General features: G+C 67.1%; 45 protein-coding genes. 28 read left to right on the forward strand and 17 right to left on the reverse strand.

The window, feature by feature from the left end; translation table 11 throughout:
- A partial coding sequence (locus AC3WQZ_RS22900) for a DUF802 domain-containing protein (RefSeq protein WP_492301329.1) occupies window positions 1-1,792 on the reverse strand: 1,792 nt, incomplete at its 3' end.
- Between the two features lie 10 nt (window positions 1,793-1,802).
- Entirely contained in the window at window positions 1,803-2,543 is a 741-nt protein-coding gene (locus AC3WQZ_RS22905; protein WP_058698512.1) for a DUF3348 domain-containing protein, read from the reverse strand.
- 116 nt (window positions 2,544-2,659) lie between these two features.
- Here AC3WQZ_RS22905 and AC3WQZ_RS22910 point away from each other — a divergent pair, with 116 nt between their 5' ends.
- The 4 genes from AC3WQZ_RS22910 to AC3WQZ_RS22925 all read left to right on the forward strand — a co-directional run bounded on the left by AC3WQZ_RS22910 (window position 2,660) and on the right by AC3WQZ_RS22925 (window position 7,555).
- Window positions 2,660-3,268 (forward strand): glutathione S-transferase family protein, encoded by a 609-nt coding sequence (locus AC3WQZ_RS22910; RefSeq protein ID WP_037025592.1) that lies wholly within the window; start codon window positions 2,660-2,662, stop codon window positions 3,266-3,268.
- A gap of 249 nt (window positions 3,269-3,517) precedes the next feature.
- Window positions 3,518-4,207 (forward strand): response regulator transcription factor, encoded by a 690-nt coding sequence (locus AC3WQZ_RS22915; protein WP_011616657.1) that lies wholly within the window; start codon window positions 3,518-3,520, stop codon window positions 4,205-4,207.
- On the forward strand, window positions 4,204-6,000 hold the full coding sequence (locus tag AC3WQZ_RS22920) for an ATP-binding response regulator (protein WP_492301331.1): 1,797 nt from the start codon (window positions 4,204-4,206) through the stop codon (window positions 5,998-6,000). The genes AC3WQZ_RS22915 and AC3WQZ_RS22920 overlap by 4 nt, the downstream gene beginning before the upstream one ends.
- 178 nt (window positions 6,001-6,178) lie before the next feature.
- On the forward strand, window positions 6,179-7,555 hold the full coding sequence (locus AC3WQZ_RS22925) for a DUF1214 domain-containing protein (protein WP_492301333.1): 1,377 nt from the start codon (window positions 6,179-6,181) through the stop codon (window positions 7,553-7,555).
- 40 nt (window positions 7,556-7,595) lie between these two features.
- Here the strand turns inward: AC3WQZ_RS22925 and AC3WQZ_RS22930 are convergent, their stop codons facing one another.
- Entirely contained in the window at window positions 7,596-7,961 is a 366-nt protein-coding gene (locus AC3WQZ_RS22930; RefSeq protein WP_439669701.1) for a glyoxalase superfamily protein, read from the reverse strand.
- 154 nt (window positions 7,962-8,115) lie between these two features.
- Between AC3WQZ_RS22930 and AC3WQZ_RS22935 the strand changes: the two genes are divergently transcribed.
- Complete coding sequence (locus AC3WQZ_RS22935) at window positions 8,116-9,087, forward strand: aliphatic sulfonate ABC transporter substrate-binding protein (RefSeq protein ID WP_010810435.1); 972 nt, start codon at window positions 8,116-8,118, stop codon at window positions 9,085-9,087.
- A 31-nt stretch (window positions 9,088-9,118) separates the two neighbouring features.
- Here the strand turns inward: AC3WQZ_RS22935 and AC3WQZ_RS22940 are convergent, their stop codons facing one another.
- Together AC3WQZ_RS22940 and AC3WQZ_RS22945 are read right to left on the reverse strand one after the other, a co-directional pair.
- The gene (locus AC3WQZ_RS22940) at window positions 9,119-10,054 is read right to left on the reverse strand and encodes a LysR family transcriptional regulator (RefSeq protein ID WP_011616661.1); all 936 of its coding nucleotides are present in this window, start codon (window positions 10,052-10,054) and stop codon (window positions 9,119-9,121) included.
- A gap of 66 nt (window positions 10,055-10,120) precedes the next feature.
- Window positions 10,121-11,587 (reverse strand): amidase, encoded by a 1,467-nt coding sequence (locus AC3WQZ_RS22945; protein ID WP_231881490.1) that lies wholly within the window; start codon window positions 11,585-11,587, stop codon window positions 10,121-10,123.
- A 192-nt stretch (window positions 11,588-11,779) separates the two neighbouring features.
- On the opposite strand from AC3WQZ_RS22945, the gene AC3WQZ_RS22950 reads away from it, so the two are divergent.
- Window positions 11,780-12,688: a LysR substrate-binding domain-containing protein gene (locus AC3WQZ_RS22950; protein WP_010810432.1), complete on the forward strand. Its 909-nt coding sequence runs from the start codon at window positions 11,780-11,782 to the stop codon at window positions 12,686-12,688.
- Window positions 12,689-12,701: 13 nt separating this feature from the next.
- Here the strand turns inward: AC3WQZ_RS22950 and AC3WQZ_RS22955 are convergent, their stop codons facing one another.
- From AC3WQZ_RS22955 to AC3WQZ_RS22965, 3 genes are all read right to left on the reverse strand, one after another.
- Window positions 12,702-14,153, reverse strand: coding sequence for an N-acyl-D-amino-acid deacylase family protein (locus AC3WQZ_RS22955; protein ID WP_052181703.1), 1,452 nt, complete (start codon window positions 14,151-14,153; stop codon window positions 12,702-12,704).
- 29 nt (window positions 14,154-14,182) lie between these two features.
- The gene (locus tag AC3WQZ_RS22960) at window positions 14,183-15,157 is read right to left on the reverse strand and encodes a Bug family tripartite tricarboxylate transporter substrate binding protein (protein ID WP_010810430.1); all 975 of its coding nucleotides are present in this window, start codon (window positions 15,155-15,157) and stop codon (window positions 14,183-14,185) included.
- A gap of 62 nt (window positions 15,158-15,219) precedes the next feature.
- The gene (locus AC3WQZ_RS22965; RefSeq protein WP_143010754.1) at window positions 15,220-15,432 is read right to left on the reverse strand and encodes a hypothetical protein; all 213 of its coding nucleotides are present in this window, start codon (window positions 15,430-15,432) and stop codon (window positions 15,220-15,222) included.
- Window positions 15,433-15,484: 52 nt separating this feature from the next.
- Between AC3WQZ_RS22965 and AC3WQZ_RS22970 the strand changes: the two genes are divergently transcribed.
- Complete coding sequence (locus tag AC3WQZ_RS22970) at window positions 15,485-16,411, forward strand: MBL fold metallo-hydrolase (protein WP_010810429.1); 927 nt, start codon at window positions 15,485-15,487, stop codon at window positions 16,409-16,411.
- A 123-nt stretch (window positions 16,412-16,534) separates the two neighbouring features.
- Here AC3WQZ_RS22970 and AC3WQZ_RS22975 read toward each other — a convergent pair whose 3' ends face one another.
- Window positions 16,535-18,739 (reverse strand): phosphocholine-specific phospholipase C, encoded by a 2,205-nt coding sequence (locus AC3WQZ_RS22975; RefSeq protein WP_011616665.1) that lies wholly within the window; start codon window positions 18,737-18,739, stop codon window positions 16,535-16,537.
- Between the two features lie 46 nt (window positions 18,740-18,785).
- Window positions 18,786-18,995, reverse strand: a complete 210-nt coding sequence (locus AC3WQZ_RS22980; RefSeq protein ID WP_037025585.1) for a hypothetical protein — start codon at window positions 18,993-18,995, stop codon at window positions 18,786-18,788.
- Between the two features lie 286 nt (window positions 18,996-19,281).
- Here AC3WQZ_RS22980 and AC3WQZ_RS22985 point away from each other — a divergent pair, with 286 nt between their 5' ends.
- Window positions 19,282-19,455: a hypothetical protein gene (locus tag AC3WQZ_RS22985; protein WP_010810426.1), complete on the forward strand. Its 174-nt coding sequence runs from the start codon at window positions 19,282-19,284 to the stop codon at window positions 19,453-19,455.
- A 6-nt stretch (window positions 19,456-19,461) separates the two neighbouring features.
- Here AC3WQZ_RS22985 and AC3WQZ_RS22990 read toward each other — a convergent pair whose 3' ends face one another.
- A complete protein-coding gene (locus tag AC3WQZ_RS22990) occupies window positions 19,462-20,352 on the reverse strand; it encodes a LysR family transcriptional regulator (protein ID WP_010810425.1) in 891 nt (296 codons plus the stop codon).
- A 112-nt stretch (window positions 20,353-20,464) separates the two neighbouring features.
- Here AC3WQZ_RS22990 and AC3WQZ_RS22995 point away from each other — a divergent pair, with 112 nt between their 5' ends.
- The 17 genes from AC3WQZ_RS22995 (at window position 20,465) to dmpG (ending at window position 36,463) form a co-directional block, all read left to right on the forward strand.
- Window positions 20,465-21,583, forward strand: a complete 1,119-nt coding sequence (locus AC3WQZ_RS22995) for a muconate/chloromuconate family cycloisomerase (RefSeq protein WP_010810424.1) — start codon at window positions 20,465-20,467, stop codon at window positions 21,581-21,583.
- Between the two features lie 65 nt (window positions 21,584-21,648).
- Window positions 21,649-22,644, forward strand: coding sequence for a tripartite tricarboxylate transporter substrate binding protein (locus tag AC3WQZ_RS23000; protein WP_454749410.1), 996 nt, complete (start codon window positions 21,649-21,651; stop codon window positions 22,642-22,644).
- A gap of 156 nt (window positions 22,645-22,800) precedes the next feature.
- Window positions 22,801-24,528, forward strand: coding sequence for a phenol degradation transcriptional regulator PoxR (gene poxR / locus AC3WQZ_RS23005; RefSeq protein WP_010810422.1), 1,728 nt, complete (start codon window positions 22,801-22,803; stop codon window positions 24,526-24,528).
- A 501-nt stretch (window positions 24,529-25,029) separates the two neighbouring features.
- Window positions 25,030-25,254 carry a phenol hydroxylase subunit gene (locus AC3WQZ_RS23010; RefSeq protein ID WP_010810421.1) on the forward strand — a complete coding sequence of 75 codons (225 nt, stop codon included), beginning with the start codon at window positions 25,030-25,032 and terminating at the stop codon, window positions 25,252-25,254.
- 50 nt (window positions 25,255-25,304) lie between these two features.
- Window positions 25,305-26,300: an aromatic/alkene monooxygenase hydroxylase subunit beta gene (locus tag AC3WQZ_RS23015; RefSeq protein ID WP_010810420.1), complete on the forward strand. Its 996-nt coding sequence runs from the start codon at window positions 25,305-25,307 to the stop codon at window positions 26,298-26,300.
- Window positions 26,301-26,332: 32 nt separating this feature from the next.
- On the forward strand, window positions 26,333-26,614 hold the full coding sequence (locus AC3WQZ_RS23020; RefSeq protein WP_010810419.1) for an MmoB/DmpM family protein: 282 nt from the start codon (window positions 26,333-26,335) through the stop codon (window positions 26,612-26,614).
- Between the two features lie 35 nt (window positions 26,615-26,649).
- Window positions 26,650-28,170: an aromatic/alkene/methane monooxygenase hydroxylase/oxygenase subunit alpha gene (locus AC3WQZ_RS23025; protein ID WP_492301336.1), complete on the forward strand. Its 1,521-nt coding sequence runs from the start codon at window positions 26,650-26,652 to the stop codon at window positions 28,168-28,170.
- Between the two features lie 32 nt (window positions 28,171-28,202).
- On the forward strand, window positions 28,203-28,562 hold the full coding sequence (locus tag AC3WQZ_RS23030) for a phenol hydroxylase subunit P4 (RefSeq protein ID WP_010810417.1): 360 nt from the start codon (window positions 28,203-28,205) through the stop codon (window positions 28,560-28,562).
- Window positions 28,563-28,599: 37 nt separating this feature from the next.
- Entirely contained in the window at window positions 28,600-29,667 is a 1,068-nt protein-coding gene (locus AC3WQZ_RS23035; protein ID WP_492301337.1) for an NADH:ubiquinone reductase (Na(+)-transporting) subunit F, read from the forward strand.
- Window positions 29,668-29,678: 11 nt separating this feature from the next.
- Entirely contained in the window at window positions 29,679-30,002 is a 324-nt protein-coding gene (locus tag AC3WQZ_RS23040; protein WP_010810415.1) for a 2Fe-2S iron-sulfur cluster binding domain-containing protein, read from the forward strand.
- A 71-nt stretch (window positions 30,003-30,073) separates the two neighbouring features.
- On the forward strand, window positions 30,074-31,009 hold the full coding sequence (locus tag AC3WQZ_RS23045; protein WP_492301339.1) for a catechol 2,3-dioxygenase: 936 nt from the start codon (window positions 30,074-30,076) through the stop codon (window positions 31,007-31,009).
- A 116-nt stretch (window positions 31,010-31,125) separates the two neighbouring features.
- Window positions 31,126-32,580 carry a 2-hydroxymuconic semialdehyde dehydrogenase gene (locus AC3WQZ_RS23050; protein ID WP_492294042.1) on the forward strand — a complete coding sequence of 485 codons (1,455 nt, stop codon included), beginning with the start codon at window positions 31,126-31,128 and terminating at the stop codon, window positions 32,578-32,580.
- A 9-nt stretch (window positions 32,581-32,589) separates the two neighbouring features.
- Window positions 32,590-33,372 carry a 2-oxopent-4-enoate hydratase gene (gene dmpE / locus AC3WQZ_RS23055; RefSeq protein ID WP_454749405.1) on the forward strand — a complete coding sequence of 261 codons (783 nt, stop codon included), beginning with the start codon at window positions 32,590-32,592 and terminating at the stop codon, window positions 33,370-33,372.
- Window positions 33,373-33,408: 36 nt separating this feature from the next.
- Window positions 33,409-34,197 (forward strand): 2-oxo-3-hexenedioate decarboxylase, encoded by a 789-nt coding sequence (gene dmpH / locus AC3WQZ_RS23060; RefSeq protein ID WP_010810411.1) that lies wholly within the window; start codon window positions 33,409-33,411, stop codon window positions 34,195-34,197.
- Window positions 34,194-34,412, forward strand: a complete 219-nt coding sequence (gene thmT / locus AC3WQZ_RS23065; protein ID WP_255266301.1) for a 2-hydroxymuconate tautomerase — start codon at window positions 34,194-34,196, stop codon at window positions 34,410-34,412. The genes dmpH and thmT overlap by 4 nt, the downstream gene beginning before the upstream one ends.
- Window positions 34,413-34,436: 24 nt before the next feature.
- The gene (locus tag AC3WQZ_RS23070; RefSeq protein ID WP_010810409.1) at window positions 34,437-35,381 is read left to right on the forward strand and encodes an acetaldehyde dehydrogenase (acetylating); all 945 of its coding nucleotides are present in this window, start codon (window positions 34,437-34,439) and stop codon (window positions 35,379-35,381) included.
- A gap of 17 nt (window positions 35,382-35,398) precedes the next feature.
- On the forward strand, window positions 35,399-36,463 hold the full coding sequence (gene dmpG / locus AC3WQZ_RS23075; protein WP_010810408.1) for a 4-hydroxy-2-oxovalerate aldolase: 1,065 nt from the start codon (window positions 35,399-35,401) through the stop codon (window positions 36,461-36,463).
- A gap of 111 nt (window positions 36,464-36,574) precedes the next feature.
- On the opposite strand, the gene AC3WQZ_RS23080 is transcribed toward dmpG, so the two are convergent.
- A complete protein-coding gene (locus AC3WQZ_RS23080) occupies window positions 36,575-38,026 on the reverse strand; it encodes a serine hydrolase (RefSeq protein ID WP_010810407.1) in 1,452 nt (483 codons plus the stop codon).
- 336 nt (window positions 38,027-38,362) lie between these two features.
- On the opposite strand from AC3WQZ_RS23080, the gene AC3WQZ_RS23085 reads away from it, so the two are divergent.
- Together AC3WQZ_RS23085 and AC3WQZ_RS23090 are read left to right on the forward strand one after the other, a co-directional pair.
- Window positions 38,363-39,328 carry a threo-3-hydroxy-L-aspartate ammonia-lyase gene (locus AC3WQZ_RS23085; RefSeq protein ID WP_010810406.1) on the forward strand — a complete coding sequence of 322 codons (966 nt, stop codon included), beginning with the start codon at window positions 38,363-38,365 and terminating at the stop codon, window positions 39,326-39,328.
- A gap of 75 nt (window positions 39,329-39,403) precedes the next feature.
- On the forward strand, window positions 39,404-40,633 hold the full coding sequence (locus AC3WQZ_RS23090) for an RtcB family protein (RefSeq protein WP_492301340.1): 1,230 nt from the start codon (window positions 39,404-39,406) through the stop codon (window positions 40,631-40,633).
- Window positions 40,634-40,723: 90 nt separating this feature from the next.
- Here AC3WQZ_RS23090 and AC3WQZ_RS23095 read toward each other — a convergent pair whose 3' ends face one another.
- From AC3WQZ_RS23095 to phnN, 3 genes are all read right to left on the reverse strand, one after another.
- A complete protein-coding gene (locus AC3WQZ_RS23095; protein ID WP_492301341.1) occupies window positions 40,724-41,449 on the reverse strand; it encodes a hypothetical protein in 726 nt (241 codons plus the stop codon).
- A gap of 511 nt (window positions 41,450-41,960) precedes the next feature.
- Window positions 41,961-42,953 (reverse strand): tripartite tricarboxylate transporter substrate binding protein, encoded by a 993-nt coding sequence (locus tag AC3WQZ_RS23100; protein WP_010810403.1) that lies wholly within the window; start codon window positions 42,951-42,953, stop codon window positions 41,961-41,963.
- Window positions 42,954-42,996: 43 nt separating this feature from the next.
- Complete coding sequence (gene phnN / locus AC3WQZ_RS23105; protein ID WP_010810402.1) at window positions 42,997-44,802, reverse strand: phosphonate metabolism protein/1,5-bisphosphokinase (PRPP-forming) PhnN; 1,806 nt, start codon at window positions 44,800-44,802, stop codon at window positions 42,997-42,999.
- Between the two features lie 354 nt (window positions 44,803-45,156).
- On the opposite strand from phnN, the gene AC3WQZ_RS23110 reads away from it, so the two are divergent.
- Complete coding sequence (locus AC3WQZ_RS23110) at window positions 45,157-45,702, forward strand: MarR family winged helix-turn-helix transcriptional regulator (RefSeq protein WP_010810401.1); 546 nt, start codon at window positions 45,157-45,159, stop codon at window positions 45,700-45,702.
- A 101-nt stretch (window positions 45,703-45,803) separates the two neighbouring features.
- Here AC3WQZ_RS23110 and nadC read toward each other — a convergent pair whose 3' ends face one another.
- Both nadC and fliR read right to left on the reverse strand, forming a co-directional pair.
- The gene (gene nadC / locus AC3WQZ_RS23115; RefSeq protein WP_010810400.1) at window positions 45,804-46,637 is read right to left on the reverse strand and encodes a carboxylating nicotinate-nucleotide diphosphorylase; all 834 of its coding nucleotides are present in this window, start codon (window positions 46,635-46,637) and stop codon (window positions 45,804-45,806) included.
- A gap of 123 nt (window positions 46,638-46,760) precedes the next feature.
- A complete protein-coding gene (gene fliR, locus AC3WQZ_RS23120; RefSeq protein ID WP_011616678.1) occupies window positions 46,761-47,546 on the reverse strand; it encodes a flagellar biosynthetic protein FliR in 786 nt (261 codons plus the stop codon).
- Window positions 47,547-47,553: the final 7 nt, after the last annotated feature.

Here is a 47,553-nt window from a genome sequence, read left to right on the forward strand (position 1 = left end):
GGCGGTCGATTTCCGCGAGGGTCTGGCTGGCATGCGCCTGGGTCTGGGCCGAGATGTCGCGCACGCTTTGCGCCAGCGTTGTACTGATCTCGTCCTGGCGGCTTACCGTGTGGGTGTTCAGTTGCTCCCACTCCTGGCGCAGCGCTGCGGTCATGCTGTCGAGCGTATCGGCCCAGGTGGCAAAGCGCTGTTCGTCGCGCGATGCCAGTTCCGCCTGCAGCGCAACGGCCGCCTTCGGGGCGTCCGAAGCGGCTTGCACAAGGCGGTCGATTTCCGCGAGGGTCTGGCTGGCATGCGCCTGGGTCTGGGCCGAGATGTCGCGCACGCTTTGCGCCAGCGTAGTGCTGATCTCGTCCTGGCGGCTTACCGTATGCGCGTTCAGCTGTTCCCACTCCTGGCGCAGGGCAGTCGTCATGGTGCCGAGCGTATCGGTCCAGGCCGACAGGCGCTGCGCGTCGTGCGCGGCCAGCTGCGTCTGCAGCCCGGCATGCGACTCGCCCACGGTGCGCACCAGTGTCGCCGCATGCTCGCCGAACGCGGCTGCGGCGGCCGTCAGGGCCTGCCGGTTGTCGCCGGCGAGCTTCTCGCCGGTGCGCTCCTGGCGCGCCAGCGCCTCGCGCCATGCGTCGGCAGCGCTGGCGGCTGCCGTGTCGAGCCGGGTGGCGACATTGTCCAGCAGCCCGGCCGAGCGTTGTTCAAAGGTCTGGGCAAAGCCGTCGAGGGATGTGCGCAGGTCCGCTGCCAGTGCCTCGCTCGCGCGTTGATGCCCGGCCAGCGCCTGGTTCCAGGTATCCGCAACGCCCGCGGTGGCGCTCTCGAAGCGGCTCGATACCCCATCCAGGTGCTGTTGCACGGCTTGGGTCACGTTGTCGCGCAAGGCCGAGGTTTCGCGTGCCAGGCCCGCCATGGTCGCGTCCACCGCGGGCTGGATCGCTGCGCTTGCGGCACGGGCGCTGTCGGCGATGCTGTCCTTCAGCGATTGCTCGACCGAAGACGCCAGGCGCGTGTAGACCACTTCGGTCTTGCCGTGGAAGGCGTCCTGGCTGGCGGCCAGGCGCTCGGTCAGGGCCTGGTTCTGTTCGGCCATCGTGGTCATCATGGCCTGCATGCGCTCGACCAGTGCCGGCATCACGTCGGCCTGGCGCTGCAGCAGCCGGACCGCTTCATCACGCTGGTGGCCGCGCGAGTAGGGACGCAGCGTGGTGGCGATGCGGGCATCCAGCGCCTGCGCGGCCTGGATCCGCTCGCGCCGGCACAATGCCGACAACAGCCCCAGCATCGCGGACGTGGCCACGCCCGCGACCGAGGTGCCGAACGCAAAGCCCAGGCCCTTGACCGGTGCGGCCAGCGAGGCGCGGATGGCCTGCAGGTCGGTGGCGGTCTCCAGCGCGATGCCGGTGCCGCGCAGGGTCGCCACCATGCCCAGGAACGTGCCCAGCATGCCCAGCAGCACCAGCAGGCCGACCAGGTAGGGTGTCAGCGCGGGGCCGGGCAGGCCGACGCGCTCGCCTTCCACGCGCAGGCGGGCGCTGTCGCGCAGGCTGGGATGCAGCCGTTCCAGCCAGTTGCCAAGGCTGGCCGGCGCTTCGGACAATCCGGCGACGGCCTGCGCCAGCGTGGCGGTGGCCTGGCGGTAGCGGTACAGCTCCAACGCCCCCGCCAGGTAGCAGCCGCCGATCAGCAGCGTCACGGCCAGCGCCAGGAAGTTCGTGCCTGCATAGCCGGCGGCGATCCAGCACACGATGGCCAGGCCCGCCAGGAAAGCGACAATATGGGTAAGGTATCGGGTCATGATGTTCTGGTTAGCTGTCCTGCAGCGCCGCCAGCAAGCCTTCAAGGGGCTGCCAGCGGATGTCGAGTTCGGCGAGCAATACGCTCTGCATATCCTTGCGGAATACCCCCAGCCATGCACCGGGCCTGGCCGTTGCGGGCTGTCCCGCGGCCTGGGCTTCGGCCAGCGCCGCGGCTTCGGCCTGGCGCAGGCGCTGGAAGTGCGGCTCCAGCATCGTCGGCACGGCGCCCAGCAGGCTCTGTTCGCGCGCGCCCAGCACGCGCTCCATCACGGCATCGACCATGGCCAGCTTGGCCATGCCGGGTGCGTGGCCGGACAACGCGCCGCGCAGGCGCCTGCGCAGGTCGCCGATCGCGGTCTCCATGGTCTGTTGCAGCGTGAGGTAGCGCTGGCGATAGACCGCGTAGTCGACCTGCGCGTCCACGGGGTCGGGCAGCGCGGACGGCCGGCCCGGCCCGCGCCGCTTGCCGGCAAGCGAGGTGTCTTCCACGATGGCATCGGCCAGCGCGGCGCGCACGCGCGCGCATTCGCGTGCCTCAGTGCTGTCGGCAGCACGTGCGGCAGGCGGCGTTGCCGGCGCATTGGCCTTCAGCGCCGATGACAGCGCGATCGCATCCGCCCAGCCAAGCCATTGGCTCAGCTGGCTCGAGAGCGAGCTTGCAGGAGGAGGGGCATCGGCGTCAGTCAGGCGAGCCAGCAGGCGGACGAGCGTCGGGCCGCTGAAACCTGTGCGCCGGGGCACTTGTAACATTGCGCCGGATTCGAAAAATCCAGCAGTTTACACGCCCGGGCGGTGGCGTGGCCGGCTGGCGTGGTGGATGATTGGCGGGAATCCGTCCCGGACCCATCCCACCACGGAGTGAAACCATGAGACTGGTTGGCATGCTTGATTCCCCTTATGTCCGCCGCACGGCGATCTCGCTGCGCCTGCTCGGGTTGCCGTTCACGCATGAGTCGGTGTCCGTCTTCCGTGAATTCGAGCGCTTCCATGCCATCAACCCGGTGGTCAAGGCGCCTTCGCTGGTCTGCGACAACGGGGTCGTACTGATGGACTCGACGCTTATCATCGACTATGCCGAGTCGCTGGCGGGCCGCAGCCTGATGCCGGCGCAAACCGCGTCACGGCAGGCCGCGCTGCGCATCGTCGGGCTGGCGCTGGCGGCGAGCGAGAAGGTGGTGCAGAACTTCTATGAGCACAGCCAGCGGCCGGCGGGCAAGCTGCACCAGCCATGGCTGGACCGTGTCGATGCCCAGCGCGAGAGCGCCTTTGCTCTGCTGGAGGCGGAACTCGCCACGCGTCCGGTCCCGGCTGGCGAGGCGGAAACCGGCCAGGCCGAGCTGACCGCCGCGGTCACCTGGACCTTTGCGCAGTTCATGATGCCGGGCGCGGTCGATCCGGCGCGGCATCCGGCGCTGGTTGCGCTGACCGCGGCGCTTGAGCGGCTACCCGCATTCGAGGCATTGCCCTGCGCATAGGTGGCCGCTGGCGCGCCTACCGCGGTAGGGTGCCAATCGCAGGCATTCCGATGCAACATCAGTCCCCCTGTGGAACGCGCTGCACCGGCTTCCTCTGCGATACGCGCAGCCTGTTCGGCCTGTAAGCGCCAGGCGCCGGGGCTTGCCCCGGCGCCGGCGTGCCCATGTGCAGTCAAGGTAATACAATCCACCTGACCAGGCGACGAGACCAATCGACAAGACCATACGCGCGAACCGGGGTGGGAACTCATGACAAGAAGTCAAGGCGCCGCAGAGAACAACAACGACGCCAGCATCGACGCCAGCGCGTGCCGCAACTATGCCATCGTGGTGGATGACCACCCGTTGATGGCGCGCGGCATTGCCGGCTACCTTGCGGCGCATTGCGGGTTTGACGCTGCCCTGCATGCAGCCGATGCGCGGGAATGCGCGGCGCTGACGGAACGGGAGGGCTGCCCGGCGCTGCTGGTGGTGGATTTCTGGCTGCCGGACGGCACCGCGGTCGGGTTGCTGCGCGAAGCCGCGGCGCGCCTGCCCGCCTGCAAGCTGCTGGTGATGAGCGCCGACGACGATGCGCGCGTTTGCATCAAGGCACGCGAGGCCGGCGCGCACGGCTTTATCCTGAAGAACGAGCCTCCGGAGGTGTTCGCCACTGCGGTGGCGTCGCTGCGCCAGGGCCGGCGCTGGTTCCAGCAGGCGGGGCCGCCGTCGGCGCGGCGCGAGTTGCCGCTGGAGCCCAGCGAACTGGGCCTGACGGCGCGCCAGGCCGAGGTGCTTGGCATGATGCTGCGCGGCCTGCCGAACAAGCGCATCGCCATGACCCTGTCGGTGTCGGAGCAGACCGTCAAGGAGCATGTCACCGCGATCCTCGGCAAGCTCGGCGTGCGCAACCGGATCGAGGCTATCGCCCTGCTGCACGGACGCAGGCTGGAGTCATGAAGAAGGCCCTCGCCCGGCTGCTGGGCTTGTCGCGCCCGGATGCGGATGCCGGCATCAGCCCGCGCGCGCGTGCGCGGTTGCTGGACATGACGTTCGGGCGCCTGGTGTTCAGCGTCAATGCGATTCCGTTCGTGGGGATGCCTTTCGTCATCTGGCTGTATGTCCAGAAGCTGGACGGCGGCGCGCTGCTGGCCTGGACACTGGGGTATGGCGCCGCGGCGGTGTGGATGCAATTGCGCTTCCGGCGCTACAAGCAAGAGCGGGAAGACGATGACGCCCTGGTCCGGCGCTGGCTGCCGTTTGTGCAGCGCGTGGCGCTGGTGCACGGCTTCTGCCTGTCGCTGGCCGCGGTCCTGACGGCCAGCTTGGGGGGCTTTGACTTCAAGCTGCTGCTGTATATCAGCATCGCCGCCATCGTGGCGGCCAATGCCACGCACCAGACGCCGATCCTCGGTGTATTCCAGCGCTTCTTCGTTGCCTGCTGGACTTTGCAGATCGTCAACACCCCGCGCAGCTTCCCTGAGCACTGGCCGTTCGTGCTGCCGCTGGCGCTGCTGTATGCGCTGGCCATCTACCGGCACGCGCTGATCGCCAACCAGTTCTTCCGGCAGCAGGTACGGATGGAGGATGACGGCATCCGCCTGGCCGAGCGCTACCGGCTGGCCAAGGAAGAGGCCGAGAAAGCCCTGCAGGCCAAGAACCTGTTTCTCACCACCGCCAGCCACGACCTGCGCCAGCCCGTGCATGCCATGGGCTTCCTGATCGAAGCCATTGCGCGGCGCAACCGCGACCCGGCCCTGATCCCGCCGCTGGACGACCTGCGGCGCAGCGTGCGCTCGGTGCACCTGATGTTCAACTCACTGCTCGATCTGTCCCGGATCGAAGGCGGCATTGCCAGCCCGCGCAATACCGCCGTGGCATTTGCGCCCTTGGTCGAAGAGGTGGCGTCGCTGTTCCGGGAAGAGGCGCGCAGCCGCGGCCTGGACCTGCGCGTGCGCCTGCCCGCAGGCGCCGCCGCGGTGCTGGCCGATCCCGCACTGCTGCGCCAGTCTCTGGTCAACCTGGTGCACAACGCGCTGCGCTATACCAAGCGCGGCGGGGTGCTGGTGTCCGCGCGGCGGCGCGGCAGCCACTGGCTGCTGGAGGTCTGGGACACCGGCGTGGGAATCGCGATCGAAGAGAAGGGGCGGGTCTACTCGCCGTTCTATCGCAACGAACATGCGTGGCGCATCGACAGCGCGGGCCATGGGCTGGGCCTTGCCGTGGTGGCGCGCTGCGCCACGCTGATGGGCGCCACCTACGGCCTGGACTCGGTGGAGCGCCGCGGCTCCAGGTTCTGGCTGCGCTTTCCCGAAGCGAAGCCGCTGGCGCCGGCGGCGACCGAGCCGGTCTACGAACCCGAAGGCCTGTCGGCGTCCACCCTGCTGCAGGGCGTCTGCCTGGTCGTCGAGGACGACCCGCTGGTGACCGCCGCGTGGACCAGCCTGATGGAGGCCTGGGGCGTGCAGGCGGCGTGCGCGGCGTCGGGGCAGGAAGCCCTGGCACTGGTCGATGCCGGCCTGCAGCCCCAGGCGATCCTGTGCGACCAGCGCCTGCGCTCCGGCGAGAGCGGCTTCGAGGTGCTCAAGGCGCTGTTCGAACGCTGCCCGGACGCAAGCGGTGCCATGGTCAGCGGCGAGTTCGATTCCGAGGCGCTCCAGCAGGCCGAGCGTGAAGGCTACCTGGTCCTGCACAAGCCACTGGAGCCGTCGCAGCTGCATGCCTTGTTGTTCCAATGGCTTTGTGCTGCCTGACAGCATAGATCGGTGGTTCTGCTTGCGGCGGTGGCCCCACTCAGGCATCTCCGGGGCGAAAGAAGTGTCCGGATCGACTTTATTCAGATCACCTGAAGAATTTATTTAGTTCACTTTTTTCCACCTCTCAGCGACAGTCTAGCGACCGCAAATCGCGATACTGGAAAGAGAGGGCCCCATGTCTATCTCAAACCGCGCCGTCGGTGCCTCGGTGCTGGCCGTTTCCATGTTCGCGGGCCTGGCCGGATGCAGTAACCCGCCGGCTGCGGCGTTGGCTGCCGCGTCGGCTGTCTCGTCGGGCTCCGCGCCGGCCGCGGTGTCGGAACAGGACATCAACGATGCCTACATCTACCTGCTGGGCCGGCTGCTTGTCCTGCGCCAGCAGCAAATCGACTTCCGGAAAGAAGGTTTCCAGTGGAACCGGATCATTCATCGCGACGTCGGCGGTGTGTCGTGGGCCAACCCCAATCTGGATGTCGCCTACAGCGAGGCCTGGATTGCGGTCGACGAAAAGACCTGCACGGTCTTCAGCGTGCCGGCCATCAAGGGGCGCTACTACACCATTCAGTTCCTGAACGGCTGGGGCGAAACCGTCGCCAATATCAACGAACGCAACTATCCGGACCATCCAGGCGGCGAATTCGCGATGTGCCTGAAGGGTGCCACTGCGGCACTTTCGCCCAATGCCAGGCGCATCGACCTGCCGGGCAAGACCTCGCGGGTGCTGGCCCGGGTGGAAATCGGCGCAGACAAGAAGCAGGCCATTGCCCTGCAGCATCGGATCACGACACGGATCACTGGCACGGCGACGATTGCCCCGGTACCTGCCACGCCCGCCTTCAGCAATGACAAGCTCCCCGGCGTTGAAGCCTTTGACTCGGCAGCCGTTGCGCTTCGCTCCGAGCCGGACATCAATCCGGGCATGGAGCCCATCCAGGCCAAGGTGCGCGCGGTGAGTGCCGCGGTGGCCAGCAGCCTCGCCGAACGCGCGCGGGTGGACAAGGTCATCCGCGAGAAGACGCTGCCGGCGTTCTTACAGTCGTTCTCCACCGCAGGTACCATCAGGAACGGCTGGAACCGGCCCGCTACCATCGGCAAGTACGGCAGCGACTTCCAGACCCGCACCCGCATCAACCTGGGCGGGATCTGGGCCAACAGCACGGATGAGGTCGTCTATTTCAAGACGGATGCAGACGGGACCGGCACCAAGCTCGACGGCGGCGATACCTACACCATCACCTTCCCGAAGGACGAGCTGCCCGCGCGCCACGTCAAATACTTCTGGTCGGTGATTGCGGTGGATGCCAAAAACTTCCGCGTGATCCCGAATGCGAAGAACCGGTTCCTGATCAACAAGCAGTCCAGGCTGAGCTATGGCGAGGACGGTTCGCTGACGCTGTACTTCGCGCCTGCCAGGCCGAAGGACGCGCCTGACGGCAACTGGCTGCCCACGCCCAAGGGAAAGAACTACCACCTGACGTTCCGGCTCTATGGGGCGGACCAGCCGGTCCTGTCCGGGGAGTGGTTCCCGGCGCCGCTGGTCAAGCGCAACTGAGCGGGCCAGTCTTGGCAGGAAGGCGCCTGCCAGTGCTGACCTAATCCTCCGCCACCTCGCAAAACCGCAGCCGGTTCCCGAACGGATCGGCCACCTGCAGCATCCGTCCCCAGCCCACATCCTCCACACCGGGCCTCGCGTACGGATAGTCCTTGGCAGACAGCTCCAGCTGCAGCGCATCGACATCCTCCACCGTCACGAACACCGTCGATCCGGGCGTGGCGTCGCCATAATGCTCGCTCAGGTGCAGCGTCAGGCCGCTGCGCCTGACCTGCGCGTACAGCGGAAATCCCTCTTCATACCGATGCTCCCAGTCGAGCGTGAAGCCGAGGAAGTCGAGGTAGAACTCCTTGGCCTTGTCGACCGAGAAGATCCGGAGGATGGGGATGCCGGCAGACAGGTTCATGGTTTTCGTTCGGTAGTTGCGCAGGAATGGCAGATGATAGCGCCGGCCCGCGGTGATCCGCGCGCGCGGCGCATAAGCATCCGCGACAATCTTCGTTGGCTTTGTGCGGGCCCGTGACTAAGCTGGCGCTCCAATGAAATCCCGGAACACCGCTATGAACCCGACCCACGACTCACGCCGCCGCCTGCTTCTGACGGCAGCGGGCGCCGCAGCTGCCGCCAGTGTGCTGCCAGGCGTCAGCTGGGGGCAAGGACAGACCGCGCTGCGCATCGGCTACCAGAAATCCTCCACGCTGATGATCCTGCTGAAGTCGCGGCAGACGCTGGAGAAGGCGCTGGCGCCCAAGGGGGTGACGGTGCAGTGGTACGAATTCACCTCGGGCTTGCCGCTGCTTGAAGCGCTGAACCTCGGCAATATCGACCTGAGCGCCGACGTGGCCGATGCGGTGCCGCCGTTTGCGCTGGCCGCGGGTGCCGCGCTGACCTACTACGCCAGCGAGACGCCTTCGCCGCAGGCACAGGCCATTGTCGTGCGTGGCGACTCGCCGATCCGCGAGGTGGCGCAGCTCAAGGGGCAGCGGGTGGCATTTGCCAAGGGCGCAGGCGCGCACTACCTGGTGCTGGAAGCGCTGGCGCGCGCGGGTCTGTCGATCCGCGATATCGAACCGGCATACCTGAGCCCGGCCGACGCCCGCGCGGCGTTCGAGCGCGGCAGCGTGGCGGCATGGGTGATCTGGGACCCGTTCCTGGCCGCGGTGCAGCGCCAGGCCAATGCGCGCTTGCTGCGCGATGGCGAGGGGCTGGCCAGCTATCGGCGCTTCTACCTGGCGGCGACGCCGTTCGCGCGCGCGCATGCCGAGGTGCTCGAGGTGGTGTTCGATGCGTTGCGCGACGCGGGTGACTGGGTCAAGCGCAATCCGGCCGAGGCAGCGCGCTGGCATGCGCCACTGATCGGCCTGGATGCGGCCACCGTGGAAGCCGCGAACGCACGGCGCAGCTATGCGGTGCGCACGGTCGACGCCGCCGCGCTGGCCGAGCAGCAGCGCATCGCCGATGCCTTCACCGCGCAGCAGATCCTGCCGCGCAAGGTAGCGATTTCTTCTTCGCCAGTCTGGCGCAAGGCCTGACCGGGTCCGAGCATCGCCCGTCAGGGAAGCGTCATATGCCAGCGGGCACGCCATCCTGTGCAAGCCCGGCGAACGTATTTGCCAGCCACATCAGGCCCGCATCATTGTCCCTTGCCGCGGACCAGACTGCGGTCACCGTGAAGTCAGGCATCGGCACGGGGCAGGGAAGCTGGCGCAGGCCTTCGGTGGCGCACCATTGGTCCGCCAGCACCGCCGGCACCGTTGCCAGTGCAGCGGTTCCCTTCAGGATGGCCGGTACGCTGGCGAAGCGCGCACTGCTGTAGCGCACGTCCCGCGCCTGGCCCTGGGTGGCCAGCCACGTATCGGCGGTGCTGTCGAAAGCGCCGCGATATGACACCAGCACATGCGGAAACCGCAGATAGTCTTGCAGCGACAGGATCTGGCAAGCATCCAGCGGCGCGGCCCCATAGACGCAGCGAAAGCCCATGGTCTGCCAGGCGCGCTCGCGCCGCCATGCCGCGCCCTTGGCGAATGGCCCGATACCGAGGTCCATCTCATTGCGCTCGAGCATCTCGGTGCCACGGAACGGGTCCGTCGGCACGATGGCCAGTCGCACGCCCGGCGCGCAGGTGCTGAGGCTCGGCAGAATGCGCGGCGCGAGCCATAGCTCCACCCAGTCCGGCATCCCGACCACGAAAGTCCGGTCCGACGTAAGCGGGTCGAAGTCGCGCCGCTGCAGCAGGGCGGCCTCGATCTCGCCGAGGGCCGGCAGCAGGCGCCGCTCGAGTTCCAGTGCGCGCTCGGTCGGCTCCATGCCGTGAGCGGTGCGTACCAGCAACGGGTCGTCGAACATCTCCCGCAGCCGTGCCAGTGCACCGCTGACGGCTGGCTGTCCCAGGTGCAGGCGCGCCGCGGCGCGCGAGACGCTGCGCTCGCGCAGCAGCACGGTCAGCGTTACCATCAGGTTCAGGTCGACGCCGCGAAAATGGCCTTCCTTAATGCTCATCTTGCTACCCCCCCCGCAGATAGGGCATTGGAACATCGCGTGCAATCCGCGGCAAGCCGGCCGTCGTCATGCCAGGGCCGGCGTGCTGACGGGTGGGCGGCGGTGCCCGGTCGCGCGCTCGAAGGCCGACGCAATGGCCAGCAGCACGGCATCGCTGCGTGGACGTCCAAGCCACGACACCCCGGCTGGGATGTCAGCCGACGTGAATCCCATGGGTACGCTGACCTCCGGAAAGCCGCTGGCGCTTGCCATATGCATTGCCGCCAGCGGCTGCTGCGCCCGGCAATGGTAAGTGGCGTCCGCCATGTCAAAGCGCGGCGAGGCCGGGCAGGCCAGCGTGGGAAATACCAGGGCCTCCAGGCCACGCCCGCGCAGGATGTCGTCGAGCATGGCGCCGAAGCGGCGTGCCGCTGCAACATTGGCCTGGGGCAGCGTGTCTCGCATCTCGAACGCATGCCGCAGCGCGGCAAGCGTAAGCGGGTTCATTTGGTGCGCATCCGTGGAGAGGTCCGTGGTGGTGATGTGCGCCAGCAGTGCGGCCGTGCTGGCCGGAGCACCGCCAGGCAACTGTCCCAGGTAGGCATCGAGCCCACGCACCCATTCCGCTTGTACGATAGCGTCCAGCAGGTCGGCGTAGAGCGTGAGCGCCAATGCCGGCAGACGCACGGGTATCGTCACGGCGCCCGCCGCCCGCATCGCCTCCGTTGCGGTTGCAAAGAGTGCGTCGACCTCGTCGCTGCCTCCGGCGAAGTCGGTCACGATGCCCAGCCTGCGGCCAGCCAGCGACGCCGGCTGTGCGATAACGCCTGAGCCCGGCACCAGTGCATCCAGGACCATGGCCGCATCGTCGGCGTTACGGGCCAAGGGCCCGACGATATCGAACGATGTGGCCAGCGGCAGTACGCCGGCCGACTCCACCAGGTCATGCGTAGGCCGGATACCGGCCAGCGCATGCACGCATGCCGGACCGCGCACGGAGCCGAACGAATCGGTCCCCAGCCCGAACGCCGCGAAATTGGCCGCCACTGCCGCACCGGTGCCGCTGCTGGAACCGCTGGCGTTGCGGGATAAGCGATAGGGGTTCAACGTCAGGCCGTTGGCAGAGCTGTACCCGAAGCGCCCGTTAGAGGCGGCCAGTTCCGACATGTTGGTCTTGGCCAGTACGATGGCACCGGCCGCGCGCAGGCGCGCCACGCAGGCCGCGTCGGCGCGCGGGTAGGCCTGCCGCAGTGCCGCGCAGCCGGCAGTGGTCGGCATGCCGACAGTATCGATATTGTCCTTGACCACCATCGGTATGCCGTGCAGAGGCCCGCGCGGGCCGTGCGTGCGCAGTTCGTCGTCCAGGACTCGCGCCTCGTGCATGGCAGCGGGATTGATGCAACTGATCGCATTGATGCGCGGCCCGTCCTTGTCGAAGGCGGCGATACGCGCGAGGTAGTAGTCCACCAGACCCGCTGCGCTGATCCGGCCGGCGTGCATGGCGGCGGCGAGTTCCCCGATGGAGGCCTCGAGAAGGTCGAAACGATCAGGCACAAGGCGAGGGGCGGCAGCAGGCATCGGAGTCATCGGCAATCAGGCGGCATGACGCCAGTATTGGTGCAGCCGTGCCGGCAGGCAATGGAAGTTTTGTCCATGCTTCTTTCCTTCAGGGAATGAATGGATGACAATGCCAGCACGCGAACGGCCCCTCAAACCGAAGTCGGCTTCCCGTCACGCCCTACCGCCATGAAAAGTACAAACGGCCGCCACCTGCCTGCGCTGGCGAACCTGATCGCATTCGAGACCACGGCCCGCACGGGCAGCGTCACCGGGGCGGCCGAGGAACTCTGCCTGACGCAGAGCGCGGTCAGCAAGCAGATCACCGAGCTGGAATCGTTCCTCGGCGCGCGCATGCTGAACCGGCGCAAAGGCGCGGTGGCGGCGACACCCGCGGGCGAGGATTACCTCAGGAACGTGCGCAAGGCGCTGGCGCTGCTGGAGGAAGCGACCATGGAGGTGCAGTCCGGCCGCGCCGCGGGCGGGCGGCTGAACCTGTCGGTGCCGGTTTCGCTGGGCAATATCTGGCTGTTGCCGCGCATTCTCAGGTTCGTCAAGGCGCAGCCGCAGATCCAGCTAAACGTCACGACCAAGGTGGGGCCGGTCGACCTGGAAAGCACCGGGCTCGATGCGGCGATCATGTATTGCGCGGGGCCGCCGCCACGCCATTTCAGCCTGAAGGTCATGCCGCTGGTGCTCTATCCGATGTGCGCGCCTGAGTTGCTGCCTGGCGGCGGAACGCTGGCCAAGGCCGTGAAGCGCTTGCCGCTGCTGCACCAGATCGCCGCGCTGGAGGCCTGGCCCGCCTATCTCCGGCAGGCCGGGATCAAGCTGCCGCATCCCGACGACGGCTCACGCTATGGTCTGCTGACCATGGGTCTGCAGGCCGCCGTCAGCGGCATGGGCGTGGCCCTGCTGCCCGATTATGTGGCGGGTGAAGACATCAAGGCCGGCCGGCTGCTGCGCCTGTCCGACGAGCCCTATGTCTCACCCAAGGCCTACTACTTCATCTGTCCGGAGGACAAGCGCGACAGCCCGGCGATGCAGACCTTCATCGCGTGGCTGCTTGAGCAAAGCGCCGATGCAAGCGGGCGCTAGGTGAAGCGCGTCCTCAGCCGGCCTGGTCCGCCTTCACCAGGGTGGAAGTGACGAAGCGCCCGGGACGGGTGCTGGCCGGCAGGCCGTCGCGCAGGGTGGCCTCACCGGCGACGAACACATGCCGCACGCCCACTGACGGCTGCTGCGGGTCGTCGAAGGTGGCGCGGTCCTGGATCGTTGCCGGATCGAAGACGGTGATGTCGGCGACATGGCCCGGCCTGAGTTCTCCACGCCGCTCCAGTCCAAAGCGCTGCGCCGGCAGTCCGGTCATCTTGTGGACCGCGCGTTCCAGCGGGAACAGGCCCAGGTCGCGCGAGTACAGCCCCAGCACGCGCGGGAACGTGCCCCACAGCCGCGGGTGTGGGGTTTCGTCGGAGGGAATGCCGTCTGAGCCGACCATCGTGTCCGGATAGGTCAGGATGTCGCGGACGTCCGTCTCGTCCATGATGAAGTAAACCGCGCCGCCTGGTACCAGCTGCCTTGCAACCTCATGGCGCGTCTGCCCCCACTCCTGCGCCAGGTCCTCCAGGTAGCGCCCCGCGGCCTCAGGGTGCGGGGCCGACCATGTGATCAGGATGCGGTCGCACTGATGCACCCGTTCGGGCCGCAGCATGGTCGATGACGCCGCATACGGATAGCAGTCCAGGCACAGCGGCATGGTTTCGGCCAGGTTGCGCACCTGGGCCAGGGTATGGCGGCTGCGGCCATGGTTCTGCTTGCCTACCAGCTTGTGGTGCGAGATGACGGTCGATACGCCCAGCGCCTTGCCAATGCGCGCGGTCTCGTCGATCGACTCGCTGATGTTGTCGCTCTCATCGCGCATATGCGACACCAGCACACCGCCGAGCCGCTTCATCGGCTCGCACATGCGCACGATTTCATCCTCGGGTGCCGCGGCCGAAGGCGGATAGAAGGTGCCGGTGGACACTCCGATCGCGCCTTGGCGCAGGGCGTTCTCCACATCCTGGCGCATGCTCTCGATCTCGGCATCGCTGGCGGGCAGGCCGAGCTGTCCCATGCGCCTGGCGCGCAGCGTGGACTGCCCCACCAGCACCGCGACATTCACAGCCGCCGGCCGCACCGCAAACGCTTCCCGGTAGGCGCGCACAGAATCGAAGCGGTAGCCGCCACGCATGATGTCGAGCGGAGCCGGCGGAATGCTGTCGGTGACCAGCGGGAACAGGCTGATGCCGCAGTTGCCCGCGATGATGGTGGTCACGCCCTGCGTGACCTTCGGCAGCATGTCGGGGGACTGGAACACCATCCAGTCGTCGTGCGTGTGCGTGTCGATGAACCCAGGCGCTACGATCAGGCCGGTGGCATCGACTTCGGCATCTGCCCGCGCTGCCGCGAGGTTGCCGATGGCGACGATCTCGCCATCCGCCACGCCGACGTCGGCCGTGCGGCGCGGCGCGCCGGTGCCGTCGATGACGTCGCCATTGCGGATGATCAGTTTGAAGTGCAGGTCTTGGTGCGTTTGCATGGTGTTCTCTCTCAATCGACCCTGGCGCCGCTCTTGCGCACCAGCTCGCCGAACTTGACGGTCTCGCTCGCGATCAGCGCCTGGAAGTCGCGCGCGGTGCCGCCCAGCGGATCGAATGAGAGCTTGTCCAGTTGGGCACGGAATGCCGGGTCATTGATGATCGCGTTGATTTCCCGGTTGATCCGCTCAATCACCTCGGTGGGAGTGCCCGGCGCGGCAACCAGGCCCGCCCATGCCGTCAGTTCATAGCCCTTGAGGCCGGCCTCCGCCATGGTGGGCAAATCCGGGAAGTGCGGCGAGCGCTTGCTTGAGGTCACCGCCAGCGCGCGTACGCGGTTGGACGTCACGTACGGTCCGATCGAAGGCACATTGTCGAACATCAACTGCACGTTGTTGCCGACCAGGTCCTGCAGCGCCGGCGTGCTGCCCTTGTAGGGCACGTGTGTGATGCTGAGATTGGCCATGACCTTGAACAGCTCGCCGCCCAGGTGGCTGGTGGTGCCGTTGCCCGCCGAGCCCATGGAGAGCTTGCCCGGATTGGCGCGGGAGTATGCCACCAGTTCCCCGGTGGACTTGACCGGTAGCGACGGATTGACGGCGAGGATGTTGAAGGTCGTGACCAGGCCGACGATGGGCACCAGCTTGTCCGGATCGTAGGGGAGCTTGCTGTAAAGGAAGCGATTGGTCGACAGCGTGGCATTGTTGCCGTAGCCGATCGTATAGCCGTCCGACGGCGCGGCCAGCAGCGCCTGCATGCCGATATTTCCGCCCGCGCCCGGCCGGTTCTCGACGATTACGGCCTGGCCGAGGCGCCTGGACAGCGCATCGCCGAACAGGCGCGCGACGATGTCCGGCGCGCCGCCCGGCGCGGTCGGCACGATCAGGCGCACCGGCTTCTCCGGCCACGCCGCTTGCACGGCCGCCGGTGCCCATGGCAGCGCGCCGAAGATCCCCGCGGCCAGGACTTGAACTGCTGACTTCCTCATGCTGACTCCCTCGTCGTCGTGGTGTAACTGTGGACGAGTATCGGCGACGGCCCCGTGCGGGCCTAGTGAAGTTTTTTGATGCGATAGTTTCCGTGGCGGAATGAATGACGCGAGCGCCACAGGGCTCGCGCGGCCTCCGCTGCGGTATCGCCTGCAGCGATACCGGCAATCATTCCAATCGATTTGTGCGATGCCGCCGCGGCCGCCAGAATCCTGCACAACACGCGGGCATCCCTTTCGCTCGCGGTCATTTTCCAGGCAAACACAATGAACACACCTCATTTCCCGGCTAAGCCCCCCCTGTGGCACCGCGCACTTCTGGTCGGTATGCTGCTCTGGTCAGTGGTAGCCATCCCGGCACATGCCGGCGCACCCCAGGTCGGCACGCAGGCGCCCGGCTACTACCGCATGAAGCTCGGCAAGTTCGAGATCACGGCGCTGTCGGACGGCACTGTCAACGTGCCGATCAGCAAGCTGCTCAAGCATGCGTCGCATGAGCACATTGCGTCGGTGCAGGCGCGCAACTACCAGTCCACTCAGCCCGAGACCTCTGTCAATGCGTTCCTGGTCAACACCGGCCAGCACCTGGTGCTGGTCGATGCGGGCGCGGGCAGCCTGTTTGGCCCGGGCGTGGGCGGCAAGCTGCCGGACAACATCCGTGCGGCCGGCTACCAGCCGGAGCAGATCGATGCGGTGCTGCTGACCCACATCCACGTGGATCACTCCGGCGGGCTTGCCGTCGATGGCAAGGCCATATTCCCGAATGCCGTGGTCTACGTCGACCGCCGCGACGCTGAGTTCTGGCTGAATCCGGCCAACGCCGCCAGGGCGGCATCGGGCCAGCGGCACAACTTCGCGCAGGCGGAGGCAGTGTTCGCACCCTATCTGAAAGCCGACAAGGTCCGCAGCTTCGACGACGAGCATGAGCTGTTTCCCGGCATCCGTCCGCTGCGCATGCCGGGCCATACGCCGGGCCACACGTTCTATGAGATCAGTAGCGAAGGACAGCGGCTGCAACTGTGGGGCGACACCATCCATGCGCAGCACCTGCAGTTCCCCGAGCCCGGCGTAGCCATCGATTTCGACGTGGATTCCACGGCCGCGGTGAAGATGCGCAAGCGCGCCATGGCGGATGCAGCGGCCAAGGGCTATTGGGTGGGCGCGGCGCATATCTCCTTCCCGGGTATCGGCCACGTGCGGCGCGAGGGCAAGGGGTTCGCGTGGGTGCCGGCCGAATACAGCATGGGGCGGTGAGGCTGTCAATGCGATGGCTGTACCTGGCAAGTCGATGCGACTGCGCCTTGATCCTGCATGCTGCATGCAAGAGCCCGCCACGCCGAGGCACGACGGACTCCGCTCATCCCCGCAGGCAGGGCATCAAACCACTCCCATCTCCGGATCGCTGACCGCGTCCTCGCCGGTCTCCATCCGCCCCGCAAGGCGCCGCGCGAACGACGGGCTGGCCTCGCAGGTCACGACGAAGTCATACCAGTTGCCGCTGTCGGCCACCGGCCATTCCAGCGTTTCCACCTTGCCCCGCTTCAGGCTTTGGGTCCACGGGCCGTCGTCGCGGTAGGCCAGCGCCGTGACGGTGAAGGTCACGTCGGCATCGCTGTCGTTATGCAGCTTCACCTGGATCGTGGGCTTCCTGCACGGGTTGTAGCAGACCTGGATTTCGGTGGACGTGGTCACCGCTTCGTTGATATCGCCGGAGAACGAGCGGTGATAGCCGTTGGGCCCCAGCACCCACAGGTCGTACTTGCCGCCGTCGGCATTGATGTTCCACACGTCGTCCAGCGTCTTGCCGGCTTCGACCACGTAGCGGCGCGGAATGCGGTCGAGGTGCAGCTTGTCATAGACGTGGAACAGCGCGCCGGCCTGGTTGGTGCTGGCGTTGGCGAACAGCAGGCGGACTGCCTTGGATGCGGCATCGACGCGTGCACTGGTATGCAGTTCATATGGCAGCTTGCGCGACGGACGCGTGCCGGTGTCCTGCTCAGGCAGCGCGGGCGTGGCCGGCACCGGGATCGCCGGCTGGGTCTGCTGCCATGCGGTCAGGCTGGTGGCGTCGGCACGGGTGGTGCGGCCGGCCAGCGTGGGCAGGGTCTCGGTGTTGGGCGTGGCAAAGTTGAAGGCGCTGGTCAGGTCGCCGCAGATGGCACGACGATAGGCGCTGATCTGCGGCTCCATTACGCCGAAGCGCGCCTCCAGGAAGCGCAGCACCGAGGTGTGGTCGAACACTTCAGAGTTGACCCAGCCGCCGCGGCTCCACGGCGACACCACCCACAGCGGCACGCGCGGGCCGGGGCCGAAGGGCTTGCCGTCCTGCGGCGGCTGCTTGGCCGTGGCGGGCTGGAAGTTGAAGTACTCGTACGCCATCTGCGCGTCGTCGAGGGTCGACTTGCCGGCCAGCGTGCCGTCCAGGTTGCGCGACGGCGCGGTCGGCGGCGGGCTGTGGTCGAAGAAGCCGTCGTTCTCGTCGAAGTTGATCAGCAGCACGGTCTTGCTCCAGACCTCGGGCGATGCCGTCAGCGCGTCCAGGATGGCCTGCACGTACCAGCCGCCCTTGGCCGGGCTGGACGGGCCGGGGTGCTCGCTGAACTCGGCCGGCGGGATGATCCACGACACCTCGGGCAGCTTGCCGTTGAGCACGTCGTCGCGCAGCGACTGCAGGAAGCCGCCGTCGGACATGGTGTTGCAGAAGCCCTTGGCCAGCGGGCTGTACTGGTCGTCGATGTCGGGGTTGTAGGGCGGGTTGACGCCGGTGCCGGCGGTGTTGGAGAGCTTGCGTCCGACGGGCATCTTCTCCATCTCTGCGCGCCAGTGCCGGAAGCTCATCATCTGGTTGCAGCCATAGTTGTCCGGCACGTTCTGGTAGACCTTCCAGCCCACGCCGGCGGCCTGCAGGCGGTCGGCATAGGTTTTCCAGGTCCAGCCTTCGGTGGAGGGGCCAACATCCGCGCCCGCGTTGAACTCGTTAATCATCACCGCGACGTTGTCGCCGGTGGGACCATTGCTGCCGGTCCAGTAGAACAGGCGGTTGGGAATGGTGCCGGTGTGCATCGCGCAGTGGTAGGCATCGCACAGCGTGAAGGCGTCAGCCAGCGCGCGCTGGAACGGGATCTCGGCGTCATCGTAGTAGCCCATCGACAGCGCTTTCTTCGCGACCGGCCAGCGGTCCATGCGCCCGTGGTCCCACGCGGCCTGCGCATCGGGCCAGGTGTGCGGCGTGCCGCCCGCGCGCTGCGCGTTGCCCTGGGTTTCGTCGAGATGGTAGGGCGTCAGGAGGTTGCCGTTGGCATCGGTCTGGTAGAACGCGTTCTTGCCATTGGGCAACGGGATCGCGAAGCGGTCGCCGTAGCCGCGCACGCCCTTGAAGGTGCCGAAGTAGTTGTCGAACGAGCGGTTTTCCAGCATCACCATCACGACGTGCTTGACGTCCTGGATGGTGCCGGTGGCGTTGTTGGCCTCGATGGCGAGCGCGCGGCGGATGCTGGGCGGAAAGCTGGCCAGCACCGCGGCGGCGGCACCGGTGCCGAGGCTGGTCTTGAGGAAATGTCGCTTAGACGGGTTGAAGGTCATGGCTGTCGCTGGTCGGTCTGTCGCTGGATCGGAAAGCGGGCCCGCATCACGGGGCGCAACGCGTGGTGCAGGTGCCGGGCTGGTCAGGCTTGCCTGGCTGGTCCGGCTTGGTGCCATTGGCGCCGCTGGGCTGGAGGGTGCCGCCCGTCGCGCCCGGCGAATCGTCGCCGCCGCAGGCGGTAAGCATCAGTGCGAGGGTGAGGGTGCCGGCCGCCAGCCATGGCCGGGCGGAACGCGACAGCAATGAAGGTCTCATGTGTGCATACCCTGTAGTCGTTGAGGGGGATAACGATTGCCGAGCCCATGCGCCGACATCGGATGCAGGCCCATGGACTTCCGCCGCGCGGACGACAAGCGCGGGGAACTGGCCGGTTCGGGTGCGGTTGGCCTTGGCTTGTCGTGACAGCGAGCGATTGTTGATTGGTCAAATGTCAGATGTTTGACATCAAACACATTTGGCGATTTGGTTTTGTAACCAAAAGTGTCGCGCTGGCAGAGTTGGCAATTGCTGGCTGGCCCCGCCCGCTCTCAGTCAGGCTGGCGTGCGTGGGGCCCCATCGTGTGCACACAAGCGGCACCTGAACGCGATCGGGCGCGGCGCGCTGGATGCCGAGGCGCTGGCTGGCGACATCAGCCGGGCCACCCAGTCGCAGGACATCCGCGAAGGCGCGCTGGCCTGGAAGGAAAAGCGCACGCCGCAGTTCACCGGCACCTGATGCAGCTTACTGCGCCTGCCGCATCACCCATTCCACCGCCCGCGCCAGGAACGGTGACGTGTCGCCTTCGCGATAGCTCATGATCACCGGCGACACGAAGCCCGGCGCGTCGATCGGGCAGTAGCGCACGTCGTCACGATGCAGGCGCTGGATCGAGGCCGGCACCAGCGTGATGCCGATGCCGGCCGCCACCAGCCCCAGCGCGGTCTGCAGTTCGTTGGCCTCCTGCGCCACACGCAACTGCAGGCCCTGCGCGCGGAACATCGACAGCAGGTGGTCGGCATAGCTGGGCCGCGGCCGGGCCGGGTAAAGAATGAACGGCTGCGCCGCCAGCGCCTGTGGCGTCAGCGCCTTGCGGCGCGGCGCGGGCAGGCGTGCGGGCAGCGCTGCCACCAGTGGCTCGGCCATCACCACCTGCTGGCGGATGGCGGGATCGTTCAGCGCGATGCGGCCGAAGCCCAGGTCGATGCGGCCGGCCTTGAGCGCCTCGATCTGCTCCACGGTGATCATCTCGGCCAGTCCTACCTCTACCTGCTGGTCGTGCCGGTCTGATTCGCGCAGTTCGCGGATCAGTTCCGGCAGCACGCCATACAGCACCGACGGCACGAAGCCGATGCCGAACCAGCGCTTGTCCTGCCGCCCGATGCGGCGCGTGCCTTCGATGGTTTCTTCCAGCCGCTGCGTCAGCTGGGTGGTCTGCTCCAGCAGGAAGCGGCCGGCCTCGGTCAGCCGCAGCCCGCGGCCGACGCGGTCGAACAGTGCCACGCCCACTTCTTCTTCCAGCTGGCGGATCTGGCGCGACAGCGGCGGCTGCGCCATATGCAGCCGCTCGGCGGCGCGGGTGACGTTGAGTTCCTGGGCCACGACCTGGAAATAACGCAGGTGCCGGAGTTCCATTGGTGTCCTGCTCCCATACCTGTAGGGTATCGATTGAGACATCATCGGTCTTGGACGCCGGCAAAGTCAAGCCGCATACTTGGCTTCAATGATCAATTCGCATCGACAAGGTATGACCACGACTATCACTTCGGTGGAAGCCATCCTGGTGGACCTGCCCACCATCCGGGCACACCAGCTGGCCATGGCCACCATGCAGCAGCAGACGCTGGTGATCGTGCGGCTGCGCTGCAGCGACGGCGTGGAGGGCATCGGCGAGGCCACCACCATCGGCGGCCTGTCCTATGGCGACGAAAGTCCGGAAGGCATCAAGCTGACCATCGACACCTACCTGGCCCCCGCGCTGGCTGGCCAGGATGCCACCAACGTGCATGGCGCGATGGCGCGCCTGGGCAAGGTCGCGCGCGGCAACCGCTTCGCCAAGTCAGCGCTGGAGACCGCGTTGCTGGATGCGCAGGGCAAGCGCCTGGGCGTGCCGCTGGCCACGCTGCTGGGGGGCGCGGTGCGCTCGACCCTGCCGGTGCTGTGGACGCTTGCCAGCGGCGACACCGCCCGCGACATCGCGGAGGCCGAGCAACTGCTGGCCGAGCGCCGCCACCATACCTTCAAGCTGAAGATCGGCCGGCGCAGCGTGCGCGACGACGTGGCCCACGTGGCCGCGATCAAGCGCGCGCTGGGCGAGCGGGCGCGCGTCACCGTCGACGTCAACCAGGCCTGGAACGAGGCCGACGCCGCCACCGGCATCGCCATGCTGGAAGCCGCCGGCATCGACCTGATCGAGCAGCCCACTCCGCGTGAGCAGCGCATGGCGCTGGCCCGGCTGGCCGCGCGCTTCGTGGTGCCGATCATGGCCGATGAAGCGGTGTGCGGCCCGGAAGACGCGATGGAACTGGCGCGCATCGGCGGCGCCGACGTGTTCGCGCTGAAGATCGCCAAGGCCGGCGGCATCTTCGGCATGCTGCGCACCGCCGCGGTGGGCGACGCCGCCGGCATCGCGCTGTACGGCGGCACCATGCTGGAGGGCAGCGTCGGCACCATCGCCGCGGCGCATGGCTTCTGCACGCTGCCGCAGCTGGCCTGGGGCACCGAGCTGTTCGGACCGCTGCTGCTCAAGGACGATATCGTGCAGCAGCGCCCCGAGTACCGCGACTTCAGCCTGCACCTGCCTGAAGGCCCCGGCCTGGGGCTGGCGCTGGACGAAGACAAGCTGGCGCACTACCGGCGCGGCTGAACTGGCAGGCAACTTCCCCGCATGACGCGCTATATGCGCGGGGCGCATCAAGCAGTGAGGAGACTATGAAAACGTTATTCCAGCGGCTGGCAAGCACCAGCCGCGCAGGGGCGCTGGCACTGGCTGCCGGCCTGTCGTTCGCAGCGCCGGCCGCGCACGCGGCCTATCCCGACCATCCGATCCGCTGGATCGTGCCGTTCCCCGCGGGCGGTGCCATGGACAATATCGCGCGCACGCTGGGCGAAGACATGTCGCGCACGCTGGGCCAGGCCATCGTGGTCGAGAACCGGCCGGGCGCCGGCGGCAATATCGGCGCCGAACTGGTGGCGCGCGCGCCCGCCGACGGCTACACGATGATCATCGTTGCCAACGGCATGGCCGTGAACCCGGCGCTGTACGGCCGGCTGAGCTACGACCCGGTCAAGGACTTCGCGCCGGTGTCGCTGCTGGCGGTGGTGCCCAACGTGCTGGTGGCCAGCAAGGCGCGGCGCCAGGAAAGCACCGTCAAGGACGTGGTGGCGCACGCCAAGGCGGCGCCGGGCAAGTACACCTATGCCTCCGCGGGCAATGGCACCTCGATCCACCTGGCAGGCGAGCTGTTCACCTCGATGGCCGGCGTCGACATGCTGCATATCCCCTACAAGGGCAGCGGCCCGGCCATGACGGACCTGCTGGGCGGCCAGGTCGACTACATGTTCGACAGCATCACCTCGGCCAGGCCGCATATCGAATCGGGCAAGCTGACGGCGATCGCGGTCACCACCAGCAAGCGCTCCAGCGCGCTGCCCAACGTGCCGACGGTGGCGGAGGCCGGCCTGCCGGGCTATGAGCTGTCGCCGTGGTTCGCCGCCTTCGTGCCGGCGAAGACGCCGCAGCCGGTCATCGACGCGCTCAACCGCGCCATGCTCGAGGCGCTGCGCAAGCCTGCGGTGCAGAAGCGGCTGGCGCTGATCGGCGCCGAGCCGATCGGCAGTTCGCCGGCGGTGCTGCGCGAGCACCTGGCGAAGGAAACCGACAAGTGGGGTGTGCTGATCCGCCAGCGGGGTATCCGGGCGGATTGAGCGGCCCGGACCAACGCGGTTCATAGGGAGACGCCCCCGGAAATGCTCCGGGGGAATGTCATTACCCTGCCCCCGTCTCCCTGGCACATAATGTGCGTAAGATGCCAGCCGAAAGGCACACTCGAGCGGATCACCCGCCGGCACTGAGGGGAGACAATGAGCAGTTCAACCGACAAGTTCTCGGCCACCATGCGCGATGGCCTGGCCGATCTCGCCCGCCGCCTGCGCTTCGCCATGGAGGAGGGTGCGATCTGGCTGGACGAGCAGCGCATGATCCTGATCCATACCGCCGCCCTGGGCGCGCTGCGCAAGGAACTGGTGGACACCCTGGGCATGGAGCGCGCGCGCGGCCTGTTCATGCGCATGGGCTTCCATTCGGGCATGCGCGATGCGGAGGTCGCGCGCAAGCTGCGCGCCGGCCACAGCGACTTCGGCCAGCTGGAGATCGGGCCCTGCCTGCATACCATCGAGGGGGTGGTGCGGGTCACGCCGGTCAAGGTCGACATCGACATCGCCGCCGGCATCTACGATGGCGAATTCCTGTGGGAAGACTCCTTCGAGGGCGACGTCCACCGCCAGCTGTTCGGCATCGTCGACGAGCCTGCCTGCTGGATGCAGATCGGCTACGCCACCGGCTACACCTCGGCGCTGATGGGGCGCACCATCCTGTACCGCGAGGTCGAGTGCATCGCCTGCGGCCATCCGCACTGCCGCATCATCGGCAAGCCGGTGGAAGCCTGGGAAGACGGCGCGCAGGCGCTGGCGCTGTACCAGCCCGATCCCGTGATCGAAACCATCATCGCCTTGCAGAGCGAGGTAGAGCACCTGCGCGCGCTGCAGGGCACCCCGGCCACGCCGGCCGACCTGGTCGGCACCTCGCCCGGCTTCCGTGCCGCCTGGGGCCTGCTGCAGCGGGCCGCGGCCAGCAACGTGACGGTGCTGCTGCTGGGCGAGACCGGCGTGGGCAAGGAGCGGTTCGCGCAGGCGCTGCACAGCGTGAGCGGGCGCGCCGATAAGCCCTTCATTGCCGTGAACTGCGCGGCGATTCCCGATGAGCTGATCGAGTCCGAGCTGTTCGGCGTGGAAAAGGGCGCCTTCACCGGCGCCAGCCAGTCGCGCCCCGGGCGCTTCGAGCGTGCGCATGGCGGCACGCTGTTCCTGGACGAACTGGGCGAGCTGTCGGCCTCTGCCCAGTCCAAGCTGCTGCGCGTGCTGCAGGAAGGCGAGGTCGAGCGCGTGGGCGGCACCGGCACGCGCAAGGTGGATGTGCGGCTGGTGGCCGCCACCAATGTCGACCTGGCCGAAGCCGTGAAGCAGGGCACCTTCCGCAAGGACCTGTACTACCGCCTCAACGTCTACCCGGTCACGATCCCGCCGCTGCGCGAGCGCCTGGACGACATCCGGCCGCTGGCCGAGCGCTTCGTGGCCCGCTACGGCGCGCGCCACGGCAAGCGCATCGTCGGCATCACCGACCGCGCGCTGGCCGAGCTGCGCCACTATGACTGGCCCGGCAATGTGCGCGAACTGGAGAACGTGATCGAGCGCGGCGTGATCCTGGCCAGCCAGGGCGGCCAGATCACCGCCGACCACCTGTTCCTGCCGGGCACCGTGGCACCGGTGGTGGATACCGCGCCGCGGCTGGGCGCGGGCGGCACCTTGCCAGACCTGCGCGAAGCCGCGGTCCATGCGCTGCTGGACCAGATGTCAGAGCAGCAACTGGCGCTGGGCGACGTCGAGACCGTGCTGATGGAGGCGGCCATGCAGCGCGCCGACGGCAACATGAGCCAGGCGGCGCGGTTGCTCGGCATTACGCGGCCGCAGCTGGCGTATCGGTGGAAGATGCGCGGTACGCGTGCCGGTAACGGGCACGGCAACGGTAACTGACGCCGTTTCCTCGCCTCAAGTGCCGAGGGTTTGCTCCCTCTCCCGCTTGCGGGAGAGGGAGCGCGCCGGTGGTCATCAACATCGATCGCGTCTTCCACGCGCCTCGAATTCCAGCTTCTTCCCCACTTGATCATTTGATGCAGCCCCTCCGGGCCGCGCATCGGCCCGAAGTTGCCCGATGCTGCACCGCGCCAGCGATTTTTCCCTGCCAGATCAAGTCTTCTCACCCAGGTTGCCCACGCACGCTGCTGCGCCGCAGGGCAATCCCATCCGCATCTGCTCGCTGCCCGCAAACGCCCGCCCGGCGCGGCTTTTGATCATTTGATTAAGACCTGTGCGCAGCTTCATCAATTCATCGATGCGTTTCGCGCGGACCTTTCCGGGTTAACGCGCACGCTCGCCATCGCCAATTCCCCGTAACCCTTGTCCCACAACGCTTCGCGCTTGCTGGCACGGTCTTCGCAGTAAGGCCTGCGTCCAGCCAACGCAACGGAGCGCGCCATGAACACCCCGTCGGTTCCCCTGTTCGAAGCCACGCCGCGCTATGTGCGGGTCGAGGGCCGCACCCCCGAAGGGTTTGTGCAGTTCGCCTTCAGCGTGGCCGACCCGGAGCTCAACGTCGAACTGATCATGCCGGAACCGATGTTCGAAGCCTTCTGCTGCGTCAACCGCGTGCGCTTCCTGCCCCCGCTGGAAACCGCGCCGCAGCCGCAAGCCGACGACTGACGCCGCAGCCACCGCATCACAAAGAGAGAAGGGATACAGGAGACCAAGCGATGCAAGTCGATATCAAGACCCAGCAGATCCAGCCGCTGCGCCAGACCTACGGCCATGTCGCGCGCCGCTTCGGCGACAAGCCGGCGTCGCGCTACCAGGAGGCGACCTACGACGTGCAGTCTGAGGTGAACTTCCACTACCGCCCCACCTGGGACCCAGGCTTCGAGCTGTATGACAAGCGCCGCACGGCGATCGTGATGCAGGACTGGTACGCGCTGAAGGACCCGCGCCAGTTCTACTACGGCGCCTACGTGACCGCGCGTGGGCGCCAGCAGGATGCAACCGAGAAGAGCTTTGCCTTCGTCGAGAAGCGCGGGCTGCTGCAGGCGCTGCCGGCCGAATGGCAGGAACGCCTGGCCGTTGGCTTGCTGCCGCTGCGCCATGTGGAGTGGGGCGCCAACATGAACAACTTCTACTGCGCCGACTATGGCTGGGGCACGGCCATCACGCAGGCCTGCACCTATTGCGCGATGGACCGCCTGGGTATCGCCCAATACCTGTCGCGCATCGGCATGCTGCTGGACGGCAATACCGGCGTGGCGCTGGAGCGGGCCAGGGTGGCCTGGCTGGAGAGCGCCGCGTGGCAGCCGCTGCGCCGCTTTGTCGAGCACACCTTTGTCACCGGGGACTGGTTCGAGACCTTCGTCGCACAGAACCTGGTGCTCGACGGACTGCTCTACCCGCTGGTCTACCAGCATGCCGACGCGGTGATCGCGCGCGCCTGCGGCACCGGGCTGGCGGTGCTGACCGAATTCATGAACGACTGGCGCGACGAGCACGCACGCTGGGTCGATGCCGTGATCCAGGCCGCAGCGGCCGAGTCCGACGCCAACCGCGCGCTGCTGTCGGGCTGGGCGCGCGCCGCCTGCGCCGAGGTGGCGCAGGCGCTGGTGCCGGTGGCCGATGCGCTCACCGGCGAAGACGGCGCGCAGATGGTGGCGCTGTGCCGCGAGCAGTTCGAAGTCCGCCTGGGCAGGCTCGGCCTGGCTGCCTGATCCGCCCACGACGTACCCCACGGAGACACGCCATGTCAGCCACCGCTGCCAACGTCTATATCGCCCTGCAGAACAACGACGACACCCGACCCATCATCGACGCCATCACCGAGGCCAACCCGCATGCGGTGGTGTCGCAGTTTCCCGCCATGGTCAAGATCGACGCCCCCGGCCACCTGACCATCGTGCGCGAACTGGTGGCCGGCAAGCTCGGCCGCGACTGGGACCTGCAGGAGATCCACCTGAACCTGATCTCGCTGTGCGGAAACATCGACGAAGACGAAGACGCCTTCACGCTGCGCTGGAACGCCTGACCGGGCAGCGGCACACAGAACATCACGGAGACATCATGGACGCACGCAAGAAGCTCAACCTGCGCGAGAAGTACGCCTCGATGACGCGGGACCTGGCCTGGGAAACGACCTACGAGCCGATGGACAAGGTCTTCCCGTTCGACAAGTACGAGGGCATCCGCATCCACGACTGGGACAAATGGGAAGACCCGTTCCGCATGACCATGGATGCCTACTGGAAATACCAGTCGGAGAAGGAGCGCAAGCTGTACGCGATCATCGACTCGTTCGTGCAGAACAACGGCCACCTGAACGTATCCGACCCGCGCTACCTGAACGCGCTGCGGCTGTTCCTGACCGGCGTGACGCCGCTGGAATACGCCGCCCACCGCGGCTACGCGCACCTGGGCCGGCATTTCCGCGGCGCCGGCGCGCGCGTGGCGGCGCAGATGCAGTCGGTCGACGAGCTGCGCCACGCCCAGACCCAGCTGCACACGCTGTCGGTCTACAACAAGTACTTCCACGGCTTTGGCGAATGGCGCCACATGCACGACCGGGTCTGGTACCTGTCGGTGCCCAAGTCCTACTTCGAGGACGCGATGAGCGCGGGGCCGTTCGAGTTCATCACCGCGATCTCGTTCTCGTTCGAGTATGTGCTGACCAACCTGCTGTTCATGCCGTTCATGTCCGGCGCCGCCTACAACGGCGACATGGCCACGGTGACCTTCGGCTTCTCCGCGCAGTCCGACGAGTCGCGCCACATGACGCTGGGCCTGGAAGTGGTCAAGTTCCTGTGCGAGCAGGACCCCGGCAATATCCCGATCCTGCAGAAGTGGCTGGACAAGTGGTTCTGGCGCGGCTTCCGACTGCTCACGCTGGTCGGCATGATGATGGACTACATGCTGCCCAAGCGCGTGATGTCGTGGGCCGAGGCCTGGGAGATGTACTTCGAGCAGGCGGGCGGGGCCCTGTTCAAGGACCTGGAGCGCTACGGCCTGCGCATGCCCAAGTACCACGAAGTGGCCACCAGGACCAAGGACCGCATCACGCACGAGGCCTGGGCCACCTTCTACAACTACGCGGGCGCCGCCGGCTTCCACACCTGGGTGCCCAAGGCCGACGAGATGGCATGGCTGGCCGAGAAGTACCCCCAGACCTTCGAGCACTACTACAAGCCGCGCCTGGACCACTGGCAGGAGCGCCAGCAGGCCGGCGAGCGCTTCTACAACACCACGCTGCCGATGCTGTGCCAGACCTGCCAGATCCCGATGGTGTTCTCGGAGCCGGACGACCCGACCCAGACCTGCTACCGCGAAAGCAGCTACCACGGCATGAAGTTCCATTTCTGCTCGGACGGCTGCAAGGACATCTTCGACGACGAGCCCGCCAAGTACGCGCAGGCCTGGCTGCCGGTGCACCAGATCTACCAGGGCAACTGCGGCGGCGCCACGCTGGAGGACGTGCTCAAGTGGTACCGGCTGAACCCGGGCGCTGACAACCTGGACTTCGAGGGCTCGCAGGACCAGCGCAACTGGAACGCGTGGAAGGGCATCGGGCCTGCCGCGGACGCCGCCTGAAGCGGCCCCCATCACAAGACAAGGAGACAACCATGCCCGTCGTATCCATCGGCGACTACGCCTTCGAGGCGGCCGACCGCGAGGCCGTGTTCCACGGCAACCGGCTGCTCTATATCGGCTGGGACGGCCACCTGCTGTTCTGCGCGCCGCATTGCTTCCCGTTCCCGCCGTCGATGCCGCTGCGCGACGTGGTCGACAAGGTGCTGCCCGGCGTCTACGGCTACCACCCCGACTTTGCCCGCATCGACTGGGGCCAGGTGCAGTGGCTGCGCGGCGGCCAGCCCTGGCAGCCCGACCTGGACCGCTCGCTGGAAGAGAACGGCCTGGGCCACAAGGACGTGATCCGCTTCCGCACGCCGGGGCTGGACGGCATCGGCGGCAGCCGCAGCTGAGGCGCATGGTCGAACGCACCACCGGAAGGAGACCAAGATGTATTCGCTGACCATTGAACCGATCGGGCAGACCATCCCCATCGCTCCCGGGCAGACCGTGCTGGACGCCTGCCTGCGCAACGGCGTGTGGCTGCCCCATGCCTGCTGCCACGGGCTGTGCGCCACCTGCAAGGTGCAGGTGGTGGACGGCGAGGTCGAGCAGGGCGAGGCCTCCAGCTTCGCGCTGATGGATTTCGAGCGCGACAACGGCCAGTGCCTGGCCTGCTGCGCGACCGCGCAGTCGGACCTGGTGATCGAGGCCGACATCGAGGAAGACGCCGATGCGCTGGGCCTGCCGCTGGCCGACTATCGCGCCGAAGTTGTCGAGACGCGCGCCCTGACGCCCACCATCCTGGGCATCTGGCTGCGTGTGAAGGATGGCGGACGCACGACCTTCCAGGCCGGTCAGTACGTCAACCTGAACGTGCCGGGCTGCGACCAGCCGCGTGCGTTCTCGCTGGCCAACGCGCCGGGCGACGAGCTGGTCGAGCTGCACGTGCGGCGCGTGCCGGACGGGCAGGCCACCGGCTACCTGCACGACCAGCTGGCGGTCGGCGACGAATTGTCGTTCTCAGCGCCCTATGGCCGCTTCTTCGTGCGCAAGTCGGCGCAGGTGCCGATGCTGTTCCTCGCGGGCGGCTCCGGCCTGTCCAGCCCGCGCGCGATGATCCTGGACCTGCTGGCCGCCGGCGAGACCCTGCCGATGACGCTGGTGCAGGGCGCGCGCAACCGCGGCGAGCTGTACTACGACGCCGAGTTCCAGGCACTGGCGCAGGCCCACCCCAACTTCCGCTACGTGCCCGCGCTGTCGGACGAACCCGCCGACAGCGGCTGGAGCGGCGCGCGCGGCTACGTGCATGACGTGCTGCAACAGCTCTACGCGCAGGACGGCAATGCCGACTTCCGCGGCCACAAGGCCTACCTGTGCGGGCCGCCGCCGATGATCGAGGCCTGCATCCGCACGCTGATGCAGGGCCGGCTGTTCGAGGCGGATATCCACACCGAGAAGTTCCTGTCCGCGGCCGATGCGCAGAACAGCGCGCGCAGTCCGCTGTTCAAGATCTGAGGAGGCCGGCCATGCATACCGTCGAGATCGCCGGCAGCGGGCTGCGCTACCCCTGCGCGGCGGAGCAGAACCTGCTGCGGGCCATGGAAGTGCTGGGCCAGCGCGGCATCCCCGCCGGCTGCCGCGGCGGCGGCTGCGGCGTGTGCAAGGTCCGCATCGAAGCCGGCGACTTTCACGCCGGAAAGATGAGCCGCGCCTGCCTGTCCGAAGCGGAGCAGCGCGACGGACTGGTGCTGGCCTGCAAGACCTACCCGGACAGCGATATCCGCCTGCGGCCGGTGGCCCTGCTGCAGCGCTGCCTGGAAAAGCAGCGGTGGCGCGAACAGGGCCGGTAGCACGCAAACGAAGCACAAGCAAGGAAGGTGGCACCCACACAACGCCACCCCACCACACCAGGAGACCCATCATGGCATTGACAGGCGTATTGCGACCGGGGCATGTAGCCCTGCGCGTGCTGGAGCTGGAACCGGCGCTGAAACACTACACCGAGGTACTCGGCTTGATCGAAACCGCGCGCGATGCGCAGGGCCGGGTGTTCCTGAAGGCATGGGACGAGCACGACCACCACAGCGTGGTGCTGCGCGAGGCCGACAGTCCGGGCATGGACTACATGGGTTTTCGCGTCGACAGCGGCCACACGCTGGAGCGGCTGGCGCAGGAGGTGGAGCAATCCGGCCTGGCCAGCGATTGCAAGTGGATCGCCGCGGGCGAGCACCCGCATACCGGCGTGCGCTTTCGCTTCACCATCCCGACAGGGCATGCGATCGAACTCTTTGCCGACAAGGACAAGCTTGGCTGCAAGACCGGCGACCTCAATCCCGACCCCTGGCCGGACGACCTGCGCGGCATGGCGCCCAGCCGCTTCGACCACTGCCTGCTGTATGGCGACGATGTCGACGGCACCGTCAGGTTGTTCCGCGACGTGCTGGGCTTTTCTCTGGCCGAGCAGGTCGTGGCCGGGGCCGACGGCGAGATGCTGATCGGTGCCTTCCTGACCTGCTCGAACAAGGCGCACGACATTGCCTTTATCCGCCACCCGGAGAAGAACCGCTTCCACCATGCCTCGTTCCTGCTTGATAACTGGAGCGAAGTGCTGAAGGCGGCCGACATCATCTCCAAGAAGGACGTGTCGCTCGACATCGGCCCGACCCGTCACGGCATTACGCGTGGCGCGACGATCTACTTCTTCGATCCCTCGGGCAACCGCAACGAGGTCTTCTCCGGCGGCTATATCCACTACCCGGACAAGCCCACCATCACCTGGACCGACAACGAGCTGGGGCGCGCGATCTTCTACCACGACAGGAAGCTGAACGAAGCGTTCTTGAATGTGCTGACCTGAGCGCGAACGCTCGCCTCCCGCTCGTTTGCTCCCCTCTCCCGCTTGCGGGAGAGGGAGCACCCAATCGATGAGCGGAGGATTGCCGTGCACGAATGCTTCAATACCAGAGAAACAACATGAAAGACTTCAAGAACTTCATCAACGGCGAGTGGGTCGGCACCGCGCGGACCTTCGAGAACCGCAATCCGGCCGACAACAGCCTGATCGGCCACGTGCACGAGGCCGGACAGGCCGAGGTCGACGCCGCGGTGCGGGCCGCGCGCAGCGCGCTGCAGGGACCGTGGGGCCGCATGACGGTGGCGCAGCGGGTCGAGCTGCTGCACGCGGTGGCCGACGGCATCAACCGCCGCTTCGACGAATTCGTGCAGGCCGAGATTGCCGATACCGGCAAGCCCTTCGGGCTGGCCAGTCATATCGACATCCCGCGCGGCGCGGCCAACTTCAAGGTCTTTGCCGACCTGATCCGCAACGTGCCGACCGAAAGCTTTGCCATGGACACGCCCGACGGCGGCAAGGCCATCAACTACGCGGTGCGCAGCCCGCGCGGCGTGATCGGCGTGGTGTGCCCGTGGAACCTGCCGCTGCTGCTGATGACATGGAAGGTCGGGCCGGCGCTGGCCTGCGGCAACACCGTGGTGGTCAAGCCCTCGGAGGAGACCCCCGCCACCGCGACGCTGCTGGGCGAGGTGATGAACGAGGCCGGCGTGCCGCCCGGCGTCTACAACGTGGTGCACGGCTTTGGCCCGGATTCGGCCGGCGCGTTCCTGACCGCGCACCCGCAGGTCAACGGCATCACCTTCACCGGCGAGACCCGCACCGGCGAGGCCATCATGAAGGCAGCGGCCAACGGCGTGCGGCCGGTGTCGTTCGAGCTGGGCGGCAAGAACGCGGGCATCGTGTTCGCCGATGCGGATTTCGACAAGGCCGTGGCCGGCATCACGCGCTCGGCGTTCGAGAACAGCGGCCAGGTGTGCCTGGGCACCGAGCGCGTCTACGTGCAGCGGCCGATCTTCGAGCGCTTTGTCGCCGCGCTGAAGGCGAAGGCCGAGGGCCTGAAGCTGGGCCGGCCCACCGAGCCCGGCGTGAACATGGGCCCGCTGGTGTCGCACGAGCACCGCGACAAGGTGCTGTCCTACTACCGCAAGGCCGCCGGGGCCGGCGCCACCGTGGTCACCGGCGGCGGCGTGCCGCAGATGCCGGGGGCGCTGGCCGAAGGCGCCTGGGTGCAGCCCACCATCTGGACCGGCCTGCCGGAAAGCGCCGCCGTGATCCGCGAGGAGATCTTCGGGCCGTGCTGCCATATCGCCCCGTTCGACACCGAAGAGGAAGTCATCACGCTGGCCAACGACAGCCCGTACGGCCTGGCCGCCACGGTCTGGACCGGCGACCTCGGCACCGCGCACCGCATGGGCAGCGCGCTGGACGTTGGCATCTGCTGGATCAATGCCTGGTTCCTGCGCGACCTGCGCACCGCCTTTGGCGGGGCCAGGCAGTCCGGCATCGGCCGCGAGGGCGGTGTCCATTCGCTCGAGTTCTACACCGAGCTGCGCAACGTCTGCGTCCGCCTGTGAGGTCCCGTCATGCATAACGAACTTATCCTTGAGATCGGCGCCGGCCTGCACCATGCGCTGGCCTCCCGTCGCCCGGTGGCGCCGCTGACCGAATCATGGCCGGAGCTGAGCATCGACGATGCCTACCGCATCCAGCTGGCGATGGTGCAGCATCGGCTCGACGCCGGCGAGCGCGTGGTCGGCAAGAAGATCGGTGTGACCAGCCGCGTGGTGATGGACATGCTCGACGTGCGCCAGCCCGACTTTGGCCACCTGCTGTCCGGCATGGTCTACCCCGACGGCGCGGCGATTCCCGCCGACACCCTGATCGCGCCCAAGGCCGAAGGCGAGATTGCCTTCGTGCTGAAGGAAGACCTGGAGGGGCCGGGCGTGACCAATGCCGACGTGCTGCGCGCCACCGCCTATGTGCTGCCTTGCTTCGAGATCGTCGACTCGCGCATCCGCGACTGGAAGATCCGCATCCAGGACACCGTGGCTGACAACGCATCGTCAGGCGTGTTCGTGCTGGGCGATGCCGCGGTGGACCCGCGCAGCGTGGACCTGGGCACGGTCGGCATGACGCTGGAGAAAAACGGCGAGATCGTCGCTACCGGCGCCGGCGCGGCCGCGCTCGGGCATCCCGTCAATGCGGTGGCGTGGCTGGCCAATACGCTTGGCCGGCTGGGCATTGGCCTGAAGCGGGGCGAGGTGATCCTGTCTGGCTCTCTTGCCGCGATGGTGCCCGTAACCGCCGGCGACCAGCTGCGCATCAGCCTGGGCGGCATCGGCTCGGCCGGCGTGCGCTTCGCCTGAACCCGACCCATTTTTCAATTCAGCGCAGGACATGCCATGAACCTGACACACGACACCATTGCCCGGCTCGCCGAGCACCTGGAGAACGCCGAGCTGCAGCGCGAGGCGGTGCGCAAGATCACCGACGAATACCCGGACATGGACTGGGACGACGCCTACGCCATCCAGGACGCCATCCGCGCGCGCAAGGAGGCGCGCGGCACCCGCATCGCCGGGCTCAAGATGGGCCTGACTTCGTTCGCCAAGATGCGCCAGATGGGCGTGAGCGACCCGGTGTACGGCTTCCTCACCGACTATGGCGCCTGCATGGACGGCGCCGCCATCGATACCGGCACGCTGATCCATCCCAAGGTGGAAGCCGAGATCGCCTTCGTGCTGAAGGCGCCGCTCAAGGGGCCTGGCTGCCATATCGGCGACGTGCTGGCCGCGACGGACTTCGTGGTGCCGGCGGTGGAGGTGATCGACTCGCGCTACGAGAACTTCCGCTTCGACCTGAAGAGCGTGATTGCCGACAACACCTCGTCGGCGCGCTTCGTCGTGGGCGGCACGCACCGCGGCGCCGAGGGGCTGGACCTGAAGAACCTGGGCGTGGTGCTGGAGAAGAACGGCGAGGTGGTGGCCACCGCGGCCGGCGCGGCGGTGCTCGGGCATCCGGCCAACAGCGTCGCCATGCTGGCCAATATGCTTGGGGCGCGCGGGCGCGAGCTGCCGGCGGGCACCTTCATCATGACCGGCGGCGTGACCGAGGCCATCGCGGTGGCGGCCGGCGACAACATCACCGTTCGCTACCAGCACCTGGGCACGGTATCGATGCGCTTCACCTGAACCGCGTAGCAAGGAGACACACCATGCCAATCATGCAGGTCTTCCTGATCGAAGGCCGTACCGACGAACAGAAGGCGCGCCTGATCCGCGCGCTCACCGATGCCGCGGTCGAAGCGGTGGGCGCACCGGTGGAAACCGTGCGCGTGATGATCACCGAGGTGCCGAAGGCGCAGTTCGGCATCGGCGGCAAGACCGCCACGGAACTGGGCCGCTGACGCCCACGCGATAAGGACAACGACATGGACATGAAAGCAAGCGGCCACCACAAGGTGGCCATCATCGGCTCCGGCAATATCGGCACCGACCTGATGATCAAGGTAATGCGCCACGGCCGGAGCCTGGAGATGGGCGCCATGGTGGGCATCGATGCCGCGTCGGACGGGCTGGCCCGCGCCGCGCGCCTGGGCGTGCCGACCACGGCCGAGGGCATCGACGGGCTGGTCGGCATGCCGGGCTTCGGCGATATCCGCATCGCCTTCGATGCCACCTCGGCCGGTGCTCATGCGCATCACAACCGCGTGCTGCAGCAGCACGGCGTGCGCGTGATCGACCTGACGCCGGCGTCGATCGGCCCGTACGTGGTGCCCGTGGTCAACCTGGACCAGCACCTGGATGCCCCCAACATCAATATGGTCACCTGCGGCGGCCAGGCCACCATCCCCATGGTGGCGGCGGTGTCGCGCGTGGCCAGAGTGCACTACGCCGAGATCGTGGCGTCGATCTCGAGCAGGTCGGCCGGGCCGGGCACGCGCGCCAATATCGACGAGTTCACCGAGACCACCAGCCAGGCGCTGTGCTCGGTGGGCGGCGCCGCGCGCGGCAAGGCCATCATCGTGCTCAACCCGGCGGAACCGCCGCTGATGATGCGCGACACGGTCTTCACCTTGTCGGAGGACGGCGATGAAGCGGAAATTGCGGCGAGCGTCGAAGCGATGGCGCAGGCAGTGCAGGGCTACGTACCGGGTTACCGGCTCAAGCAGCGCGTGCAGTTCGAGCGTATCGCCGCGTCGGCGCCATTGAATATCCCCGGCCTGGGACCGATGAGCGGGCTCAAGACCTCGATCTTCCTGGAAGTGGAGGGCGCCGCCCATTACCTGCCGGCCTATGCCGGCAACCTCGACATCATGACCAGCGCCGCACTGGCCTGCGCCGAGCGCCTGGCCGAGACCCGGCTGTCCGCATGAGCCGCAGGGAGACAAAGATGACCGCACAACCCACCAAGAAGCTCTACATCTCGGACGTGACGCTGCGCGACGGCAGCCACGCCATCCGCCACCAGTACAGCCTGGAGCACGTGCGCCGCATCGCGGCCGCGCTCGACGCCGCGCGCGTGGATTCGATCGAGGTCGCGCACGGCGACGGGCTGTCGGGCTCCAGCTTCAACTACGGCTTTGGCGCCCATACCGACCTGGAATGGATCGCCGCCGTGGCCGAGACCGTGCGCCATGCCCGCGTGGCCACGCTGCTGCTGCCGGGCGTGGGCACCGTGCACGACCTGCGCGCCGCCTATGATGCCGGCGCGCGCGTGGTGCGCGTGGCCACGCACTGCACCGAAGCCGATGTCTCGCGCCAGCACATCGAATATGCGCGCGAACTCGGCATGGACACCGTCGGCTTCCTGATGATGAGCCACATGACCACGCCCGCGGCGCTGGCGCAGCAGGCGAAGCTGATGGAAAGCTACGGCGCCCAGTGCGTGTATGTGGTCGATTCCGGCGGCGCGCTGGGCATGCAGGACGTGCGCGAGCGCTTCCGCGCCTTCAAGGATGTGCTCAGGCCGGAAACCCAGACCGGCATGCACGCCCATCACAACCTGAGCCTGGGCGTGGCCAATTCCATCGTCGCGGTGGAAGAGGGCTGCGACCGCGTCGACGCCAGCCTGGCCGGCATGGGTGCCGGCGCCGGCAACGCCCCGCTGGAAGTCTTTATCGCCGCCGCCGAACGCCTGGGCTGGCAGCACGGCTGCGACCTCTACACGCTGATGGATGCCGCCGACGACATCGTGCGCCCGCTGCAGGACCGCCCGGTGCGCGTCGACCGCGAGACCCTGGCGCTGGGCTACGCCGGGGTCTATTCAAGCTTCCTGCGCCATGCCGAGGCCGCCGCGGCGCGCTACGGCCTGGGCACGGTCGACATCCTGGTCGAGCTGGGCCGGCGGCGCATGGTGGGCGGGCAGGAAGACATGATCGTGGATGTGGCGCTGGATTTGCTGGCGCGGCGCAGTGCTCAGGCGGGGCAGGCAGTGCCGTCGGCGGCGGTGGCCTGACCGTCGGCAGGCGCGGTCAGGGCGACGCCGGCGCGGCGCGCGCCGCAACGATCGCCAGCATCGGGCCGCTCACGCTCAATGGCCAGGGCCGGCTGCGCGGCAACCTGCGCGTCAGTCGGTCCCCGCCGTGGTCGCGTCGCCGCTTGCCATGCGGTGGAAGACAATATCGTCGACCAGCGGTTCCAGCGGTGCCGCAATGCGGTCGATGGTGCCTTCCCGGTTGTAGAGGAAGGTGAGGGCCAGGTTGTCAGGATGGATTTCGGCGGGTTTTTCGGCGGTGGTGAACACATCGTAATGACGATGGGCGAGCTGGCCGGACATGCCGCGCCAGCGCCAGGAGAGTGCATCGCCATCGGTATCGATGGTGATCTGCCCGTAGGCGGGATGGGAGTAATCGCCGGCGTAGTCGTGCAGCGGATGGCTGGGAGCGGTGCCGGTGTGTTGCCGCGCCTGTCGTGCCGACTTGTCGACCCGCAGCTGCGCAAGCATTTCCTGGCGCCGGGCGCGCATGCGGCCGAGCCAGTCGATGGGCGCATGGCCGCGCAACTGGTCCAGGGCCGCATAGGTCAGCAGCGCGGTCACCGCGCTGGGTGCCCGGTTGGTCAGCACCGCAATGCCGATACGCCTGGATGGCATCAGCGTCATCAGCGCCGCCCAGCCCAGCCAGCTGCCGCTGTGCGAGACCGTGCGCTCGCCGCGGTATTGCTCGACCGTGAGGCCAAGGCCGTAATGCTGATCGCCGACCTCCGGGAACTCCGACATGCCGATATGCACGCCTGGCGTCATCATGTCGCGCACGATCGCCGGCGATAGCAGGGCACGCCCGCCAACCTTGCCTTCATCCAGCAGGCAGCGCATCCATTTCGCCAGGTCCTCCACCGAGGTGGCGAGGCCACCGGCCGGCTTCACAATGGAGGACCAGTTCGCACGCAAGCACTCGCTTGCAACCATCGTATGCGGGTGCGCGTGGTCGGGAGCGGCGGCCAGGGCCTCGGCGCAGAAACCGAAGCGTGAGAAACCCAGCGGCCGCAGCAGGCGCTCCTCGGTGAAGTCCTCCCAGCGCTGGCCGCTGAGGCGCTCGGCCACATGGCCGGCGATCACGTAGCCAAGGTTCTGGTACTGCCAGCGTTCGCGCAGGTCACGGCTGGGCGCCAGGTGGCGCAGCCGTGCCAGCAGTTCGCCGGTGTCGAGGTCGCCCGGGGTATGGAGCCAGTCGTGGCGCGGCATGCCGCTGTGGTGGCAGAGCAGGTCGCGCACCGTGATGCGCTCGGTGGTGACGGCATCGTGCAGCCGGAATCCCGGGATCAGGTCGCGTACGGGCGTGGCCCAGTCCAGCCTGCGCTCGTCCACCAGCAGGCCCAGGCCGGCCGCGGTGAAGGACTTGGTGATCGAGCACAGCATGAACTGCGTGGCCGTTGTCACCGGTGCTGATCCGGCGCTGTCGCGGACGCCGTAGCCCAGCATCAGGACGGGCTCGCCGTCGCGGATCACGGCCAGCGCAAGCCCGGGGATCTTCCAGTCCGCCATCGACTCTTCGACCAGTGCATCGAATCCGTTCAGCATGGGGCATTCCTGGGGGCATGGGCTCCGTATGCTGCCATGTCCTGGCGACGCAGTCATCGCCGGGTCGAAGTGACCGTGCCTTGCTTGCAACATCCCCAGCGTTGACAGCCATTCCTCCTGCTGGCCACGCCATGCCCCTCTCTCGTAGGGATCAGTTCGGCGCGTCGCGTCGTTAGCCAGCGCAACAGGAGCACGGACCGGGGTGCCGATACGCTGGCCACGCAGCGGCGCGCGGCGCACAGGCGGGCCGCGGCATAGCGCCACGCCGGGCCGGCCTGGCTGCAAGGTGGCCCCGGGGCGGGTAAACTGGCCGGTCCCAGCCTCCTTGCCACCGCCATGACCGCCCTGCCTATCTCCTTCGACGACGTCGCCGCCGCACACGAACGCATCCGCGCGGCGGCTCACCGCACCCCGGTGCTGACCTCCGCCACCGCGAACGTGGCCACCGGCGCGCAGCTGTTCTTCAAGGCCGAGAACTTCCAGCGCATCGGCGCCTTCAAGTTCCGCGGCGCCTACAACGCCATCGCCCAGTTCACGCCGCAGCAGAAGGCGGGCGGCGTGCTGGCGTTCTCTTCCGGCAACCATGCGCAGGCGATCGCGCTGTCGGCCCGGTTGCTGGGCGTGCAGGCGGTGATCGTGATGCCGCAGGACGCCCCCGCGATCAAGATCGAAGCCACGCGCGGCTATGGCGCCGAAGTGGTGCTGTACGACCGCTACCAGGACGATCGCGAAGCGCTGGGCCGGCGCATCGCCGCCGAGCGCGGCATGACGCTGATCCCGCCGTATGACCATCCGCACGTGATGGCGGGGCAGGGCACGGCGGCCAAGGAGCTGTTCGAGGAAACCGGGCCGCTGGACATGCTGGTGGTGTGCCTCGGCGGTGGCGGGCTGCTGTCGGGCTGCGCGGTGGCGGCCCGGGCGATGTCGCCCGGCTGTGCCGTGTACGGCGTCGAACCCGAGGCCGGCAACGATGGCCAGCGCAGCCTGCGCAGCGGCGAGATCGTCCGCATCGACACCCCGCGCACCATTGCCGACGGCGCGCAGACGCCGTTCCTGGGCAACCACACCTTTGCCGTGATCCGCGAGCTGGTGACGGACATCGTCACGGTGTCGGATGCGGAACTGGTCGACACCATGAAGTTCTTCGCCGGGCGCATGAAGATCGTGGCTGAGCCCACCGGCTGCCTGGCCGCCGCCGCGGTGCTGCACGGCAAGCTGGATGTGAAGGGCAAGCGCGTGGGGATCATCATCTCGGGCGGTAATGTCGACCTGGGCGCCTTCGGCAGCTTCCTGCTGGGCTGAGTCGGGCGGCAGGGAATCCTGGACTGGCCCTGGCCGTCTAACCTGCAATCCGCGACGACAAAGCCAGGGGCGGCCATGACGGACAATCGCCACTATGATGTGCTGGACACCGGCGCCGGCAAGCCGGTCAAGCTGTGGACGCGCGGCGTCCCGGTGGAAGGCGCTGCCCGCGAGCAACTGCTGAACACGGCGCGGATGCCGTTCATCTTCCGCCATGTTGCGGTGATGCCGGATGTACATCTGGGCAAGGGCTCGACCATCGGCTCGGTGATCCCGACCGTGGGCGCGGTGATTCCCGCCGCGGTGGGCGTGGATATCGGCTGCGGCATGATGGCCGTGAAGACCTCGCTCACCGCCGCTGACCTGCCCGACAACCTCGGGCCGCTGCGCAGCGCGATCGAGCACGCCGTTCCTCACGGTCGCACCGCGCAGGGCGGGCGGCGCGACCAGGGGGCCTGGGGCTCGGCGCCGGCGCCCGTTGACGCGGCATGGGCCGAAATGGCGCCGGGCTTTCGCCGCATCACCGACAAGTATCCGCACCTGGCGCGCACCAACCATCGCAATCACCTGGGCACGCTCGGCACCGGCAACCACTTTATCGAGGTGTGCCTGGACGAGGCCCAGGCAGTCTGGTTCATGCTGCACAGCGGCTCGCGCGGCGTCGGCAATGCCATCGGCACGACCTTCATTTCGCTGGCGCAGCAGGACATGCGCAAGCACCTCGCCAACCTGCCGGACCGCGACCTGGCCTACCTGGTCGAAGGCTCCACGCACTACGAGGACTACATCTTCGCCGTGTCATGGGCCCAGGCCTACGCGCGCCGCAACCGCGAGCTGATGATGGAGGCGGTGCTGGCCGCTGCGCAGCGCGTGCTGCGCAAGCCCTTCCAGGCGCAGCTGGAGGCGGTCAACTGCCACCACAACTACGTGCAGAAGGAGCATCACTTCGGCGCCGACGTGCTGGTAACGCGCAAGGGCGCGGTCAGTGCGCGCGTGGGCGAGCTGGGCATCATCCCGGGATCGATGGGCGCGCGCTCGTTCATCGTGCGCGGCAAGGGCAACCCGGAATCGTTCTGCTCATGCAGCCACGGCGCGGGGCGCACCATGAGCCGCAGCGAGGCCAAGCGCCGTTTCACCGTGGCCGACCAGGTGCATGCGACCGAGGGGGTCGAATGCCGCAAGGACGCCGCGGTGATCGACGAGATCCCGATGGCGTACAAGGACATCGACGCGGTGATGGCGGCGCAGGCTGACCTGGTGGAGATCGTGCACACGTTGCGGCAGGTGGTGTGCGTGAAAGGCTGAACGGCGGTTGCCCTCGCCGCCGAGCGGCCTCTGGCAGGGGCATCCGGCACTGAATCCGCCCTGCGCAGAGGCATTGCAGCCGGGGCCACTCTACTGGAAGATCAGCGTGCTCACCGGTTGTCCGTTTGCACCGAAGAAAGTGAACTTGGACGAGACAAAGCTGATGTTTCCGCTGGTGTCGATCCGGAACGTGGTTTCCTCCTCTCCGACCCGGGCATTGTTGTTATCGAACTCTGTGTTGAGGAATGTCACGAGGAGCGTGGTCCCAGAATCGGGTGCCACGGAAAAGGACTGGGTGAGCGAGCCCAGTTTCGCGGCTTGCGTGTTGTCCGAGAAAATCGTGGCGGTTGCCAGCGGGCCGGAGTCGCCAGCCTTTACAGTTGCCGGGAATGTGTAGTCGGCGAAAGCCGCATAACCATCCGCCCCCTGGTCGATAGCGACCACGGCAAAGGTTGCCGAGTTTCTGAAGATAAACCTGGTGCCCGAAAACGGCTCCGAGTTTCCGTTCGTGATGACTGTGCCTGTGACGGTTTCGGTGGTCTTCAGGACAACGGCGCTGTTCAGCGTGGCGGAATCGGCTGGCGCCGCGTTGAGCGTTCCTGAGCCTGAAACTGGCTTATTCTCGACTGAACCGGAGATGGAAAAATTCGCGGTTATGCCGTTGGCCGCCAGCGCCGCCATGGCGGTGGTGAGCGGCACTGTCAGAGTTTGCGCCGGCGGACTCGCTGCCTCGCTGCTGCCGCCGTCATCTCCGCCGCCGCCACAGCTGCCAAGTAAGAACGAGAATGCGAACAAAAATAAGAATCTCTTGGGCATCGCCGGCTCCTGACGGAAGTGCCCCGGATTCGAAATCTTTGTAAGGCGCGCCGCGGCAGGAAAGGAAGGCTCTGGCGTAAATCGCAGGCTTCTCGTTCCTGCCGATCCTCAAAATGCCAGGCTGCCGGGAAGGCTTGGCTTACGATGGCGTCGCGAAAATTCTCGCGCAACAAATATGCCATCCATGCCATCGCGTTTGATTCTTCTACGTTTTTTCAAGCGTGTATATTCGGCAAACATGCGAAACAACAAGATCGGTTCCGTTTTTGATACGCGCCGTCATCGGCGCCCCATCGCTGCAGGTGAACCTTGATGATGTCGGCGACGGTCGGATTCTGATCCGGCCTGATGGCCAGTTGGCATGCGCCCCCCCGGGGCCACCGGATTGTCGCGGCTGTCCCGCAGGCACGAACGCGCTCTCACGGGGGCTGGCTTGCGCCCGCGTGGCAACGATGTACTACGGGAAGTCGGGGGATCCGTCTGCTGTGGCCTGGCGGGTGCCCCAGCCGGGTCAGTCGACGAGCAGATTTATCTTCGTCGTGAATTTCTGCCAGCGATCGATGTCGGCGCTCACCAGCTTCTGGAATTCAGCAGGCGTGCTTGTCGTCGTGGCAAAGCCGAGCTGCGTCAGCGATGCCTTGACCTCGGGCCTGGCGATGGCCCTGGCGATTTCCGTGTTGAGCCTTTGCACGATCTCGGGCGGCGTATTTGCCGGGGCGAGGATGCCGAACCACTGGTCGACGTCATAGCCGGCCACGCCAAGCTCGCTCACGGTGGGTACGTCGGGCAGGAACGGCGAGCGTGCCTTCGACGTGACGGCCAGCGCGCGCAGCTTGTTGCTTTTCAGGTAGGGGATGGTGTTGGTCAGCGTGTTGACGCTGACATCGGCCTGGTTGCCGAGCACGTCGGCGATGGCGGGGGCGCAACCCTTGTACGGCACGTGCAGCATGTCCATCCTTGCCGAGACCTTGAGCAGTTCGCCGGCCAGATGCTGCGGGGTGCCGTTGCCGCACGACGCATAGCTGGGGGGTGATGGGCTCTTGCCCGCCGCCAGCAGGTCGCTGAAGGTGCGGAGTTTCGAGTGCGATGGCACGGCGATCACCGATGGCACCGAAGCGAAGGTGATGACGGCGCTGAAATCGGACTTGGGATTGAACTGCAGCTTCTTGAAGACGCTCGGGTTGATGGCAAAGCTGCTGTTGACGATGAGCAGCGTATAGCCGTCGGCAGGACTCTTGGCGACGAACTCGGCGCCAATATTGCCGCTGGCGCCGGGCCGGTTGTCGATCACCACCGGCTGTCCCAGCGACTTGCTGATGTCGGCCCCGATCAGGCGCGCGAGAGAATCGGTCCCCCCTCCGGCCGGGAACGTCACCACCATGCGGATCGGCTTTTGCGGGAAGGTACTGGCGATATTGGCTTCGGCGCGCCCGGGCAGGGTGCCCAGGCTGCCTGCGACAAACAGGAGCGATGCCAGACTGCTGACGACGGATAGGGGTCTCATTGATATGCCTCGTCGGTTAGGGTGAAGGAAGCGGGAAAGCAGGTCAATCGGGGTCTATACGCACCGCCTGGCAGCACTCGCCGCCGGCGCGCACCAGTGCTGCAGCCGCCTCTAGCGCTTCAGCGGAGTCCGCGTGGATACGGTAGAGCGGTTGCCCTGGCGCCATCTTTGCACCGATCGCGCACAGCATGTCGACCCCGGCACCGCCATCGCGCGGCGCGCCGGCGGCGCGCGCCACGCCGGAAATCTGCAGGCCATCGACGCCCGCCACCCGGCCCCGCGTGGTGGCGGGAACGACCAGCGTATGCGTACCCGGCGCCACTGGATCGCAGCGAACGCCCTGCGCGGCGGCGATGCGATCGAACGCGGCCCTGGCCTTGCCTTCATGCAGCAGCGCCGCCGCAATTTGCATGCCGTGTTCGGGGGAGTCCACGCGGGGATCGAATGCGATGATTTCGCCGGCAAAGCGCAGGGCCTTGTCGCGCAGGTCGGCGGGCGCATCGGGAGCGTTGTCGAGCACGAGTCGGACGTCGCGCACTTCCAGTGCGGGGCCGATGCCGCGGCCGATCGGGCCGCTGCCGTCCGTGACCAGTGCGCGTACGTGCAGGCCCAGTCCCTTGCCGACGTGTTCGAACAGCGCGCCCAGCGCCTCGGCGTCGGCGCGTGTTGCCAGCTTGGTTTGCGGCCCGTAGGGCAGGTCGACAATGACGTGGGTGGCGCCGGCGGTGTACTTTTTCGACAGGATCGACGCCACCGACCAGCGCCGCGAATCGAGCCGCAGCGGTCGCGTGATGGCGTTCATCACATCGTCGACCACGGAATGGTTCAGCCGTCCGTTCCAGGCGATGCAGGCGCGTGCCTGGGCCACGCATCGGCGCACGTCTTCATGCGCCAGGTCGACCCGTGCGATGGTCTCCATGGCATCGGCGGTGCCGGCGGCAGAGGTGATCGCGCGTGACGATGTCTTGGGCATCGCCAGCCCGTAGGCCGCGACGATCGGCACCACGATCAGCGTGATGCGGCTGCCGGGAACGCCGCCCATCGAATGCTTGTCGACGACTACCGGTTCGTCCCAGTCGATGCGGGGTGTGAAGGCGGTACGCGCGCGCGCCAGAGCCACCACTTCCTCGTCCGTGAGCGTGCGGGTTGCGGCAACCAGGAACTGGGTCAGCTCGGCCTCGGTGTAGCGCCCGGCGATGGCGTCCTGCAGCACGGCAACGTAGGCCGCTTCGTCGAGCGGCTCGCCGCGCAGCTTGGCCATAAGGTTGGTGCGGCTGGCCGGCCGTTCGGCGGCGGATGTCCTGGTGCCGGTGCGCAAGGCTTCGACAAAGCGTGCCGTGCCTGCTTCCAGCGTGCTGTGGTTCGACACCGTGATACACGGGACGTGTGGCGGCACCGGAGCTCCCGCGCGTGCCACGCGGCTGGCAACCTGGTCGCCCGATTCCCGCCCGCGTGCGGCAATGCGCCGGGCAAGCACGTCATGCGGTGCCGTTACCAGGACCACCACGAAACGGGGCAAGCGCGCCGCGAGTTCCGCGATGACGCCGCGCGAGCCATTGGCCACGACGTTGCGGCCGCGTTCGAGCTCGCACATCAGGGACTTGGGCAATCCGTAGCGCAGGTCGTGCGCGTCCCAGGTCACCAGGAACTCTCCGCTTCGCTGGCGCCGCGCGAACTCGGCCTCCGTGACACCTTCGTGCTCTTCGCCAGCAGACCCGTCGGGACGCGTGATGACGCGCCGCGCAAAAACGTAGTCGCCGTCGAGCGCGGCACGTGCACCGTCGATCAGGGAGTCCTTGCCAGCGCCACTGGGCCCCACAACAAAGAAGAATGTGCCGGTCGCCTTCATGAGTATTACCTTAGATGTCGAAGTTATGTGGCTATGCTAGCACCGGCCAGGGGGGTGTCAAGATAAGTTCGATGTCTAAGGTAATGCAAACAACGGGCCAGCGCCCGCAAATCCAGTGTGTACGCGGGATTCGCGGACTTGTAGGGGAAAACACGGGGATACGGGTGCGCAGTGACGGTGCCTCATGCATGGGTTGCGGGCATCGTGCACTGATGGAGTGAACGCTACATGGAGAGGCATGGCCGATGAAGCGGTGATGTCGGCGTGCGAGCGCCGGAGGCGCTATCATGTGCGCTGTCGCTGGCACCGGGCCGTCCGCTGCCGCATGCATACGCTCTACTTTCCCTCACGACTATGGCCACAAAGAAACCGGATGCTCCGGTCCCGATCACGCCTGCGGATGAAGCCGATGAAGAACGGCTTGCCCACCTGGTGAAGGATGCCGCCCGGGCCTACATCCGGGCGCTGCAGCTGCGGCTGGCGGAACATTCGGTTTCGTATGGCCACTGGACCATCCTGCGTATCCTGTGGCGCCATGACGGCGTGTCGCAGCGAGAGCTGAGCGAACGCGCCGGGGTGACCGAGCCGACGACGTTTGCGGCAGTCAAGGCGCTGGAGGCGCTGGGCTACGTGGAACGCACGCATCTTCCTGGCAACAGGAAGAAGGTGCATGTGTTCCTGAGCAAGACCGGACGCGGGCTGCGCCGCAAGCTTGAACCGCTGGCGACCGAGGTGAATGAACTCAGCGTGGCAGGGCTGAGCGAAGAAGACGTGCTGACCACGCGCCGCGTGCTGATCACGATTGCGAAGCGGCTGGTCGCCGACGAAGCCGCGTCGGCGGAACATGGCCGGCGGGTCCCGTCCACCCAGGAGGTAGGGCGCCTGCTCTCGGACCTGTAGACGACCCGCAACGGAAAAGACCCTCGCCGGGCGAGACCGGCAAGGGTGAATGCCTTGGGTAGAAGGCGTGAATCGGTCAGGGGGCCTGAGCCCCGCGGGTGTCAGGCTTCGTCGAGCCCGATGTCCACGGCAGGGGCCGACTGGGTGATCTTGCTCGTGGAGATGTAGTCCACGCCCGTTTCCGCCACGGCCCGGATCGTTTCCAGGCGGATGCCGCCTGACGCCTCGACTTTGGTCCGGCCGTTGACGATCTGCACGGCTTCCTTCATGTCGGGCACCGACATGTTGTCCAGCATGATCACGTCGACACCGGTTGCCAGTGCTTCGTGCACCTGTTCCAGCCGGTCGCATTCCACTTCCAGCTTGGTCAGCACGGGCAGCTTGCGGCGCACGCGTGCCACGGCGGCAGCGATGCTGCCGCACACGGCGATGTGGTTGTCCTTGATCATCACGCCGTTGTCCAGGCTCAGCCGGTGGTTCAGGCCGCCGCCGCAGGTCACCGCATGCTTTTCCAGCGCGCGCAGGCCCGGCGTGGTCTTGCGGCTGTCGATCAGGCGCGCCTTGGTATGGGCAATGGCCTGGGCATAGGTTGCCGTATGGTTGGCGATGCCGCACAGACGCTGCATGATGTTCAGCGCGGTGCGCTCGGCCGTCAGGACGCTGCGTGCATTGCCGCTCACGTTAAGCAGCACCGCGCCTTTTTCAACCTTGTCGCCGTCGGCGACGCGCACATCGACCGACAGCGTCGGATCGTAGCGCGCGAAGATGCGTGCCGCCACGTCGATGCCGGCGATAAGCATCGGCTCGCGGGCGTTCATGCAGAAGGTGCCGGTCTCTCCCGGTTCAATCATGGTCTGGACGGTCAAGTCGCAGATGCCGATGTCTTCGGTCAGCCAGAGGTCGATCAGCTTGTCGGTGGCGAAAATGTCGTACATGAAGGGCTCCTGAACGGTGGTTGCGGTACCTCATAAATCTTAGAGATCGAAGTACATGGCGCAATACTAGCCCTTTCAGGCGCCATGTCAAGTAATATTCGAGATCTAAGATAAAGCGCAAACCTACCGCGCAAACTGCCCCAGCACCGTCCCGACCGCCTCCAGCCCCGCCCCGATCATATGCTGCATGTAGGTGCCCATCTGCGGCATTACCAGCATCAGCACCAGCAGGCCGCCGGACAGCGTGACCGGGAAGCCGACCGCAAAGATCGACAGTTGCGGCGAGGCGCGGTTGAGGATGCCCATCGCCAGGTTCAGCGTCAGCAGCGCCGCGATCATCGGCAGCGCCAGCAGCAGCCCGGACGAGAACACCATGCCGCCGGCGCGGGCCACGGCCATGGCGCCGCCGGCGGACAGCGGCGTGCCGCCGATGGGCAGGCCGCTGAAGCTGTCGACCAGCGCGCCCAGCATCAGCAGGTGGCCGTCCAGCGCCAGGAACAGCAGCATCGCGATCAGGTTCAGGAAGCGCGACAGCACCATGGTCTGGCCACCGGCGGCGCGGTCGAAGAACGAGGCAAAGGACAGGCCCATCTGCAGGCCGATGATTTCGCCGGCCTGCTGCACGGTGGCAAAGACCAGCCGCATGGCGAAGCCGGTGGCCAGGCCGATGCCGACTTCGTTGAGGATGATCATCAGCCCGCCGAAGGAGTACACCGGCACCACCGGCAGCTGCGCGATGGTGGGCGACACCACCACCGCGACCATCGCGGACAGCGCGATCTTGGCGCGGCGCGGGATGGTGGACTCACCGAACAGCGGCGCGGTGCCGATCAGGGCCAGGATGCGGAAGAAAGGCCACAGGAACGCCGCGAGCCAGCTGTAGAGCTGGGCTGAGGTGAATTCGACCACGGGCGGG

The organism is Cupriavidus sp. FW305-26, from assembly GCF_058787975.1.

What these genes read in the sequence shown, in the direction of transcription:
- AC3WQZ_RS22920 (WP_492301331.1), top strand. Translation starts at nt 4,204, where the DNA reads ATGAAGAAGGCCCTCGCCCGGCTGCTGGGCTTGTCGCGCCCGGATGCG.
- AC3WQZ_RS23110 (WP_010810401.1), top strand. Translation starts at nt 45,157, where the DNA reads ATGGCCACAAAGAAACCGGATGCTCCGGTCCCGATCACGCCTGCGGAT.
- AC3WQZ_RS23035 (WP_492301337.1), top strand. Translation starts at nt 28,600, where the DNA reads ATGTATTCGCTGACCATTGAACCGATCGGGCAGACCATCCCCATCGCT.
- phnN (WP_010810402.1), bottom strand. Translation starts at nt 44,802, where the DNA reads ATGAAGGCGACCGGCACATTCTTCTTTGTTGTGGGGCCCAGTGGCGCT.
- AC3WQZ_RS22905 (WP_058698512.1), bottom strand. Translation starts at nt 2,543, where the DNA reads ATGTTACAAGTGCCCCGGCGCACAGGTTTCAGCGGCCCGACGCTCGTC.
- AC3WQZ_RS23015 (WP_010810420.1), top strand. Translation starts at nt 25,305, where the DNA reads ATGCAAGTCGATATCAAGACCCAGCAGATCCAGCCGCTGCGCCAGACC.
- AC3WQZ_RS23000 (WP_454749410.1), top strand. Translation starts at nt 21,649, where the DNA reads ATGAAAACGTTATTCCAGCGGCTGGCAAGCACCAGCCGCGCAGGGGCG.
- AC3WQZ_RS23010 (WP_010810421.1), top strand. Translation starts at nt 25,030, where the DNA reads ATGAACACCCCGTCGGTTCCCCTGTTCGAAGCCACGCCGCGCTATGTG.
- AC3WQZ_RS23070 (WP_010810409.1), top strand. Translation starts at nt 34,437, where the DNA reads ATGGACATGAAAGCAAGCGGCCACCACAAGGTGGCCATCATCGGCTCC.
- AC3WQZ_RS23095 (WP_492301341.1), bottom strand. Translation starts at nt 41,449, where the DNA reads ATGCCCAAGAGATTCTTATTTTTGTTCGCATTCTCGTTCTTACTTGGC.
- AC3WQZ_RS23030 (WP_010810417.1), top strand. Translation starts at nt 28,203, where the DNA reads ATGCCCGTCGTATCCATCGGCGACTACGCCTTCGAGGCGGCCGACCGC.
- AC3WQZ_RS23090 (WP_492301340.1), top strand. Translation starts at nt 39,404, where the DNA reads ATGACGGACAATCGCCACTATGATGTGCTGGACACCGGCGCCGGCAAG.
- AC3WQZ_RS23080 (WP_010810407.1), bottom strand. Translation starts at nt 38,026, where the DNA reads ATGCTGAACGGATTCGATGCACTGGTCGAAGAGTCGATGGCGGACTGG.
- AC3WQZ_RS22910 (WP_037025592.1), top strand. Translation starts at nt 2,660, where the DNA reads ATGAGACTGGTTGGCATGCTTGATTCCCCTTATGTCCGCCGCACGGCG.
- AC3WQZ_RS22960 (WP_010810430.1), bottom strand. Translation starts at nt 15,157, where the DNA reads ATGAGGAAGTCAGCAGTTCAAGTCCTGGCCGCGGGGATCTTCGGCGCG.
- dmpG (WP_010810408.1), top strand. Translation starts at nt 35,399, where the DNA reads ATGACCGCACAACCCACCAAGAAGCTCTACATCTCGGACGTGACGCTG.
- AC3WQZ_RS23100 (WP_010810403.1), bottom strand. Translation starts at nt 42,953, where the DNA reads ATGAGACCCCTATCCGTCGTCAGCAGTCTGGCATCGCTCCTGTTTGTC.
- AC3WQZ_RS22940 (WP_011616661.1), bottom strand. Translation starts at nt 10,054, where the DNA reads ATGAGCATTAAGGAAGGCCATTTTCGCGGCGTCGACCTGAACCTGATG.
- AC3WQZ_RS22970 (WP_010810429.1), top strand. Translation starts at nt 15,485, where the DNA reads ATGCTGCTCTGGTCAGTGGTAGCCATCCCGGCACATGCCGGCGCACCC.
- AC3WQZ_RS23020 (WP_010810419.1), top strand. Translation starts at nt 26,333, where the DNA reads ATGTCAGCCACCGCTGCCAACGTCTATATCGCCCTGCAGAACAACGAC.
- AC3WQZ_RS23040 (WP_010810415.1), top strand. Translation starts at nt 29,679, where the DNA reads ATGCATACCGTCGAGATCGCCGGCAGCGGGCTGCGCTACCCCTGCGCG.
- AC3WQZ_RS22975 (WP_011616665.1), bottom strand. Translation starts at nt 18,739, where the DNA reads ATGACCTTCAACCCGTCTAAGCGACATTTCCTCAAGACCAGCCTCGGC.
- AC3WQZ_RS23025 (WP_492301336.1), top strand. Translation starts at nt 26,650, where the DNA reads ATGGACGCACGCAAGAAGCTCAACCTGCGCGAGAAGTACGCCTCGATG.
- AC3WQZ_RS22990 (WP_010810425.1), bottom strand. Translation starts at nt 20,352, where the DNA reads ATGGAACTCCGGCACCTGCGTTATTTCCAGGTCGTGGCCCAGGAACTC.
- AC3WQZ_RS22980 (WP_037025585.1), bottom strand. Translation starts at nt 18,995, where the DNA reads ATGAGACCTTCATTGCTGTCGCGTTCCGCCCGGCCATGGCTGGCGGCC.
- AC3WQZ_RS22995 (WP_010810424.1), top strand. Translation starts at nt 20,465, where the DNA reads ATGACCACGACTATCACTTCGGTGGAAGCCATCCTGGTGGACCTGCCC.
- dmpH (WP_010810411.1), top strand. Translation starts at nt 33,409, where the DNA reads ATGAACCTGACACACGACACCATTGCCCGGCTCGCCGAGCACCTGGAG.
- AC3WQZ_RS22925 (WP_492301333.1), top strand. Translation starts at nt 6,179, where the DNA reads ATGTCTATCTCAAACCGCGCCGTCGGTGCCTCGGTGCTGGCCGTTTCC.
- poxR (WP_010810422.1), top strand. Translation starts at nt 22,801, where the DNA reads ATGAGCAGTTCAACCGACAAGTTCTCGGCCACCATGCGCGATGGCCTG.
- AC3WQZ_RS23050 (WP_492294042.1), top strand. Translation starts at nt 31,126, where the DNA reads ATGAAAGACTTCAAGAACTTCATCAACGGCGAGTGGGTCGGCACCGCG.
- AC3WQZ_RS22935 (WP_010810435.1), top strand. Translation starts at nt 8,116, where the DNA reads ATGAACCCGACCCACGACTCACGCCGCCGCCTGCTTCTGACGGCAGCG.
- AC3WQZ_RS23085 (WP_010810406.1), top strand. Translation starts at nt 38,363, where the DNA reads ATGACCGCCCTGCCTATCTCCTTCGACGACGTCGCCGCCGCACACGAA.
- AC3WQZ_RS23045 (WP_492301339.1), top strand. Translation starts at nt 30,074, where the DNA reads ATGGCATTGACAGGCGTATTGCGACCGGGGCATGTAGCCCTGCGCGTG.
- AC3WQZ_RS22915 (WP_011616657.1), top strand. Translation starts at nt 3,518, where the DNA reads ATGACAAGAAGTCAAGGCGCCGCAGAGAACAACAACGACGCCAGCATC.
- nadC (WP_010810400.1), bottom strand. Translation starts at nt 46,637, where the DNA reads ATGTACGACATTTTCGCCACCGACAAGCTGATCGACCTCTGGCTGACC.
- AC3WQZ_RS22930 (WP_439669701.1), bottom strand. Translation starts at nt 7,961, where the DNA reads ATGAACCTGTCTGCCGGCATCCCCATCCTCCGGATCTTCTCGGTCGAC.
- dmpE (WP_454749405.1), top strand. Translation starts at nt 32,590, where the DNA reads ATGCATAACGAACTTATCCTTGAGATCGGCGCCGGCCTGCACCATGCG.
- AC3WQZ_RS22950 (WP_010810432.1), top strand. Translation starts at nt 11,780, where the DNA reads ATGAAAAGTACAAACGGCCGCCACCTGCCTGCGCTGGCGAACCTGATC.